Genomic DNA, 57,671 nt, shown 5'->3' with positions numbered 1-57,671 from the left:
AGAACAAGCGATTCATCAGGCGCGTTTACAGCCGTTAGATGTCATCTTGATGGATATTCAAATGCCGGATATTGATGGCATCCGCGCCAGTGAAATTATTCGTACCCTGCCTCAGCATGCGCATACACCGATTGTTGCCGTAACTGCGCATGCGATTGATGGCGAGCGTGAACAGCTTATCAAAGCGGGAATGAATGATTACCTTGCCAAGCCGATTGATGAGAGCAAGCTCAGTCAGCTGCTGGCGCGTTACACGCCAACGCCAACCGTGCAGACGCCAGAGCTGCCGCAAATTCTGCCCACGCTGGATTGGGCATTAGCGTTACGCCAGGCCGCCAATAAGCCCGATTTAGCCCGAGATATGCTGCGTATGCTGCTGGAGTTTTTACCGGAAGTGCACGAGAAGATTGCGCTGTTTATCGCTGCTAACGATGTGACTGGGTTGCGTGAAATTATTCATAAACTGCACGGTAGTGCCAGTTATAGCGGTGTGCCGCGCATGAAGCAGTTGTGTCATCAACTGGAAAAGGAGCTGCTGCAGGCCAGTGATATTGACGCGCTTGAGCCGGAGCTGCTGGAGTTGCAGGATGAGATGGAGAATGTTGCAAAAGAAGCGCGGCGAGTTCTGCGTTTGGCGTAAAAATAAGCGCGATTTCTTAAGCTTTATCAGGTGCTGTTGATTTCGCTTCTCGGTCCGTTAAGTCTGAGGGCATTTATCCCCCATCCCGGTCTTATCCGCTGAAGCGGAGGAAGGCGACACTGCCGCATGCAGGCATCGAATTGACAGGTTCAGCACAGGTGTGAGTCAGTGCAGAGGTGACTTAGGGCAGCGTCCTCCTCCCCACGGGTAGGGGAGGATTAAAATTGGGGAGAGCGCACACCAGCAAAATACTTATTTAAACCCGCCTATCTTCAACGTCGCCGCAACATTACGCGCTGTGAGGTGAACATTTTTCTCAGCATTCGCCAACGCATCGTCCAGTGAACAAATGCTGTAAAGCACGCTAAATACCGCGTCTAGTCCGTGTTCATGCACTACGCCCACGTCAGCCGTTAAACTGCCTGCAATGCCTATCACTGGCTTGCCAAAGCGTTTGGCTACACTCGCTACGCCAATGGGTACTTTACCGTTGATGCTTTGACTATCAATACGCCCTTCGCCGGTAATGACTAAATCAGCGTCTTTAACCTGCTCCGCCAGCCCCAACGCCTCAGTGACAATCTCAATGCCGCGTCGCAAATCAGCCTGACAAAATGCATGCAGTGCCGCACCCATACCGCCCGCCGCGCCGCCGCCGGGAATGTGCAGTACATCAATATCTAAATCCCGCAGAATGATCTGCGCGTAATGCGCCAGTGATTGATCGAGCTGTTTAACAAGTTCCGGCGTTGCCCCTTTCTGCGGACCAAAAATCGCGGATGCACCCGCATCACCGGTTAAGGGATTGGTGACATCGCAAGCCACTTCAAATCGGCACTGCTTGATTCGCGCATCTAATGCTTCAATATCAATGCTGGCTAATTCTGGCAGCGCTCCGCCGCCATAACCGATCTCTTTGCCTTGCTGATCCAGCAAGCGTGCACCCAGCGCCTGCATCATGCCGGAGCCACCGTCATTGGTAGCACTGCCGCCAATACCGATAATAATGTGCTCCACGCCCTTATCGAGCGCGTTTTTAATCAATTCGCCAGTACCAAATGAGGTCGTGGTCAGCGGATCGCGCTGCGCCGCAGGCACCAGCTCCAATCCGCTTGCCGCCGCCATCTCGATATACGCGGTACGCTCGTCACCAGAAAGGCCATAGAAAGCCTCAACCTGTTTGCCAAGCGGACCTGTAACCTTCAACCTGACGATTTTCCCTTCCGTCGCCGCCACCATCGCTTCAACCGTGCCTTCACCACCGTCGGCGACCGGTATTTTGACGTAATGCGCATCAGGAAAGATCTCACGGAAACCCGCTTCAATCGCTGATGCCACATCCAGGGCGGATAAACTCTCTTTATATGAATCCGGTGCGATAACGATTTTCATAGGCAATCCGAGCGCTGTTGATGGTCTGAAATGATTTCATAGCCAGCCCGGTATCCGCAGATACCGGAACCCCCTTTAGCGGGAAATCTCAACCTTCGCTAACTTCTCATAATAGCAGGCGAGCGCGCTGTGGTCGGAGGAGCCCTGTCCATCGTTGCGCAGCGCCTGCATCATTTCCATCACGGCGGCCGTCAGCGGCAAGTGCGCGCCAATGCCGTGCGACGTATCGAGTGCATTGGCGAGATCTTTGATATGCAGATCGATACGGAAGCCCGGTTTGAAATTACGATCCATCACCATCGGTGCTTTAGCATCCAGCACCGTGCTGCCCGCCAACCCACCGCGAATGGCCTGATAAACCAGATCCGGGTTTACCCCCGCTTTGGTTGCCAAAGACAACGCTTCAGACATCGCCGCAATATTCAGGGCAACAATCACCTGATTCGCCAGCTTGGTTACATTACCCGCGCCAATATCGCCGGTATGCACCACCGAGCCCGCCATCGCTTTCATGATGTCGTAGCACTGATCAAACACCGCCTTGTCGCCCCCAACCATCACAGACAACGTGCCTTCAATGGCTTTGGGTTCCCCGCCGCTGACTGGCGCATCCAGCATTTTGATCTGCTTTTCTGCCAGCGCATCGTGAATCTCTCGGCTCGCCAGCGGTGCAATTGAACTCATGTCGATCACAATCAAGCCAGGTTTGGCGCCGTGAATAATGCCGTTTTCGCCAAGGCAGGCTTCTTTTACCTGCGGCGAGTTCGGCACCATGGTAATCACCACATCCACTTGTTCGGCGACCTCTTTTGGTGATTTCGCCACTGTCGCGCCTAACTCAACCAGTTCAGCTTCATTTTCTGGATGGTGATCGCGCACCACCAGCGAATAGCCCGCTTTCGCCAGGTTTTTACTCATTGGCTTGCCCATGATACCCAGGCCGATAAATCCAATTTTCATTATGTTGCCTCTTGGTTGGTTACTTCTTAAATTTGTCGCACAGCGCCTGTGTTGCGTTGCGGAAAACACCTAAATCACTGCCGACCGCCACAAAGCTGGCGCCCCACTCCAGATAGCGCCGGGCATCGGCTTCAACCGGTGCCAGAATACCGCTGGGTTTGCCCGCTGCTTTAGCGCGCTCGAAAACGTGCTTAATCACTTTCAGCACATCTGGATGCGCTGGCTGGCCGAGATAGCCCAGCGCCGCAGAAAGATCGCCAGGCCCAACAAAAATACCGTCCACGCCGTCAACCGCCGCGATAGCATCAATATTGTCTACTGCTTGCTGCGTTTCGATTTGTACCAGCACCGTGATGTTGTCATTGATGGTGCTGTTGTACTCCGGCAAGGTTCCGTACATGTTGCTGCGGTGCGATACCGATACGCCGCGAATACCCGCGGGTGGATAACGCGTAGAGGCAACAGCGCGGATCGCTTCTTCTTCGGTCTCAACAAACGGCACAAGGAAGTTATAAAAACCGATATCCAGCAGACGTTTGATGATCACCGGTTCATTACAGGGCGGACGCACGACGGGCGCGCTGTGGCTGCCTTTCAGCGCCATCAGTTGCGGCACAAAAGTGGTGATGTCGTTGGGCGCATGTTCCCCATCCAGCACCAGCCAGTCGAATCCGGCCAGTCCTAACACTTCGGTGCTTAATGGATTTGCCAGTGCACACCAACTGCCAATCAGGGTTTCACCTGCCAGCAAACGACGACGAAAGCTGTTCGGCCAGGCTGCATTACTCATGGTTTTACTCCTGTTGCATCGGCTCCCCTGCGGAAGCCAAAAAGGTTAGCGCACAAGGCACGGACGTTTATTGTCAAAGGTCCAGCCTGGCACCAGGAACTGCATTGCTTGCGCATCGTCGCGCGCGCCGAGACCGTGTTTTTGATACAACGCATTAGCCTGCATCACCTGATCCATATCCAGCTCAACGCCCAATCCCGGTTTTTGCGGCACCTGTACCATGCCGCCTTTGATCTGGAACGGTTCTTTTGTCAGGCGCTGATTGCCTTCCTGCCAGATCCAGTGCGTATCAATGGCGGTAATTGCGCCGGGCGCTGCCGCAGCAACGTGGGTGAACATCGCCAATGAGATATCGAAGTGGTTGTTGGAGTGCGAACCCCACGTCAGGCCAAAATCGTGGCACATTTGCGCCACGCGCACGGAACCTTGCATGGTCCAGAAATGCGGATCGGCCAGCGGAATATCCACTGATTGCAGCGAAATGGTGTGCCCCATCTGTCGCCAATCGGTGGCAATCATGTTGGTTGCGGTTTGCATGCCGGTTGCGCGGCGGAACTCCGCCATGACTTCGCGTCCTGAATAGCCTTGCTCTGCGCCGCACGGATCTTCTGCATAGGCCAGCACATCTTTCAGCTGCTTACCCAGCAAAATAGCTTCATTGAGTGACCACGCGCCGTTGGGATCGAGCGTTATGCGCGCTTCGGGGAAACGCTTCGCCAGCGCGGTCACGGCTTCAGCTTCTTCGCCACCGCGCAGTACGCCGCCTTTCAGTTTGAAATCATTGAAGCCATATTTTTCATATGCGGCTTCAGCTAAACGCACCACGGTATCGGGCGTCAGCGCTTCTTCATGACGCAGGCGATACCAGTCGCACTTGTCGTTTTCCTGGCTTTGATAGGACAACGACGTTTTATTGCGATCGCCAATGTAGAACAGATAACCCAGCATTTCGACGCGATCGCGCTGCTGACCATCCCCTAACAAAGAGGCGACATTGACACCCAAATGCTGGCCCAGCAGATCCAGCAGTGAAGCTTCGATGCCGGTTACCACATGAATGGTGGTGCGCAAATCAAAGGTTTGGTTTCCGCGACCGCCTGAATCACGGTCAGCAAAGGTGCTGCGCACCAAATTAAGAATATTTTTGTATTCACCCACCGTTTTGCCGATCACCAAAGAAGCGGCATCTTCCAGCGTTTGACGGATCTTTTCACCACCGGGGATTTCTCCCACCCCGGTATGGCCGGCGTTGTCTTTAATGATAACGATATTGCGGGTGAAAAAAGGGGAATGCGCCCCGCTCAGGTTAAGCAACATGCTGTCGTGACCGGCAACCGGGATGACCTGCATGGATGTGACTTTAGGGGTAGAACTCATCTGCTGCTCCTTAAGCTGTCGCACGGCCAAATGCCGGGCGTTTGCGGTCGAATGTCCAACCAGGAATCAGATACTGCATCGCCGTGGCATCGTTGCGCGCCCCGGCGGGCAGTGATTTATACAGTTCGTTGGCTTTGCGCAGTTGATCCCAGTCCAGCTCAATGCCCAGCCCAGGCGCATCCGGCACGGCGATTTTACCGTTGCGGATTTGCAGAGGATTTTTGGTCAGGCGCTGATCGCCCTCCTGCCAAATCCAGTGGGTATCAATTGCGGTAGGTTTACCCGGCACCGCCGCGCCAACGTGGGTAAACATGGCCAGTGAAATATCGAAATGGTTATTAGAGTGACAGCCCCACGTCAGGCCCCACTCGTCACAGAGTTGCGCCACGCGAACGGCCCCACTCAGCGTCCAGAAATGCGGATCGGCCAGTGGAATGTCTACCGCATTGAGCATCACGGCGTGGTTCATCTCACGCCAGTTGGTGGCAATCATGTTAGTGGCGACCGGTAAACCGGTGGCGCGACGGAACTCCGCCATCACTTCACGACCTGAGTAACCTTGCTCTGCACCGCACGGATCTTCAGCGTAAGTCAGCACATCCTGCATGCCTTTACACAACCCGATGGCTTCGTCCAACAGCCAGGCACCGTTGGGATCGACGGTAATACGCGCATCCGGGAAGCGCTTTTTCAGTGCGGTTGCGGTTTCAATCTCCTGCTCGCCTGGCAGCACGCCGCCTTTGAGTTTGAAATCTTTGAAACCATATTTATCCTGCGCGGCTTCGGCTAAACGCACCACCGCGGCGCTGTCGAGCGCCGCCTGATGACGCAGGTGATACCAATCATGACTGGCATTTTCGCCCGTCAGATAAGGCAAATCGGTTTTGCGTCGGTCACCGAGGTAAAACAGATAACCGAGCACGGTAACTTCATCGCGCTGCTTGCCCGGTCCAAGTAATTCCGCGACCGGCACGCCAAGGCATTGCCCCAGCAGATCGAGTAGTGCGGCTTCCAGTGCAGCCACTGCATTGACGCGCAACTCGAAAGTCCATGCGCCTTTGCCGAAGGTATCGAAATCTGCCGACTGATTACCTTTGTGCACCTGCTGTACCAGCCGATTCATACGGGCAACCTGCTGGCCTTTGACCTGCGGAATGGCTTCTACCAGCGTCTGATAAATGGTTTCACCGCCCGGCGCTTCCCCTACGCCGGTATGTCCGGCGTTGTCGGTCAGCACCACGATGTTGCGGGTAAAGCAGGCGTTATGCGCACCACCAATGTTCAACAGCATGCTGTCGTAACCCGCGACCGGAATCACCTGCATATCAGTGATAATCGGCGAACTTTGCGTAGTCATGTTCCGTCCTTATGGCCTGGTTTTCAGTTCAACGCGTTTGATATCGCCCGCAATCACCAGGAAGCTAAATGCGGCGACAAAGGCATGGATACCGACATAAATCAGCGCGCCTTCGAAGGAACCGCTGGTGGCAATGATGTAACCGATGGCGATAGGCGTCACGATGCCGGAGAAGTTACCGAACATATTGAATAAACCACCGCTCAGGCCGCTGATCTCTTTTGGTGCGGTATCTGCCATCACCGCCCAGCCCAGCGCACCGATGCCTTTACCGAAGAATGCCAGCGCCATGAAGAACACCACGACCCATTCTGTGTCGGTGTAGTTACACATCACCATCGAAATAGACAGCAGCATGCCGAGCACAATGGGCGTTTTACGCGCAATATTCAGTGAACCGGTTTTACGCATCAGCCAGTCCGAAATCACGCCACCTAACACCCCACCAAGGAAGCCGCAAATTGCCGGGATTGAGGCGATAAAACCGGCTTTCAAAATCGACATACCACGCGCCTGAACCAGATACACCGGGAACCAGGTAATAAAGAAGTAAGTTAAGGCGTTAACGCAATATTGGCCGAGATAAATCCCCAACATCATGCGCGAAGTCAGCAGTTGTTTGATTTGAAACCACTTCTCGTCCCAGCTCACTTTGTGCTCGGACTTTTTGGCATCCATGTTGATCAATGCACCACCCTGCTCCATATACTCCAGCTCGGCTTTATTCACGCCCGGATGATCGGTGGGATCGTGGATCACTTTCAGCCAGATAAAGCTGAGGATGATGCCCAATCCACCCATGAACCAGAACACGTGTGCCCAACCAACCTCAGAGACCAGCCAACCCATGATAGGTGCGAAGATCACTGTGGCGAAATATTGCGCTGAGTTGAAGATAGCCACTGCCGTACCGCGCTCTTGTGCAGGGAACCAGGCGGCGACAATGCGGCTGTTGCCAGGGAAGGATGGCGCTTCAGCCAAGCCGACCAGGAATCGCAACATAAACAGCGAAACGATGATGCCAAAGCCGCTGAACACATCGACGAAACCCTGTAGCAAGGTAAACAACGACCAGGTAAAGATGCTCCAGAAGTAGACGCGTTTTGAGCCGAAGCGGTCGAGCAGCCAACCGCCAGGAATCTGGCCAATGACATAAGCCCATGAGAACGCAGAGAAGATGTAGCCCAGTCCGACCGAATCCAGACCGATATCTTTGGACATCGCCGAACCGGCAATCGAAATGGTGGCGCGGTCCCCGTAGTTGAATGAGGTGACAATAAATAACATCACCACAATCCAGTAACGCGCATGGGTACGTTTTTGTACCGACTCCGCGGTCTGGCTATAACTATTCATGATGCACTCCTGAATTGCATACCCTTAATAATTCGAGTCGCAGGAAGACGGCAAGCTCGTGAAACCCTGGAAACTTACTTGGTAAGTGCCCGGGGTGAGCAAGCGCAGGCAACACACCAGCGGCTCGAAGTGTGACGGGTATAGCGTTCACGACTTTCGCTCTGACTGCATACACATCGCGTTGGGTATCAGAGAGAAGTTGGGTTAAACACGGCGATTTTTTTATTGGCAAATCGAAAGTACGTCGTGACAAATAACCTAACGTTGGATAACGGAAATCAGTATATGAACAGGATTTAGCGCTGACACTGGATAAACGCCTGAGAATAACGCGGCGTTAATATCAATTATCTGGCGTTTGCACATATGGCTGCGGCACGGCTCACGGAACCCGGAAATAACCTCCCGATTTGGTGCAAAACAGCGTTCAAAGAATGGGCTTTGTGAGATTCTTCACTTGCTTTTGGTTGTTCACACTAAATCAGCGTTTGAAAACGCCTCAAAGCCAGACAGTTGCACAATGCGTGGCCAGCAGCGTCTCCTTATACTGAAGTCGGCAAATACTGAGCGTGTGACAAGTAACATCATTACACCGCGCCGCAAAAGTACGGCGCGAATGACTGGAAGGTGAGCGATGACCCTGAACCCGACTGAACAACCGCTCTACATCAAAGTACATGAAGCGGACAACGTCGCCATTGTGGTGAACAATCAAGGTTTACCGGCAGGCACGACTTTTGCCGATGGCCTGACACTGACCGAGCATGTCCCGCAAGGTCACAAGGTGGCGCTGAGCGCGATTGCTAAAGATGGCGAGATACTGCGCTACGGCGAGGTGATTGGCTATGCGCTGCGAGACATTGCACAAGGGAGCTGGATTGATGAATCGCTGGTGGCGTTACCCGAAGCGCCACCGCTGGCCAGCTTGCCGCTAGCCAATAATATTCCCCCCGATCTTCCTGCACTCGAAGGTTATACCTTTGAAGGCTACCGCAACGCAGATGGCAGCGTCGGTACGCGCAATCTTTTGGGCATTACCACTAGCGTGCATTGTGTCGCGGGCGTGGTGGACTTTGTCGTGCAGCTGATAGAGCGCGATCTGTTGCCTAAATATCCCAATGTTGATGGCGTGGTGGCGTTGAATCACCTTTATGGTTGTGGCGTGGCGATCAACGCACCCGCTGCGGTGGTGCCGATCCGCACCATCCATAATCTGGCGTTAAACGCTAACTTCGGTGGCGAAGTAATGATTGTGAGTTTGGGCTGTGAGAAGTTGCAGCCGGAGCGCCTGCTGACCGGCACGCCTGATGTGCAGGCTATTTCATTAGATGACAATGACATTGTGCGCCTGCAAGATGAAAAGCTGGTGGGATTTGGTGCGATGGTCGATGAGATTTTGCAGGTCGCGGAACGCCATTTAAAACGTCTGAATCAGCGTCAGCGCGAAACGTGTCCCGCTTCTGAACTTGTTGTGGGTATGCAATGTGGCGGTAGCGATGCCTTTTCCGGCGTGACGGCTAATCCCGCCGTTGGATTTGCTTCTGATTTGCTGGTGCGCTGCGGTGCAACGGTGATGTTTTCTGAAGTGACTGAAGTGCGTGATGCCATTCATCTACTGACGCCACGCGTAATAAATGAAGAAGTTGGTAAGCGTCTGTTAGAAGAGATGGCCTGGTATGACAATTACCTCGATCAGGGACAAACCGATCGCAGCGCCAATCCTTCGCCAGGTAATAAAAAAGGCGGTCTGGCGAACGTGGTGGAGAAAGCGCTGGGGTCAATTGCTAAATCGGGTCGCAGCCCTATTGTTGAAGTGTTGTCAGCGGGTCAACGCCCGACGCGTCGGGGATTAATCTATGCGGCAACACCCGCCAGCGATTTCGTTTGCGGCACGCAACAATTGGCATCTGGCATTACGCTGCAAGTTTTTACCACCGGACGTGGAACGCCTTACGGTTTGGCGGCGATTCCGGTGATCAAAATGGCGACGCGTAATGCGCTGGCTGAGCGCTGGCACGATCTGATGGATATTAATGCTGGCACTATTGCGACCGGCGAAGAGTCCATTGAACAGGTTGGCTGGCGGTTATTCACGTTGATTCTGGAGATTGCCAGCGGCAGGAAACAGACATGGTCAGATCGTTGGGGAATTCGTAATCAGCTGGCGGTATTCAATCCTGCTCCGATAACCTGATGATAAAAGCGCGCTTTCCAGGGTGAAAGCGCGCATCTCATTACAGCAGTTTGCCCCAGCTTTCGACCCACGGTGATGTCACCGTTTCAGGCTCAGGATTCTCTGTGGCATCTACCAATAAAATCTCACCCACGCGTTGTGCACTTTGCTCTTGCAACAGTGCATCGAAGGTTTTACCTGCTCCACAGAAATGATCGTAGCTGCTGTCACCCAACGCAATCACGCCATAACGCAGCGTTGGCTGATAACCTAACTTCTCTTTCACCCCGTTGACCAGCTCGGCAATGCTGTCTGGAAAATCGCCCTGGCCTGTGGTGGAAGTAATCACCAACACCACATCATTGCTGTAATCATTCCACTCCGCCAGCGTTGGGTCCTCAAACACGTTTACGTTGTGGCCTTGCTCTTGCAAAATCGGTTCTGCTTCTTCTGCGACCAGCAGCGAATTACCGTAAACCGTGCCTACAAAAATGCCTATCTTTGCCATGAGCGCTCTCCTTATTCTGAACTGATATCCTGGCGTGGCTGCGGCTCAAACTCAACCCTCGGAACCTCAGGGATGAGATTCTGCCAGCCAAAGTGATTCATCAGGTTTTGCCACACTGAATCCAGTCCGGCGCGGATCATCAGCGGTTCACCCGTGATGGGATGTGTCAGCAATAAACTGCTGGCGTGCAGCATTAATCGGTTTGCACCAAAATGCGCAGCCGCACCGCGATTCTGCTTTAAATCTCCGTGCGCGCTGTCGCCGATGATCGGATGGCGCAGGTGCGACATATGGCGTCTTAGCTGATGTTTGCGCCCGGTTTTCGGCGATAACTCGACCAGGCTGTAACGTGCGGTGGGGTAACGCCCTACCGGCAGCGGCATTTCTGCTGTTGCTAACGCCCTGTAATCGGTGACGGCTGGCTGCGCGATACGCTCTTCACTGGCAAACTTATCGGCGATTTTGTCCCGCTCTTCCATCAGCGGATAATCCAGCGTGTCGCTGCTTTCCAGCCAACCTCGCAGTACCGCGTGATAGGTTTTTTGTATCTGATGATGTTCAAATTGCAGCGAAAGCAACCGCCCTACCTCGCTGGACAACCCCATCAGAAGCACACCGGAAGTAGGTCGATCAAGACGGTGAACAGTAAAGACGTGCTGGCCGATTTGATCGCGTACCGTCTGCATCACAAAGACTTTTTCATTGCGATCGAGCCAACTGCGGTGTACCAGCCAGCCAGCGGGTTTGTTAACCGCCACCAGCCACTCATCTTGATAAAGAATTTCTAACATCAGACGGCATCGTCCATAAACAACGCGTCGAGCTGACGCAGCGTAAGTAATAACAGCGGGCGGCCCGCCTGCGCAGGCGCTAACGCCATCTCAAAATAAGGGGCGATAGCGAAGTTCTTCGGCAGTGGTTGCTGTGCGGCGATTAAAGCGTGCATGTGGGGAATAAGCACCCATTGCAGCCATTCCAGTGGTTCCAGGGTGTCGAGACAAAAAGGTTCACGACTCTCGAAAGCGCTGGCCTGGGGCGACGTCGTTTGCCAGAGATCGTGCTCAAGCATTATCGCCTCAACCTGCTCCAGCCGTTGCGTAATCAATTGTTCCGGCGTCATGCGCCACCTCCAGCGAGCAGTAAAAAAAGGGGCGGCAAGCATATCACTTGTTAACGTAGGCACAAAAAAAGGGAGCACTGTATAAACAGTGCTCCCGGTTCGTTTGCAGCTTTCCTGCTACGTTTATGCTCCCTGCTCTTCCATGACAACTGGTCCACGTGCATTCCTGCCGCCCATCTTCTTGATGAATCCTTAGCATCCTGGCCCGCCACCTATTCTAAGAGGCTCTCATTCTCCATCCTGGAGGTGTCCCTGTCTCAATCCTGAGTGTCCTGCTTCATCCGGTGAAGCCTTCCTTGTGCCGTAAACTCCGTTACGTTCCCGCCTCATGGCTTAACATCATCCTGACGATATCTTTTGTCCTTAGCGTCCTGCTAGTGCGAAACATTCTGACAGAATGCTTCGCGTAAACAAGCTACTAAAAAACGTAACGCCATTAACTTATTGCTACTATTTCGGACTAATGCCATTAAGTCGATGATTCACAATCTTTTTACATTGGAGACATCTAGAAGTCTTATGCATTTTAAGATGATCTCTCACAGCGCCTGTAAGAGATATCTCACAAACAAAGCGGGCAATCTCTGCATCTCATAGACTAAACGGTTGTAAATGCTTAAGAAATATCTCAATATTTTCTGAAAGAATGCGATGATTTTTACGGCCAGGCTGTTCAAGAATAATTTCGCCGCTCAGATTACTCAGCGAGATGATTTCCTCTTCCGATTCTGTCGTGGCAATAAACAGCGTGGGCGGTAATTTCAGTCGGCGTTTCATAACCAAATGCCCGATCAAATTTTCCTGCAAACGCAGGAAGTCTTCTTCACTCCAGACCTGTAACAGGGTCAACTGTTGCTGTTCAAAACGCGCTTGCATATCTCCGGCAAACTGACTGGTGTAAAAGGCCGTGATGGCGGGCTGCAACTCAATATCCAACGCCCTTTCCACTGCATCAAGCGAAGGTGGCAGGCTGAATGGCTGAGGTTGCCACAGTACGCGATCGTTGCGTTCTTCAATAACGCACGGCGACGGAACACCAGTAAGCTCAGCACTGGCAGGAGCATGACCATAAAGTTGTTGCCAAACCTGGCAATATCGGGTGGTAAAGTCGTGTAGCGCTTCAGCAGTTTGCTGCATCGTTCATATTCTCACTTCTGATGGGTTACACTTACCCACTTTGTTTAATTTTGATGGAAACCGTTATGTCTTCTCACGAACAGGATCAGGCGTTAAGCAACCTGACGCTGGGCAAACCCACAGCCTATCACGATCGCTATGACAACAGCTTGTTGCAGGCGGTTCCGCGTAGCCTGAACCGTGAACCGCTAGGCCTTTTTCCCGATAGCCTGCCGTTTTCTGGCTCAGACATCTGGACGCTGTATGAGCTGTCGTGGCTCAACAACAAAGGCCTACCGCAGGTTGCTGTCGGTGAAGTGGTGCTCAGTGCAAGCAGTCGCAATCTTATCGAGTCGAAAAGCTTCAAGCTTTATCTTAACAGCTTTAATCAGACCAAATTCGCCGACTGGGGCGAAGTCCGTCAAACGCTAGAGCGCGATCTGCGTGCCTGCGCAGAAGGTGACGTAACGGTCGCGCTGTTTCGACTCAGCGAAGTTGAGGGTCAGCCCATCGGCCATTTCGAGGGTTACTGCATTGATGAACAAGATATCGAAATCGACGATTATCGTTTCAATGCTGATTATTTGGCCGATGCAACCGGCAGCGAAGTGGTTGAAGAGACGCTGGTAAGCCATTTACTGAAATCCAACTGTTTGATCACCAACCAGCCTGATTGGGGTTCGGTGATGATTCACTATAAAGGCCCGCGCCTCGAACGTGAAAAGCTGTTGCGCTATCTGATCTCTTTCCGCCAGCACAACGAATTTCATGAACAATGCGTTGAACGCATTTTTAATGACATTCTGCGCTTCTGTCATCCAGAACAACTGACGGTCTATGCACGCTATACGCGACGCGGTGGATTAGATATCAATCCGTGGCGCAGCAATGTGCCTTTCTCTCCAGGTTATTCACGCCTGGTTCGTCAATAGTTTGCGAGATCACTCGCAGGCTGTGCTTAGCGCATACGGATCCGCTTGAGCTGTTCCTGCTGACAAGGCTACTCTGAACACGGCGGCGAACGTTGGGTTCGTCGTCCAGAGAGTTTTAATCAAAATAATTCGGGTTGCAGGGCGACAGCAAACGGGCACATCGCAGACGCTGAATCAAATCGGCAAATGGGAAAACAAGTGATGCTAACGCCGCTGTGGCTTGAAGCGTGAAGGGTATTTCGTCACTGCATTTGCAGTGCCACCAATCACCCAGGCGGGTGTAAAGGAGTTTACATGATCACTCATATCAGCCCACTTGGCTCCATGGACCTGCTCTCTCAGTTAGAAGTCGACATGCTGAAACGCACGGCCAGCAGCGATCTTTACCAGCTGTTCCGTAACTGTTCTCTCGCCGTGCTCAACTCCGGTAGCCAGACTGACAGTAGCCATGAACTGCTTTCCCGCTTTGAAAACTTTGACATCAATGTGTTGCGCCGTGAGCGCGGCGTAAAACTTGAGCTGATCAACCCGCCGGAAGAGGCGTTTGTGGATGGGCGTATCATTCGGTCATTACAGGCCAACCTGTTTGCCGTATTGCGCGATATTTTGTTTGTGAGTGGCCAGCTTTCGGGTTCGGGACGCTTTCAAAATCTCGATGCGGATGACTCAGCCAATATCACCAACACGGTCTTTTCAATTCTGCGTAATGCGCGTGCGCTGCATATCGGTGAATATCCCAACACTGTGGTGTGCTGGGGCGGCCACTCGATTAACGCGGTCGAATATCAGTATTGCCGTAATGTCGGTACGCAACTCGGCTTGCGCGAACTGAATATTTGCACCGGCTGCGGTCCTGGCGTCATGGAAGCGCCGATGAAAGGCGCGGCGGTGGGCCACGCGCAGCAACGCTATCGCGACAGCCGTTTTATTGGGTTAACTGAACCCTCTATTATTGCCGCCGAACCGCCGAATCCGCTGGTGAACGAATTAATCATCATGCCGGACATTGAAAAACGCCTTGAAGCGTTTGTGCGAATGGCACATGGCATCATTATCTTTCCAGGTGGTGTGGGCACAGCGGAAGAACTGCTTTATCTGTTGGGTATCATGATGAATCCACAGAACAGCGATCAGGTGTTACCGCTGATTCTGACGGGACCGAAAGAGAGTGCTGACTACTTCCGTGTACTGGATGATTTCATTGTCAGCACCTTGGGCGAGCAGGCACGTAAGTATTATCAAATCATCATTGAAGACGCCCACGAAGTTGCGCGCCTGATGAAAAAAGCGATGCCAGAAGTGAAAGAATATCGCCGCGAAACCGGCGATGCCTATAGCTTCAACTGGTCCATTCGCATTGCGCAAGATTTACAGGTTCCGTTTATGCCGACGCATGAAAACATGGCCAATCTGAATCTTTACACTCATCAGCCGCCGGAAAAACTGGCTGCAGATTTGCGTCGCGCCTTCTCAGGCATTGTGGCCGGTAACGTTAAAGAGATGGGCATTCGTGAAATCCGTGAAAAAGGTCCCTACAAGCTTCATGGTGATGCGGATATCATGCACCGCATGGACGAGCTGCTACAGGGATTTGTCGCTCAGCAACGCATGAAACTGCCGGGCACCGCTTACATTCCTTGCTACGAAATCATCAAATAAATCAGGAGGCAGCTTTCGGGCTGCCCATATTCTCATGCCTCTTCATCTTCTCATTATTGATGCACTAAACCTTATCCGCCGTTTACATGCAGTACAGGGTTCGCCTTGTGTTGATGGCTGCGTAGCTGCACTACGACAGCTGCTCGGTCATACGCAACCCACCCATGTTGTTGCGGTTTTTGACGGAGAAACCCGACATCAAGGCTGGCGTCACGATTTATTACCGGACTACAAAAGTGGACGTCCGCCGATGCCGGAAGACTTACAGGCAGAAATGCCTGCACTGCAGGAGGCCTTTCGCGCTGCGGGAGTGAGCTGCTGGATTGCTGATCAGGACGAAGCTGACGATCTCGCCGCCACGCTGGCAGTAAAAATGGCTGAAGCTGGCCATCAGGCCACCATCGTTTCTACAGACAAAGGATATTGTCAGCTGCTGGCCCCGGCAATCCGCATTCGTGACTACTTCCAAAAACGCTGGCTGGATGTGCCTTTTATTGCAGCAGAATTTGGCGTTGCGCCACAGCTTTTGCCTGATTATTGGGGGTTATGTGGAATCAGCAGCAGCAAAATTCCGGGCATTGCCGGTATTGGGCCCAAAAGTGCCAAAGAATTGTTACAGCAGTTTGGAACGCTGGAAGGAATTTATCAGCAACTGGATCAAGTCCCCACAAAGTGGCGCAAAAAATTGCAGGCAGAACAGCAAATGGCGCAAATCAGCCGGCAAGTTGCCACGCTCAAGCAGGATTTAGTACTACAAGGGAATTTAAAAACGCTGCGTTATGAAGGCTGAGTGCCGCAGCACTCAGCCTCATTAAATTACCGCTCGTCGCGACGCCCACCAACCGCAGCCCAGATGCGACGAATATGCACCGTCACTTCTTCGCGATCGTGATAGAGGTGACGTGCACGAATCTGCGCATTAATACCGTTCTCTTGAAAACGCTCTTCGATCATCGCCAGAATTTGCGTAACCTCTTCGTAACGCTTTTTCATTGGCAACTTCAGATTGAAGATCGCTTCGCGGCACCAGCCGTTTACCAGCCATTCTGTCATCAGGTTTGCCACGCGCACCGGTTTTTCAACCATATCGCAAACCAGCCAAGTGATATTGGTACGCGGCGGACGGAACTTAAAGCCGTCTGCTCGCTCATGCATTACCTGTCCGGTATCCATCAGGCTTGGTGCCATTGGACCGTTATCAACCGCATAAACCATCATGCTGCGTTGTACCAGTTGATAGGTCCAGCCCCCCGGACAAGCACCGAGATCAACGGCGTACATGCCGCCTGTTAAACGTTCATCCCATTCATCAGCAGGGATAAAGACATGAAAAGCCTCTTCCAGCTTTAGCGTTGAACGGCTCGGCGCATCAGAAGGGAACTTAAGCCGCGGAATGCCCATATAAAGCGGAGAATTGTTGTTCGGATAGGAATAGCCTACATAACAGGTGCCCGGAGCGATGAAAAAAACATGCACCACAGGACGCTTAGGACTTTCATAACCTAACAAAATTCCGTTTTCGCGCAGACTGGCCCGCAGCGGCACGGTAAATTTGCGACAGAACTTAGTCAGCTCTTTAGCTTCGTTGGTGTCTGGCACTTCTACACGCAGTTCACCCCCTTTCTCAACCACACCCGTCAGCATGCCGACTACCGGAGAAATACGATCTTCTTGCGGCAGATTACGCAATAGCTCACCGACAACTAACATCTGACGCGCGAAGATAAGCTCCTCAAAAGGGAGTTCCTTTATCAGGCGATCGGCATCTTCATACTGGTAGCACTCGAACAGCACATAACCTGAATCTTCTTTAACGCGAGGAAATCCATAGATTTCGCGTTCCGCTGCTTTAGCGGCAATTTCAGCCGCACACTCTTTTTCAAAACCGGAACGGCAATACAGCAATACTTTATTCATGGCGATCTGCCTTTCGTTTAAGACGCAGCGCGCCAATCAACATCAAAAACCAACCGGCCAGGAAACAAAGCCCGCCAACTGGGGTGACAAAAACCCAAAACTTCAAATGCGACAGCGCCAGACAATAAAGGCTTCCGCTAAACAACACGATGCCAAGTGCCATCAATGCGCTGCTCCAGTAAAACCAGATATTGGCGCGACGCAACATCGCAGCGCCAAGGCCAATCACCGCTAAGGTGTGATAAGCCTGATATTCAAGACCGGTATGAATCCACGCCATCTCGGCTGGCCCGAGTGAACCGCTTAAAACATGGGCGCCGAAAGCACCAAAAGCCACCAGCAAAAACCCACTGATAGCAGCAAAAATCAACATGGCACGACTGGACATTAAACAATCCTCAAGGTGCATCTGCATTCATTCTGAATCAATCGCTTGTGCAGAAATCAATTAGGTAGAAATCAAACTTTGCAGAATCAAAACGTTACTGGTCATAGCGGAAGCGGAATTTTTCTTGTTCGGTTGCTGCTTTGGCCAGAATCCACTGTCGAAAGGCGGCTATTTTACCCAGTTCTGCCTGACTGTCATGACAAACCAGATAAAAAGCGTTTTTACTGACTAATACATCGTTAAAAGGACAAACCAATCGGCCTGCTTCAATTTCACTTTGCGCCATCACATTGTTGGCTAATGCCACACCCTGACCATGAATCGCGGCCTGTAAAACCATTGCGCTATGACTAAAAATCGGCCCTTGCTGGACGTTAATGTGCTGCACACCTAACTGACGAATGTAGGATTGCCAGTCACGACGCGAAGCATCATGTAGCAAGGTAAAGCGCGACAAATCCATTGGCGTTTTAAGTGGATTATCGCCCGTCATTAATGCAGGTGAGCAAACAGGCAGCAGATATTCAGCGTACAATTTTTCGACTCGTAGGCCCGGCCAGTTGCCGCGCCCATAGAAAATAGCCACATCAACATCATCAGCTAACTTCTCTTCATCACGGTCTACGGCCTGAATACGCACATCGATTCCCGGATAAGCCATATTAAAGCTGGAAAGACGCGGAACCAGCCATTGAATGGCAAAACTGGGTAGCAAACTGACCGTTAAAGCGCCCTTGGCGCTGCGTGCCTGTAATTTGCGTGTCGCTTCGTTAATCGCAGAGAAAATCTCTTTGATGTCTAAATAGTAGCTTTGCCCTTCTTCTGTCAGTAAAAGCGAACGATTTCTCCGGCGAAATAGCTTTAAGCCAAGGAAATCTTCCAGAGATTTTATCTGATGGCTTACAGCTGCCTGGGTGACGAAAAGCTCTTCAGCGGCTTTGGTAAAGCTTAAATGGCGTGCAGCGGCGTCAAAAACCCGCAGCGCATTAAGAGGAGGAAGACGTTTTGACATGGTTTTCCGTATCCGGATCGGCAACAAATACCAAAGCTTATACAAAGCCTTTACGTATTAGAAATTTTAATCCGAGACATTATAATTTGTCCGTTGAGGAAGCTCCAGCAAATACCTATAGTTGCCGCACTTCCTGAGCCGGAACGAAAAGTTTTAGGATTTGTGAGTGAGTTCGCAGATTTTCCGAAAGCTTTTGGCTTGTGGTCGTGATGTTGTGTTTGCATTTTTGATCTGACCTTTGCAGATCAAGCTTTTAATTCCTGTAGATTTACCCTGTCTGTCCATAGAAATTTTTTAAACAGCACCGCAAATTGCGGTGCTTTTTTTTGCCTGCTTACTGGCCCATCTCAACCATTTCTTTCACATCAGTACGGTTGATCTGCTGTTCGTTGCCATTGGCATCTTTATAGCTGATCATACCGGTTTCATCATCTACCTTGGGTTTACCATCAGCGACGATGGTGCGACCATCATTCGTGTGCATAACGTAGTTGCTTGAACAAGCAGTCAGGGTAAAAGCCATGGTACAAACGGCCAGCACTGCGGTGAGTTTATTCATCTTCTATCTCCTTGCAGATTGATTGCATTAAACCACCCGCGTTACGCTGACCAGAAGCAGCAGATAAGTGAGATCAACTAAATTAGGTCGCATCGTTATGCGGGTTTGGTTCAAACCTTGCAATATTCAGCATAACGCGCTTTTTCAGCTTTGCCAGGCGGAACCCTTTCTTTCGGTCTGGTCCTATTTATTATCATCATGAGTCATTATCAAGAGACGCGCATGACCGCATTTAATCCCAGTGCTTTTCGCCAACAGTTTCCTGCGCTAGACGACGCTGGCGTCTATCTCGATAGCGCAGCAACTACGCTGAAGCCGCAAGTCGTCATTGATACTACACAGCAGTTTTACAGCCTGAGCGCAGGCACCGTTCATCGCAGTCAGTTTGCAGCCGCACGCCAGCTTACCGAACGTTACGAGCAGGCCCGCAATCAGGTCGCTCATTGGTTGCACGCGGCCGATCCTCGGCAGATTATCTGGACACGCGGCACCACCGAAGCCATCAATTTAGTGGCCAACAGTTGGTTGCTGCCACGTTTACAGGCTGGTGACGAAATCGTGGTCAGTGAAGCCGAACACCACGCGAATCTGGTCCCGTGGTTAATGGTGGCGCAAGCGCGTGGCGCAAAAGTGGTGAAATGGCCGATTGGGGCTGATCGCCTGCCCGATATTTCGCTACTGCCTGCTTTGCTTAACAACCGCACGCGCTTGCTGGCAATTGGGCAAATGTCGAACGTTACGGGCGGCTGTCCCGATTTGGCGCAGGCGATTCAGCTAGCACATGCGTTCGGCGCGAAAGTGATGGTTGATGGCGCGCAAGGCGTGGTGCATTGCCCGCCGGACATGCAGGCACTGGATATCGACTTCTATGCATTTTCAGGACACAAGCTTTACGGCCCGATGGGCATTGGTGTGCTGTACGGTAAAGCTGAACTGCTGGAAGCGATGAGTCCCTGGCAAGGTGGCGGCAAAATGCTGACACAGGTTGACTTCAGTGGCTTTACGCCTCAACCGGTGCCGTGGCGTTTTGAAGCAGGAACGCCGAACGTGGCAGGCGTGGTGGGGTTAAGTGCAGCATTAACCTGGCTCAGTCAGCACGACCAAAGCAAAGCGGAGATGTGGAGCCAGCAGCTTGCCAGTCTCGCAGAAGAACAACTCGCCGAATTGCCCGGCTTTCGCAGTTTCCGCTGTGGTAACGCCAGTCTGCTGGCTTTTGACTTCGAAGGCATTCATCACAGCGACATCGTTACGCTGCTAGCGGAGCACAACATTGCGCTGCGAGCCGGCCAACATTGTGCTCAACCGTTGCTGGCAGCGTTAGGTGTCAGCGGCACGCTGCGTGTTTCGTTTGCGCCCTATAATAATCTGCAAGATGTTGATGCGCTGTTACGCGCCATGCGTAGCGCCATCGCGTTGTTATCGGAGCCTTGATATGAGTTCATCAATGTTAGCGCCACACCCGTTTGGCGATCTGATCACTATTGAAAGTTTGAAAGATAAATTTGCGCATTTTCATCAGTGGGAAGATCGCTATCGTCAGCTGATTCAGCTCAGCCGCCAACTTCCCGCGTTAGAGGAAGCGTTGAAAACACCGGAGATTGAATTAAGCGGCTGTGAAAATCGCGTCTGGCTAAGCAGTCAGATGCGCCATGACGGCACTTTGCACTTTTACGGTGATAGCGAAGGCCGCATTGTGCGCGGCCTGCTGGCGGTTTTGCTGACCGCCGTTGAAGGTAAAACGCCACAAATGCTGGTAGATGAAGATCCTTTGCAGCTGTTTGATGATTTAGGCTTACGCGCTCAGCTTAGCGCTTCACGCAGTAGCGGGTTACAGGCGCTAGCCGATGCAGTTAAGCATCAGGCACACGAAGCGTTGCGTTAAGCCTGACGTGCCGCACGCGCCATGAATTTCTTCAGCGCATGTGAAACAGCCACAAAACCAAAGCTCGCGGTCACCATCGTGGCCGCACCAAATCCTGAGGCGCAATCCATGCGTTTAGGGCCTTCCGCCGTACTGCGAGAGGCGCATACGCTGCCGTCCGGCTGCGGATAAACCAGCGCTTCGGTAGAAAAAACGCAATCAATGCCTAACTTGCCTTTGCTGCTCTTAACGACGCCAAGCTGTTTTAAACGCTCACGTAATTTTGCAGCCAGCGGATCCTGAATCGTTTTCGCCAGATCGGCGACTTGGATCTGGGTAGGATCGATCTGCCCACCCGCACCACCGGTAGTGATCAGCGGGATCTTGTTACGGCGGCACCATGCGATCAGCGCCGCTTTTGGACGCACGCTATCGATCGCATCAATCACATAGTCGTAACCTGCAGCCATCAGCTCAGCGGTATTTTCAGGCGTGATGAAGTCATCAATACAAATCACTTCGCAATCTGGATTGATAGCGCGCATGCGATCGGCCATGACTTCAGTTTTTGCTTTTCCCACATTGCCATTCAGCGCATGAATCTGCCGGTTGGTATTGGTGATGCAGACATCATCCATATCAATCAGCGTAATTTTGCCGATGCCGGTTCGCACCAGCGCTTCCGCTGCCCATGAGCCAACGCCACCGATACCAATTACGCAGAAATGCGCATCAGCAAATTGTTGCAGCGCATCCTGACCATAAAGACGCGCAGTCCCGCCAAAGCGTTGGCGCCAGGCGTCGTTAACCCTACTCATAATTTAACCTGTAAAGTCGTGCGGGCCGATTGGCCCGCAGATAAGACATTAATTAGAACCCAATAACAGAGAACCATTATTACCATTTTGCGGGTTACTGAACACAGGCTGCCCAGTGCCTGGCGCGGCTTTCAATACCCATACGCGACCATAGTGATTATAGAAGCCAGCAAGGTGAGCAGCATCTGGGCCAATGCCTTGGTAAATATCAAAATGCTGGCCTTTGATTGCGCCACCCACATCCAGCGCCACCATCAAACGCATCTCATATTTGCCATTGAACTTACCCTTCTCGTTCAACTGCGGCACTTCTGCCAGCAATACTGTTCCGGCAGGAATAATTGAACGATCGGAGGCCACCGAGGCTTTCGCTATCAGCGGTACTGCGCTCGCACCGCGCACTGGCGTATATTCTTCTGCCTTGAAGAAGACAAACGAAGGGTTGGTTTCCAGCAGCGTGCGGACTTCCTGTGGAGAATGTTCCTGCGCCCATTGGCGGATCGCCTGCATCGACATATCTTCACGCTTCACTTCGCCGCGATCGATCAGTTCTTTACCAATGCTGTGATAGCCCCAGCCATTTTTGCCGGCATAGCCGAAGAAACGCATTGGTCGTCCATCACCAAAATCAACGTAGCCGCTGCCCTGCACATCCATCATGAAATTGTCGATTAGCGAATTGCTGTAAGCGATGATGTAACGATCGTCGATGCCACCACTATATATAGAGGCGCGGCTAGGTAATTTCTCGCCACGCTTGCGAGGAGGTAAGCGATAAATCGGGTACTGGAACTCACCCTGGCGGGTATAACGTGCTTCAACAACTGGCGTGTAGTAACCGGTGAATTGTACATTGCCGTAGTTATCGGTGCCTTCCATCTGGAATGCATTCAAACCGAACTGACGCAGCTGACGCGTATCGGCACCCGCCATTAGCCAGCTTTCAATGGCGCTGTAAGTGCCATTCTGGCGGCCAAACAGTCCAGAAGATGCATATTGAACCTGACGCACCTGCTCACCGAAATCTTTGCCGTTAACCGGGCGCCCTTTAGCGTTAGGCTGATTCACCAGCGCTAAAGGCTGTTCAAGCTTACCATCTTTATATTGCTGTCCACGATCGGTGGGTTTGGAACTACAGCCAGCCAGTAGCGCTAAAAATGCGCCAGTAAGTGCATACTTCGCCCAACATCCTTTCATCATCATCTCTTTTTATAAACTGTTCGCACGGCGACGATAGCAAAGCGCCCGTAAGAATGAAATCCATCCTCTCTGTCACTGCCTGCATCAGTTCACTATTTCAACAAATGGTCTATTCTTTCAGCAATCGACTGTAAATTTAAACTTTCCTTCCGAAAAGGGGTTGCAACAATCAGCACTCAGCGTATAGTGCGCTTCCACGGACGCGGGGTGGAGCAGCCTGGTAGCTCGTCGGGCTCATAACCCGAAGGTCGTCGGTTCAAATCCGGCCCCCGCAACCAACTCTTCTTTGGAAGAGAAAAAGTAAAAAGTCGCAAAGCGCAGTACGGACGCGGGGTGGAGCAGCCTGGTAGCTCGTCGGGCTCATAACCCGAAGGTCGTCGGTTCAAATCCGGCCCCCGCAACCAACTCTTCTTTGGAAGAGACAATGTGAAAAGTCGCAAAGCGCAATACGGACGCGGGGTGGAGCAGCCTGGTAGCTCGTCGGGCTCATAACCCGAAGGTCGTCGGTTCAAATCCGGCCCCCGCAACCAACATTTAAACACCTGAAAGGGTGTTTTTTTGTATCTGGCCTTTGTTAACGCCTCGATGATCCCCGCTTAGCCTTATCTTTTGCATAACCTCCTTTCTTATTAAGCGGTTAACAAAAAAGCTAAAAATTTAAGACGCAATTTCTATCATAGAAATAAAAGCTTTCTTGAATAACAAAACGGATAGCTTCAGCTACCCGTTTTTATTTCTAGCGATGTGCAAGCGCCGCACCCTTCTCAAAGTACGCCTTGATACCGTGAAAAATGGCATCGGCCACTTGTTGTTGGTAGCGCGTCGTTCGCAGTTTTCGCTCCTCTTCAACGTTACTGATGAAAGCGGTTTCGACCAAAATCGACGGAATATCCGGCGCTTTTAATACGGCAAAGCCAGCCTGATCAACAGTCCGTTTATGCAGATGATTGATGTGCCCCATCCGACTCAGCACTTCTTTGCCGAACTTCAAACTGTCATGGATAGTTTGCCGCTGCACCATGTCGAACATCGTATGGTCAAGATAACGGTCGCCGCTCATGCTAACGCCACCAATCAAATCCGCTTCATTCTGCGTTTGTGCTAAAAACCGTGCGGCTGCAGAGGTTGCTCCGCTGGTTGAAAGCGCAAACACAGATGAACCGCGCGCGGCACGGCTGGTAAACGCATCGGCATGGATTGAGACAAACAGATCGGCCCGCTGCTTACGCGCCTTAGCGACCCGCACGCGCAGTGGAATAAAGACATCTTCATTGCGCGTCATGTAGGCTTTCATGTTCGGCTGTTTGTCGATCAGCGCTTTCAGGCGGCGCCCAATTTTCAGCACGATATCTTTTTCGCGCGTTTTATATTTACCGTGCGCACCCGGATCTTCACCGCCATGTCCGGGATCGATCATGATGATAATCGGTCGATCGCGCCCAGCCTTGCCCGGCAGCGGTGCTTGCACCTGCTCATTTTTCTCAAGATCGCCTTGGTTATAATCTTTTAATAACGCCAGCAGCGGATCATCTTCGATGCGATCCTGGCTTGGATAGAGATCCACAACCAGCCGGTTTTTGATCGTGGCGACAGGCGGAAGGCTAAAGATTTTTGGCGACACATTGCGCTTTAACTCCAGCACGATACGTACCGTATGGGTATCAAACTGCCCTACTCGCGCATTTTTGATAAAGGGATCGTCCACGCGAACCAGTTTATTGACGCCCTTAAGAACCGTGTTGAGATGCAGGCCCTCAATATCGATAACGAGGCGCTCAGGATGACTCAGCGCAAACTGTTTGTATTTGAGCGGGACATTCGATTCCAGCGTCATACGGGAATAGGTTGAGGAAGGCCAGATGCGTACCGCGACGATATGGCTGCTAGCAGCCATGCCAACACGGCTGACACTCAACAGCAGTAATGCGCCGGTACTCTGCAAGAATCGTCTACGTGAGAAAAGGGAATTAACTTCGGACATGCCGCTCCAACTACAGTGTAATGTCTAAAAAAACGCCAGTTAATAATTAGGTGGCGAAAACTTTATCCAATCCAGAATGCGATGTCACCCCGGAAACCCCAAATAATGCAGGCTGTTAGCGGCTTTGGCATGCGGAAAATCGTAAATTAACGTCAGGATTAGCGCTTGCAAAAACAGCCATAAAAGAATAAAAATACAAAAAATTCGAATAATCATTCACTGAGGGTTGGCCGTGAAGGAACGTAGTACTGAACTGGTTCAGGGTTTTCGCCATACCGTTCCCTATATCAATGCGCATCGGGATAAAACGTTTGTCATCATGCTGGGCGGTGAAGCCATTGAGCATGAGAACTTCTCCACCATCATTAATGACATTGGCCTGTTGCACAGCCTTGGCATACGTTTGGTGGTGGTTTACGGCGCACGTCCTCAGATCGATGCCAACCTGGCCGCGCACCAGCTAGAACCGGTTTATCATAAGTTTACCCGGGTTACCGACGCGCAATCGCTGGAATTAGTGAAACAAGCTGCCGGTCGTCTTCAGCTAGATATCACTGCTCGCCTCTCAATGAGCCTTAACAACACGCCGCTGCAAGGCGCACATATCAATGTTGTTAGCGGCAACTTCATCATCGCTCAGCCACTAGGCGTGGATGATGGCGTAGATTATTGTCACTCCGGCCGTATTCGTCGTATTGATGAAGAAGCGATTCATCGCCAGCTCGACAACGATGCGATTGTGCTGCTGGGTCCGGTTGCGGTTTCAGTCACTGGCGAAAGCTTTAACCTGACTTCAGAAGAAGTTGCGACGCAGTTGGCCATTAAACTCAAAGCGGAAAAGATGATTGGTTTTTGCTCTGAGCAAGGCGTGATCAACAGCGAAGGCAATATTGTCTCCGAACTGTTCCCTAACGATGCGCAGGCGCGTATTGAAGAGTTCGAGCGCGAAGGTGATTACCTTTCTGGTACGGTTCGCTTCCTGCGTGGCGCAGTGAAAGCATGCCGCAGCGGCGTGCGCCGTAGCCATTTGATCAGCTATCAGGAAAATGGTGCGCTGCTACAGGAACTGTTCTCGCGCGACGGTATTGGTACGCAGATTGTGATGGAGTCGGCTGAACAGATCCGGCGCGCCAATATCAACGATATCGGTGGCATTCTGGAATTGATTCGTCCACTGGAACAGCAAGGCATTTTGGTACGCCGCTCGCGTGAACAGCTGGAGATGGAAATCGACAAATTCACCATCATTCAACGCGACAGCCTGACCATTGCCTGCGCCGCACTCTATCCTTTCATGGATGAGAAAATCGGCGAAATGGCCTGCGTTGCAGTACATCCTGATTATCGCAGCTCATCACGCGGCGAAATGCTGCTGGAACGCGTCGCCTTGCAGGCTCGCCAGATGGGATTGCAGAAACTGTTCGTGCTCACCACGCGCAGCATTCACTGGTTCCAGGAACGTGGCTTTACGCCAGTAGACATCGAATCGCTGCCGGAAAGTAAAAAAGAGATGTACAACTATCAGCGCCGTTCCAAAGTGTTGATGGCCGATTTGACGTAACACTTTTCGGGCGGCAATCATGCCGCCTCTTTCTCTCCTGACCGGCTGTAACTAACCTAATTCAGCCAGACGTTCAACCAATCCACTGCGTCGCTGAGTTTGCAGCGCAACCGCCCGCTGAAAAACGCCAAGATCGCTATAAAGCGTTAGCTTATTACGCGCGCGTGTGATCGCGGTGTAAACCAGCTCGCGGGTTAATACCGGCAAGAATTGAGCTGGCATGACAAATGCCGTGTGATCAAATTCCGATCCTTGGGATTTATGCACTGTCATCACCCAAGCTGTTTCATGCGAAGGCAAACGACTCGGCTGAACGGCTTTGATCGAGCCATCCGGCAGCGGGAAAAAGACCTTTAGCTGGCCCTCTGCATCTCGCAGCGTAATCCCAATATCGCCATTAAACAGCCCAAGCGCGCTGTCATTACGGGTAATCATCACCGGACGGCCCAAATACCAGCGGCTGCCCATGCCGGGACGACGAATGCGTTGCAGCTGCATTAATCGCTGCTCAACACGCTGATTCAACCCCTGCACGCCAAAAGGCCCTTCGCGTAATGCACACAGCAGTTGATAACGACCAAATGCAGTGATGATCTCCGCAGGCGGCGCGTTTTGCTTAATCAGTTTCAGGAAGGGGCGATAACCTTGCGCCACGTCGTCCAACATCAGCTGATAGGCTTCGCCGCTGTCGAGCGATTGATAGTGAATATCGTTAAATGCAGCAGCAAACACCTTTTCAACCTGGCGCGTGTCGCCCAGATTTATGGCACTTGCCAGCTGACCAATGCCTGACGTCGCATCAAAGCGATAGCTCTTTTTCAGCAGGCAAATGCTGTCGCGTACTACAGGCGCTTGATGATGATCTAACCCTTCCAGCGAGCAGCCGGTTAGTAACGCCAACTGTTCCGCACGCGCTAAGCTGTAACCGCTTTCGCTACAGCGACAAATATCGCCCAGCACAGCGCCCGCTTCGACTGAAGCCAACTGATCGCGATCGCCCAGGAAAATAACGCGAGCATGCGCAGGCAGCGCTGAAATCAATTTCGCCATCATCGAAAGGTCAACCATCGACGCTTCATCCACCACCAGCACGTCGAGATGCAGGCGATTACTGGCGTGATAACGCAAACGCTGCGTGTCGGGCTGCGCGCCTAACAGGCGATGTAACGTGGTGGCTTCGGCGGGGAAACGTGCCCGCTCCTCTTCGCTAACGGACAAACCCTGCAGCGCTTTACCCAGCGACTCCGTCAAGCGCGCCGCGGCTTTCCCGGTAGGTGCCGCGAGCTGGATGCGTAACGCGCCATCATTCAGGCGAATCATCGCCGCCAATAATTTTGCTACCGTGGTGGTTTTACCGGTGCCGGGCCCACCTGAAATCACTGCGGTTTTTCGCGTAAGCGCGACGGCCGCAGCAATTTTTTGCCAGTTATCCGGTTCGTTACCGAATAAGTGATTAAGCACTTCGCTGGCTTTATGCGCATCAAACTTAGCGCTGTGATCCTGAAGTGAGAAGAACGTCGCGATCTCTCCTTCGCTCTGCCACAAACGATGCAGATAAAGTCGCTGATTATTCAGCACCAAGGGTGTGACGAGGCTCCCGTCGCTCAACGCTGACCAACCGGCTAAACGTTCTGTCCAGTTTTCAGGTGCGCCCGCTGCTTGCCATAATGCCTGCGCCAAGGCGGGCTGGCGTCCGGCAAACAGTCGCGCCTCACTCAGGTTTTCCAGCGGCAGGCAGACATGCCCTTCTCCTGCCTCTGCACTCACGCAAGCTGCCGCCAGTAATAAAGCGGGTTGCGATTCATCGGCCAGCAGCCGGGCAAACTGGATATCTAAAGGACGCAACAGACGCTTTTCCATCGCCTGCATTAAAAGTGACATCATTTCACTCATGACATCTCCTCGGTCTTGCCAAATAACATGTCGATCTCTTCAACAAATGCTTCGCTGGGACGGGTGAAAAAAATACCATTGTCTGGTGAAGTGCCATCCATGCCGCGCAGAAACAGATAAAATACCCCACCAAAATCGCGCTGATAATCGTAATCGCGCAGACGATGCTGAAGGTAGCGATGCAGCGCCAGCGTATAAAGCTGATACTGCAAATCGTAGCGGTGATCGATCATGGCCTGTTCCATTGCCTGCGGCGTATAATCGACATGACTGTTACCCAGCCAGTTAGATTTGTAATCCAACAGGTAATATTTACCCTGCCAGCGGAAAACCAGATCGATAAACCCCTTCAACATACCTTGTACCTGTCGAAAATCGAGCGCCGGCGCACGTTGCGATAAATCATCGTGACGACGCAGTAGCGCATCCAGATCCGTGGCGGTGAGCAGGTTACTGATAGGCAGGTAAAACTCCATCTCAATCAGCCGTTGATTCATGCTGATTTTACTCAGCATCACGCCATCAGCATTAAGTGGCGTATGCAGAACGCGCGTTATCCACGCTTTAACCACTGGTAGCCAGTCCAGCGAATAGCCGCTTTGCAGCAACTGATCTTCCAGCCAGATATCATCGGGTGTTTCGGCAAAGTCGATAGATTCGAATAAGCCATGCAAAAAGGTACCCGGTGCTGCGCCGCGTGGGAAGTGATGTGGCGTCAGCGTCATCTCTTCATCACTGCCTTCTTCACCCGCCGCATCAATATCAAAACTTGGCATGACATCCAGTAACGGTGAACTGCTGTGCTGCTGTAATCCTGAATAGCTGGTCACGCGCCAGCCATCGGCGAGTCCTCGCGTCACATTGCGGCTGCTTAGCGCTTCATCGGCAGCCAGACCCTCTTGCCAGGCTTCGCCAGCTTGTAACTCGCCTGCGACCACCTCAATACCTGCGCCATTTAATGCCTGCAGCTGCTGACTTAACTGCGTAGAATCCGCTGCTTCGCCGCGCTGCACCAGATAGCCCAATGCGCTTTTATGCAGATCGCTGTCACCTTCTTTTTTACGCGTACCTTTAATCAGTGGCGCAATGCCAATGCTGCAATGGTGAACCGATCGCGTTAGCGCCACATAAAGCAGGCGTAGATCTTCTGCCAACCGCTCTTCCTCTGCCAGCGCCATACTCTGCTCATCGCCCTGCACGTCCAGTAACGCGGCAAAGCTTTCGCGATCGTGATAAAGCGCGCTGGCTGCTTCACGGAATCCGGCGGCAAAGGGCAGCCAGACCAACGGATATTGCAACCCTTTGGACTTATGGATGGTGACAATCTGTACCAGATGTCGATCACTTTCCAGACGCAGCTGCTGATTCGCCGCCTGGCTGTTAGGCCGCGCAATCTGCTGTGCAAGAAAACGCACCAGCGCATGCGGGCTGTCGAGTTGAATCGCCGCTTCCTGCAACAGTTCGCCAAGGTGCATTAAATCCGTTAGCCTGCGCTCACCATTGTCAGAAGCCAGCATGTTTTCTGCCAGCTGACGCTTGATCATCACATCACGAAGCATCGGCAAAATGCCGCGCTGATGCCACAGCTGTTGCCATGCGGCAAACTGCTCAACCAGTGCATCCCAGTCACGCTCGTTCTGACTGAACGCGTCGAGCGTAGCGGCATCAATCGCAAAGATAGAGGTCGCCAGTGCGCTGCGTAACAGTCGTTCCTGTTCAGGCGTTTGTACAGCTTGCAGTAACCACAGCAGTTCACGCGCTTCAGGCGTGGTGTACACGCTGTCGCGACTGGAAAGGTAGACCGAAGGAATCGATAACGCATTCAGCGCATCGCGAATCAGATTTGCTTCGTTACGGCTGCGCACCAGCACGGTGATGTCAGAGGCTTGCACCTTGCGCAGCGTCTCTCCTTTACCCAGCAGCGCGCGACCTTGCTGCCCAGCAAGCAGCCAACGGCTAATATCAGAGGCGCACTGCTGCGCCATAAACTGTTGGTAATCGCTGACGCCAACACCTTCACCCGGCTGAAGCCAAAAGCGCAGCGCCGGTTGTAACTGCTCGTCGAATAGCAGTTTCAACGCCTGATTCGACGGGGCGGGATTAACCGGTAAAAAAGGAATTGCTGAAAACAGAAACGGGGCTTCCAGTTGCGAAAACAACCGGTTAACGGCATCGACCATTTCCGGCGATGAGCGCCAGTTGGTATCAAGCGTATAGTGAGCACTAACCTCGTTTCGTGCGCGCAGATAAGTAAAAATATCTGCGCCACGGAAAGCGTAAATGGCCTGCTTGGGATCGCCTATCAGCAGTAACGCCTGCTCAGGTTGATTAATATAAAGTGCGCGGAAAATGCGATATTGCTGCGGATCGGTGTCCTGAAATTCATCGATCAGCGCCACGGGAAAACGGGCGCGAATAGTTTCAGCCAATAAAACACCGCCGGGTTGCTGCAGTGCCTCATCCAGCTTGCTCAACAGGTCGTCGAAACCCAGCAATGCACGCAAACGCTTTTCGCGCTGCACAGCATCACGCACTTCAATCAATGCCCGAGAAATGATGACATCACGCAGCGACAGAGGCTCCGCGAGAAACGCATCTATCGCCTCGAAAAGCGGATGCTGCGGCGCTTCACCTTTCTTGGTTTTTTCAAAAAGCACCTGTTGCCCGAAACGCTCAAGCTCTTTGGGCAATTGGTAATCCAGTGTTTCACTGCCCGCCCACTGCGTTACTTTACTGATCCAATTAGGCAGATGTTTGCTGCTGTAGCTGCGTTTATCAACACCTGATTGCGTGATGATGCTTTCGACTTCACTACTCAGCGCCTGCCATCGCTGCTTGATTTCCGCTATGCGCGCCTGATTTCTGGCATGACGGGTTGCAAGCGTCTCTTCGGCTGTTGGCGGCCGCTTAAGCCTGGGCGATTCACCCTGCAACCACGGACGCAGCGTGAGCAACAAGTTGTCTGGACCGCTCCATTCAGCCGCGATAACGCGCGCAACATCAAGCGACAAAGGATAACAGTGGCGACGCCAGAAATCGGCAGTCGACTGTTTCAGTAGTGCCTGTTCATCTTCAATCAACTCCTGCTCAAACAGCATGCCTGACTCAAAGGCATTTAAATTAAGCATGCGCTGGCAAAAGCCGTGAATAGTAAAAATGGCCGCTTCGTCCATTTGCCGTTCGGCCGCCAATAGCTGTGAGGCGGCCTGAGGCAAATCGGGGATCTGCCCCAGCAGCGTTTGCAGCATGGGATTACTGCTTTTGCCGCGCACACATGCCAGTCGCAGCTGATGGATGTTATCGCGGATACGCCCACGCAGCTCAGCCGTGGCGGCCTCGGTAAACGTCACCACCAATATTTCTTCTACTGAGAGCGGGCGGCTATATGCATTTTCTTCACCCAAGCCCAGCAACAAGCGCAGATAGAGTAATCCAATGGTAAACGTTTTTCCGGTTCCCGCTGACGCCTCAATCAGCCGCTCGCCTCGTAGCGGCAGCGTCAGTGGATTCAATGATTCGGGGCGTGACTGCGTCATTGGGTCTCACTCTTCACCGGCAGCGATTGCTGCAATTTCGCAACTTCATTCCAGGTTTTCCACGCTGGCAGCTGAGCAAACTCCATTTTACCGACGCCGCTACCTGCAATTTGCGATGTCATCGCCATGCCATTTTTACGGACTACCGCTTGATGGAAAAAGTCCGCAAGGCTGGAAGCCGTGATCAGCTGAATCTGCTCTATGACTTTTTGACGTGTATCAAATGCGTAGTTCTGGCGATCGAAGTCACGGCTATAACGTGTGGCTTCCTCGTCCAGCGTTTGTGGTCGCTGCTTCAGTTCGTTAATCATTGCCTGTTGATACTGAGAAAAATCGGCCTTATTCATCTCGCGCAGCCGCCGCTCTGCCTGCGGGTAGAAAGCCTGATAACGCTGCAGCAAATAGGCGGGCTGTTTGCTGTTACTTTGCAGTAAGAATCCGATTCCCCACTGGCGTCCTACCGGCATTTGAAAGGCAAAAACGGCGTAACCGAGTTGTTCTTCGGTACGCAGTTGGTTATAGAACCACGGCTGAACAATTTGGCTCAACATTGAGCTATTAGCCATACTCTGATATTCGCCGTAACCCAGCGGTATATAGAGCGCGGCCAAGGCTGAATCGGTGCTGCTGCCTGTTTGTTGCAGGTTAGCTTTGATCGGTTTTTCAAATGCCACATATTTGCTGTGCCAGTAATGCGTACCATCATTTTGCATCTGCTGTTTTAGATCGCGGCCTAGCTGCGTCACGCTGTCTGCACTCAAATTACCCACTACCAACATTTCGGGTCTGGCATTTCGGATCAACTTGTCGCGATAGGTCACTACATCTTTTAACGTAATCGCGCTGACCAATTTACGACGCGTTTCGCGTTGAGTATAAGGCAACTGCGACAGCATCTGCATCGGCTGAATCGCCTGCTCAAACGCTTTGCCTTTCTCTGCCGCTTCCAGGCGCTCCAGATACCAGGATTTTGCCTGCTCAAGTTCCTGCGCCGTTGGCTGGAAGGTTGAATAGCCTTCCACTAGCTTCTTCAGCAATGTGGGTAAGCGCTGAGTAAAGCCGCTGGCGCTAAACACCAAACCATCATCTTCGCCAGTAGAGAAGCTAATGCCGCCGACGGAAGCCTGCGAGCTCAACTCATCCAACGCCAGGCTGGAAAGATAGTCGTTCAAACCGAATAGCACTTGTTGCCGGGCATCGCTGATAGATTGCTTATTGCGCAGCGCCAGGGTGATGGTGGCTTTGGGTTCACTGGCGTAAAACTGGCTCGGCATCCAGTAAATCCGCATGCCGTAATCATTTTCCAGCTTCACCGGATGGCTGTAAGCCTTGTCAGTAGGCGTAATTAAGGCGAAATCATCGGGAATATAAGGATTGAGAGTCGGCAGTGAGAGCTGAATTTTGCTGGCGCGCTGCTGCCAGTTGTCAAATGTTTGCTTATCAATGTGATCCACCTGATAAGGCGCATTCACAAAATAGGCTTGCTTGTTATGCGGCTCCTGCGGGCTGATGTACCAGATGCGTGCTTTCTCTGGCGTCATCTCATCAAGGCGTGCTTTGATCGCAGCTTGATCAAATTGATCGGCTAAATAAGGTGCATCTAATGTGTGCTCTATCGGCACACGCAACATGGTATCGGCCAGCCACTCAATGTAATCCATGTCACGTGTAATTGAGGGGTAACGGAAATCCAGCGCCAGCACATGTGACACTTCGTCGAAGTAGCGTTTATCAACGCCCTGCTCACGCAGCATATTAAGGTAGCTAAAAATAGCCGCCACCACTTCGTCACGCTGTGCCAAACCTTTGTCGGTTAACGACACAGTAATCGCAAACACGCCGCTATTACGGTCAGTCATTGGATCTGCACCTGCGTTAACGCCGTCAGCTAACCCTTGTTTTTGCAGCCAGTCTGTTAAGGTATTTTTGCTGCGATTGCTCAGTAAATAACTGATCAGCGTGTCCGTTTTGCTTCGGAAGCGTTCGCTGTTATTCGGGATGCGAAATTCAATTTTAAGCTGTTTACGCGGCTGCGCAGGCACGTAGTGAATGATGATGCCTTGCTGCGCATCAGTGACCACCGGCATATTAATCGCTGGAACGGTGGCATTGTGATTGGTTACACGCCCAAACGTTTTGGCTGCAATCGCTGCCATTTCCGTCAGCGGTTTATTGCTGTAAATCACTGCCTTCATCAGGTTGGCAGAATAGTGGGTATGATAGAAATCCGTCAGCGTTTGATGCAGTTTGCTGTCCGGCTTATCTTTCAGTGTCTCAAGGTTACCGCCGGAAAAGCGCGAACTCGGGTGCGCCGGATTCAGGGTTTCTGCCCCGACCTGTGCCATGCGCAATCCATCACGCGAACGCGCCATGGTCAGTTCCGCATTGACCGCGTGCCGCTCGCGATCGGCATTCACGGGATCGAGCAACGGCTCAGCCACCGCATCCGCCAGGCGATCCACCGCTGGCTCAAGCGAATCGTTTTCAACTTCCAGGTAAAAAGCGGTGCGATAGGACGCAGTACTGGCGTTGTGGCTGCCACCGTGTTTCTTAAGAAACTCAGCAAGGTTATCAGGCTGGGGATAGCGTTTTGACCCCATCAAGACCATATGCTCAAGGTAGTGGGCTAAACCCAATTGCTGATTGGGATCATCCAAAGAACCAATGGGTAAGGTCAATGCCGCCAGCGATTTTGGGGCTTCGTTATCTGAAACCAGTAAAACGGTCATGCCATTGTCGAGCGTTATCGCTTGATACTGACGCGGATCGTGCTCACTTTTATGAATGGTGTCATTGATTGGCTGCCAGCCCGATTCTGTCTGTGCTAATGCTTGCAAAGCCGCAAAGCTCAACAGAAGCGCTGCTATCCAGCGTGCGTGTGTACGCATGTAAACCCCTTACTTTACCCAAGAAGCTAGCGCGCCAAACACGCATAGCTGAAGTACAGCAAACTTACTGTTTTGCCATTAAGCGCATGCGCTCTCTGACCTGCTAATCATCATCCTGATGCGCCTGCAACACGGGCAGATACCACTGTGTTGCGGCCTCAGTTATTTGTTGTAACTGTGTCTCATCTAATACCCGACACAGGCGTTGCAAATAAGGATCACCACCTTCCCCCTCGACTTGATAACCGCCCACCCACGCTTGCAGTAACCGGTTACGGGCTTTGAGTTGCGTGGCTTCGTCCGTCATCAACTGCTGGCTTTTTTTGTCGTAGCTTGCCTCTAACCAGGCGCCTCCGCTTTTGTTAAGCAACATCAACGGCTGACTCATGCCGTGGCGGAAACCTTCAACGTAATGCGCAAGCGCTTCTAACGCGGCGTCTGCGGCAATGGCGGGGAAACGCCAGCGACTGTGATTACGTCCATACATCCGGCTAGTGCCTGTTCCGCCCAATGCGCAGTAGACCAAGTGCTCCAACCACAATAACAAACCATCGTTCATATTGAGCACGCCAGGGCGCCAGCGCAACAGACCATCGCTTTGCACCTGCGTCAGCCAACCGGTTAAGGGAACATTTCCAGGTTGCAGCGTTATCTCCCAGTTTTCTCCGTCGCTACGCTGGGAGGAAACTTCTGCCGCCACTTCCTGCATCTCCTCACGCTGCGCTTGCCAGAACAGTTCGCCAAACGCGCCGTAAGGCAGATTACCCGCAGCGCGATGATGCGCATAAAGTCGCTCGGTATCGTCACCTTCAACCAGCGCATTCAGTAATTCAGCGTTGATTTGATAGCGCTCCAGGTTGTCGAGCGCAAACGGCTCGGTATCCGGCAACTCGCTATCTTCCAACCAGAAATTTACGCCCAATCGCTGATGAAACCATGCCCGAACCGGATGACGCCAGAAACGTAAAAAGGCATCCAGCGTCAGTGACTCCAGCGTTGGTACATCCAAAGGTTGAACAAAGTCTGGCTGGGGCTGACCCTCGCCCAAAGCGGCGGGCAGCCACTCACGGGCAAAGCTCTGGCTGCGAGAATCGGGCTGAAAGTTTTCTGCCGCGAAAGGCATCCGGGTATGAAGATGTTCCAGATGTGCACGCACGCGTTCGGCGCTCTCATCTAACTCACACTCTTCATCGCCGTCGAGATAAAAACTTTGCCCGATATATTCCAACAGTTCTGTGACCAGCACGGAGGGATAGCGTTCCGTATTATCCTGGATTGCCCGACCAATGTAGCTGATGTAAAGCTGGTGCTGAGCCGAAATCATCGCCTCAAGAAACAGGTAACGGTCGTCGTCACGTCGGCTGCGGTCGCCTTTACGCGACTGCTGCTGCATCAGGTCAAAACCCAGCGGTGCCAATGTTCGTGGATAAACGCCATCATTCATTCCCAACAAACAAACCACTTTGAAGGGGATTGATCGCATTGGCATCAGCGTACAAAAATTAATTGGACCCGCCAAAAAGCGCTGGCTAATCCGTTGTTGATCAAGGCGTCCACGCAGATCATCGCGCAGCAGCGTCACGGGAATCGCCTCATCAAAACGTGCACTCATCCCATACTCGATCAATTGCTTCCACTGCTCTTCAACCAACAGCAATGCCGCTTCGGCTTCTGCATCCGCACTGAAAAAGGCATTAATCATTTCACGGCACAGCGGCAACCATTCATCTAACGGACGGGATTGTGCCAGTATTTCGCGCCAGTGATTCAGTCGTGCCAGCAATTCGGCCAGATGCCCTGCCAGTTCACCCACCAGCCCGCTGGATTCGTCATAGGGCAGTATGCCTTCCCAGTCGCCATTATGGCTCTCCATGGCATAGCCCAATAACATGCGTTGCAAACCAAAGCGCCAGGTATGTTGACCGGTGATGGGCAGCGAAAGCGCTTCGACACTGGCATCATCCAGTCCCCAGCGTACGCCCGACTCGCTAACCCAACGGCGCAACAGCCGTAATCCGCTTTCATCAATGGAAAAATGGTTAGCCAGCGCGGGGACATCCAGCAGCGCCAGAATATCTTCTGAAACAAAGCGGCTGTCGGGAAGTGCCAGTAAATGAAGGAAAGCGACAATCGACGGGTGCGCCTGGCTGGCGCGGCGGTCAGAAATAGCAAACGGCAGATAACGTTCCGCCGGTGCATTAGCAAACACCGCCTGGATGAAGGGCGCATAGCTGTCGATGTCCGCCACCATCACAATGATTTCACGCGCTTTGAGGTGCGGATCGGCCTCCATCAGCGACAGCAAATGATCCTGTAACACTTCCACTTCTCGCTGAGCGCTGTGACACACCTGTATCGAAATAGAACGGTCATCAGCCTCAAGGCAGCGTTTATTACCGCTGTAGGCCAGTTCCTCAGCGTTCAAACCAATAATGGCATTGTCTTGCAGGTTAAGAAGATCGTGCTGTATGCAGTGCAGTACATTGTCTTGTTCAACATCGACAAAGGCATCAATGTCGTCGTTTGATTCCATCTGGCTAAGCAGAAAAAGATTATCGCGGCCAAGCTTGCCCCACGATGCCAAAAGCGGATTGGTGAGCTGCTGTTCGCCCGATGCGTTGAACAGCGCCGGTGCTTGTGCCGCATCGCGGAATAAACCACGCGCCTCATCGGCATCATATCGACGACGCTGACGGCTTTGCAGCTTTGCCAGAAAGGCATAATCCTGAATGTCGCCCCAATAATCGCGACATGGATTGGTGAACAGCAAATGAATATCGACGTGGCGGCTTAGCGCCTGTAACGCTTGAAGATAAACCGGCGGCAACGCCGAGATGCCGCAAATAAATACGCGCTTTGGCAAATTTTCCGGCGTACTTTGGGCCGTTTCCAGCGTCTGAATAAAACGTGCATAGAGATTAGCACGATGCCATTTCGGCTGGCCCAATGCGTCCGTATAGACGACCAAATCGCGCCACAATGCTGCCTGCCACTGCTGCGCCTCGCCTAATCCCTCAATCACTTCGCCACGTTCCCAGCGGTTAAGCCAGTCGGCGCGATACACCAGATACTGGTCAAACAGGTCCGCTACGCGTGAACTGAGCTGGAATAATTTACGCTTATCGGCGTCATCGGTGAGGTAGTGCCGCAGCGAGAGAAACTCATCCTGCTGCAATAACACCGGCAAACGGTGCATAAGCTTCCAGCTCATGCTGGCTTTGCTGAAAGCGCTTTCAACCGGAATGTCCGGCAGCACGCAAACAAACATTTCCCAGATGAAGCTGGCTGGCAGTGGGAATTCGATGTTAGCCGCAATACCAAAGGTTTGCGCCAGTTCCATTTGCAGCCACTGCGCCATACCCGGGCTTTGCACCAGCACCATCTCTGAAGCAAAAGGATCATCAAGAGGATCATGTTTAATCACCGCAGCCGCCAAAATCTTAAGAACATCAAGCTGATTAGAGTGATAAACGTGAAACATGAAAACTCCTGGTGATGGAACGAGGCATTACTGCTGTTGTGCTGTACGAATAGCGCATCAAATGCGGCGGGATAACTCTACCGCGTATCGGGATTGATGCCCATAAAAAGGGGCAATTTGCTTGCTGATACCCTAAATAATGCGAGCTGCAGAAAGAGGGTAAACTCGCTTATCGTCGGAAGCTGGCTCAGATAGGTGGGCGGCGTCACGGCAAGCGCAGCCAACGCGCGGGTAGCTTGAAGTATCAGCGCTATATTAACTGGATTAACAACGTAGCCGTGACAAGGTTGCAGAACGCTGATGCGGTCCGCTGACTTCAGCGCGCTCCAGCGTACAACCGTTTGGTCCACCGCTGCGCTGTAAGCTGCTTTGCCATCCTGTTGTTTCTCGCCCAATCAAACGTTGTCCGGCAACGCGCCAGGCTTCACGCTGCTGCCACTGCTGGCTAAAACCGAGGCTTAATGCCCGATGATACTGCAACAGCGCGCTGCTGCTTAATGCCATTAACAGCAGAGCAAATAATGCTTCTGGCAGGCTGAAGCCACCCGCATTACGGACAGAGTTCAGGTTTCGATAGCGGGCAATAATCAATCCAGCCATGCGGTAGCGCCTTGATGTGATTTTCCTGCGCCGATACCCAATGCCAGAGCGCCAGCTCGCTGCCGCTGCCTTCACCTTTGAGCAGGACATCTCCATTTTCACCTCGCATAATACAGCTACGCCAACCGTTGTTGGTTTCCTGTTGGCAATGCAACGCTTTCGTGGCGGGCCAGTTCAGCGTCATACCCCATTGCAGTGCAGACTGAGCACGCCAGAAATCCTGAATGAAATGCTGCTCATCTGCCACCAGCCCCATCCCCTGCCCTAACATTTCGCGGCTGGCATGCAGCGTGATACTTCCCATGAGTAGAATCATCAGCACCATGCCCAGAGCACTATTGCCGCGTTGATTCACAAGTTTTCGCCCTCAATCCAGCTTTCGCGTGTTTCAAGCCAGGGACCGGCGCGGCCCTGCAGCAATACTTTGATCAGCCTACCTTCCTGCGCCACGCTGAATGTTTCCACAGTAAGAAAAGCGGGATCGGAAAGTCGTTCCCAGCCGTTGCCATTGCAGGCATCAACACCACGTTGCATTTCAAGCTGATTATGCCGCAGACGATAGCCGTAATAATCGCTTTCACTGTGGTTAATCGCCTCCCATTTACCGTTGCTGTTCTCATCCCAACGTACTAACAAGCAATTGCTGGAGATCTTGATTCCATTGCCGCTGCACTCGCCGTTGCAATAACCGGCACGCCGCACTGCTTTTTCCAGCGTTGAGATCATTTGCATTAGCTCCTGCCGAAGCTGGACTCGCTGCTGCAACTTTAGATTTTCTCCCAGCAGCAGCGGCAGAAACCGCCCGGCACTGATCATCATTACCGCGCTAATTGCCATGGCGATGAGCATCTCAAGCAGGCTGAATCCGGCCATCTTCATTCACACCCCTCTTCACCAGCCTGACACACGCGAATACGGGCTCTGGCTGAAATGATGAGCCGCAACCGACCCGCTTCATTGCCGATTTCGATGCTGCCGGCCTTCGCCACATTACGTCGGCCATAAAAACCAGGCTCACCGCGAACCCCCATCAGTTTTACGCCGTTGTCAGGCACGATGAAGTGCAGTCGCTTGCCCATAACGCAGCCTTCGGGTTGCCTGGCTCCGCTGCCAATGCACCAAGGGATCGCCGTTTGCGACCACAAAATCAGGTTGCGGTTCTGCCAGTTGGCCTGCGCTCTCAAGCGCAGCAAAAAGCCCTGCAACTGCTGTGCAGTGTCACGTAATTGCTGGCGCTGCTGCCAGCGTTGCCAGCCCTGCAATGCGCCAATGCTGAGAATGCCCGCGATCACCATAACAAACAGCAGTTCAGGCAGTGTAAAACCGTAGGGGATTTTTGTTTTCATGGCGGCAGCTTGCTCGCTGTTAACCCGTCAAACAAGGGTGTCTGTCGAGTTCTGGATGAGGTTTCTCAACCTCAGCGAGGGGATTACAACGCGGGACATCGCGCTGCGAGCGAGCTCGAAAAAATGCGCAGTAAAACCATAAAAAAAGCCCCGGCGTGGTCAACAACGCCGAGGCTTGAATCTTGAAGATTAACGTTTAGATAGCGACCGGCGCTTTAATTGCAGGATGCGGATCGTAGCCTTCAATCTCGAAATCATCGAACTGATAATCAAACAGCGAAGCAGGTTTACGCTTAATTACCAGCTTTGGCAGCGGACGCGGTTCGCGGGTTAACTGCAGACGCGCCTGCTCCAGATGATTGCTATACAGGTGCGTATCGCCACCGGTCCAAACGAAATCACCCACTTCCAGATCGCACTGCTGCGCCACCATGTGCACCAACAACGCATAGCTGGCGATGTTAAACGGCAGGCCGAGGAAGATATCGCAAGAGCGTTGATACAGCTGGCAGGAGAGCTTGCCGTCTGCCACATAAAACTGGAAAAACGCATGGCAGGGTGCCAGCGCCATTTGATCCAGCTCACCAACATTCCACGCTGAAACGATAATACGACGCGAATCGGGATCGCTTTTCAGTTGTTCAACAACCTTGGTGATTTGATCAATCTCTTCACCTTTAGCCGTTCCCCAACTGCGCCATTGTTTACCGTAAACAGGGCCTAAATCGCCATTCTCGTCAGCCCACTCATCCCAAATGGAGACCTTGTTTTCTTTAAGGTAGCCAATGTTGGTATCACCCTGCAGAAACCACAACAGTTCATGAATGATAGAGCGCAGATGACACTTTTTGGTGGTCACCAGCGGAAAACCTTCTTGCAGATTGAAACGCATCTGGTGACCAAAAATTGATAACGTGCCGGTGCCGGTACGATCAGCTTTCGGCGTGCCTTCATTCAGCACATGTTGCATTAGGTCCAGATACTGTTTCATTTTTCCTCACGAAATTGTTGCTGTGGACGACGGCGATACGCCCAAATCATCATAATAATCCCGGCGACAATCATCGGTATGGAGAGAATTTGCCCCATGCTGATGCCGCCGTCGAACAGGCCAAGCTGTGAATCGGGCTGGCGGAAAAACTCCACAATAATGCGGAATGCACCATAGCCGATCAGGAATAAGCCAGACACGCTGCCCATCGGGCGCGGCTTGCGAATAAACAGGTTGAGGATGATGAACAGCACCACGCCTTCAAGAATCAGTTCGTAAAGCTGCGAGGGATGACGCGGCAGCACACCGTAAGTATTCAGCAGCGCCTGATATTGCGGGTTGGTTGCGGCCAGCGCGACATCTTCGCTGCGTGAACCCGGGAACAGCATCGCGAGTGGGAAACTGGGATCGACACGTCCCCACAACTCACCGTTGATAAAGTTACCCAGACGGCCTGCGCCCAATCCAAAAGGAATCAGCGGAGCAATAAAATCTGAAACCTGGAAGAAAGTGCGCTTAGTACGACGCGCAAACCACAGCATCACGACAATAACGCCAATCAAACCGCCATGGAACGACATGCCGCCGTCCCAGACCTTAAACAGATAAAGGGGATTTTCCAGAAACAGTGGCAGGTTATAAAACAAGACGTAACCGATACGGCCACCGAGGAACACACCCAGGAAACCCGCATAGAGCAGATTTTCCACTTCCTCTTTTTTCCAACCGCTGCCTGGCTTATTGGCGCGACGCACCGCCAGCCACATGGCGAAAATAAAACCGACCAGATACATTAAACCGTACCAGTGAAGCGAAACTGGTCCGATCGAGAAGATCACCGGATCAAATTGAGGAAATGCGATATAGCCGTTATTCATCATTCACCGTTCATTTTTCAGCCCTTAAAAAGCGGGCGACAGGCACATAAAGTAAAGGCTGCGCATAATAGCACAGCCGGTTTTGCGAATTGGCGCACAAATGTAAACGGGATTATCGGTCAGCGACCGCCACGGATCAGACCACCTAATCCACGCCGCTCCATAAATGCTGAGACCAAATGACGTACCTCAGTTGCGGTATGCGCTTTCAATCCTTGCTCACTCAGCTTCTGCACTTCTTCATAATCAAGATGGCGCAGCAGATACTTCACTCGCGGTACATTTTTACCGTTCATGCTGAGATGGTGATAACCCAACCCGACCAGCAGCGCAACGCACATCGGATCGCCAGCCATTTCACCACACAGGCAGAGCTCCAGCTTCGCTAAATGGGCTTCCTGCGCAATAGTCTGCAGCGCTCGCAGCATCGCTGGATGCAAGGAATCATAAAGGTTCGCGACGCGGGTATTATTGCGATCAACCGCTAGCAGGTATTGCGTGAGATCATTGGTACCAACAGAGACGAAATCGACACGCGATGCCAGATGCGGAATCATAAACAGCATCGACGGCACTTCAATCATGATACCAATGCGCGGTTTCGGAATGGTGTAACCCAACATCTCTTCGACTTCACGGCCGGCGCGCTCAATCAGGCGCTTTGCGTCGTCGATTTCGTCGATATGGCTAATCATCGGCAGCAAGATACTTAAATTACCGGACGCCGCGTTGGCACGCAGCATCGCCCGCACCTGCACCAGGAAGATTTCGGGCTGATCGAGCGTCAGGCGAATTCCGCGCCAGCCGAGGCAAGGGTTCTCTTCGCTGATGGGCATGTATGGCAGCTGTTTATCGGCGCCAACGTCCAACGTGCGCAGCGTCACGGGTTTGTTGTGGAACAGCTGCAACATGCCTTGATATTGCGCGACCTGCTCTTCTTCAGAAGGGAAGCCGTTTTGCAACATAAACGGAATTTCGGTGCGATACAGACCAATGCCATCAACCCAGCTGCCTAGTGCTTGTTCATGCTCGGCGCTTAAACCGGCGTTGAGCATGACCTGCACGCGTTCGCCGCTTTTCATTTCACCGGGCTGATCAACGCCACCTTCAGCCATCTTGCTCAGCGCGTTTTCTTCGCTGATTAGGCGTTGGTATTCCTGCACCAGCACCGGTTCAGGATCAATCAATATTTCGCCGCGATAGCCATCAACGATCAGCAAACGCTTATTGAGCTGATGCGGTTGGATATCCGCGCCCATGACCGTTGGAATGCCCATCGCGCGCGTCAATATGGCGGCGTGAGAATTGGCCGCGCCATCACGTACGACTACGCCAGCGATACGCTCCTGCGGCAGTTCAGCTAACGTCGTTGCAGTGAGTTCATCCGCGACCAATACAAAACGTTCCGGCCAGGCATTGGCGCCAATCAATGAATCATCAAGGTGAAACAGCAATCGTTGGCCTAACACGCGCAGATCGCCTGCCCGCTCGCGCAAATAGCTGTCGGTTAAACTGGCGAACTGCTCAGCGAACTTCTCGATTACCGTTTTAACGGCCCACTCAGCGACCGAACCGCGTTCAATCTCGTCAAAGAGATCCTTTTTCAGCCGCGCATCGGTCAACAGATGCGAATAGAGATCGAAAATCGCGGCGCTCTCTTTTTGCACGCTGGCGCTAAAGCGCTTACTGAAACGGCGGAATTCGTTGGCGGCTTCACTCATCGCCAGCGATAAGCGCTCGCGTTCCCGCTGCGTATCTAATGTTGAGGCAGCAGAAACTTGATCAAGCAGCGGCTGGGTTTCATCCACCCAACCAGGCGCTACGGCGACGCCGGGCGCAGCGGCAATTGCTTTGATCCGAGTTTGGCGAAATTGACCAAACAGCTGGCCCAGCTGTGACTGCGACAGCAGCGCTGCCATTTGCGTGGCTAGCGTGACAAGGAAAGATTCTTCGCTTTCGTCGAACTGACGATGTTCGCGCTGCTGTACGACCAACACGCCAAGCAGCTGACGACGACTGATAATCGGTACGCCGAGGAAAGAGCGATAGCGCTCTTCTTTTACCGAGGGGATAAATTTGAAGCTGGGATGGCTTTGCGCATCCGCGAGGTTGATCGGTTCGGCTAAGCGGCCAACCAGCCCAACGATGCCTTCGTCAAAAGCCAGTTTCACCGTGAGGCCACGCGGTTTTTTGAGTCCGCGCGTAGCCATCATGTAATAGCAGCGACGATCGTGATCGGCGAGGTAAACGGAACAGACTTCCGTTTGCATCGCCAAACAGATCTCATTGACCAGAATGTCGAGTGCTTCATTCAGACGCGGTGCACTCGCCACTTTTTCTACTATTTCGCGCAACTGAGTGAGCATAAAGGGCGTGGCCTATCCTCTCTTACGTCGATGGGCAGGATTATTTCGCTGCCCTGCACTCTCCTGCATAGACATCACCACGCCAGCGAATTCCTTCATTACGCGGCGATAAACATCGCGCTTAAAGGAGACAACCTGACGCACCGGATACCAAAAGCTCACCCAGCGCCAACCATCGAATTCCGGCGTGCTGCTGTGTTGCACATTAATATCCGCGTCATTACACATCAACTGCAGAAGAAACCACTTTTGTTTCTGGCCGATACATACCGGCTTTGTGTCCCAACGCACCAAACGTTTTGGCAACTTGTAGCGCAACCAGTTACGGGTAGATGCAAGTATTCGAACATCTTTACGGTGTAACCCCACTTCTTCGAACAGTTCGCGATACATCGCCTGTTCAGCGGTTTCACCAGGATTGATGCCTCCCTGAGGAAATTGCCAGGAGTGCTGTCCAAAGCGCCTGGCCCATAATACTTGTCCCTGCCTGTTACAAATTACGATACCAACATTCGGGCGGTAGCCATCATCATCGATCACCGGACTACCTCAAAGCTAAATTTGAATAGCCTGATTGTTTCACACTCCTTACAGACGGTAAACCACTGGATTAGCGGGGTGAAACGGAATAACACAGGGATAACTCACAGCGTGACCCCAAGTTATAAACAATTAAGGGTCGAAAAAAGGATCTTATTCACCTTTTCTGTGGATAGCTTTGTGCAGAACGCGGGAGTTAACTGAATAACATGTTGAGACGATTCTTATCTCACTCACTTAAAAAAACACTCACTTCTTTGATATATAAATAAAAAGAAAGTCAAAACCCCCTTTATCCACCTTAAATTTACAGGGTAAAAACCGCCAATTCTTACAATTGGTGAAAGATCCACCGCATACCTTTTTATCCACAGATAAGTGCTTAACCTTAGGCCAAACCGGTCAAAATCTGTTAACAAAACCAGAAGTCAAGGCTGTAAATGGAACCAGTGCTTGCTTTAAAGGGGTGTTATCCCATTTTTCTGTGGATAAGTAGGGTTGTGATCCTGTTCATTGTTGGTAGCAAGTTGGGATAACCTTTCGTGCAGCCTGAGACGGAGAAATAGAGGGCAGCAAAAAAGCACGATCTATCATGCTATTATGCGCACCCAATGCAGCTAATTTTTGTGGAAAAGAAACCGCCACGGAAAATTGCTCATTTTTTAACCAATTCGAGTTATTAACATGAATCATCTTCCCGGACCACCTGAAGACGAAGCGACCTTGTTGAAACGCGCCCAGGGATTGGCCGGTTTAACGCTGGAAACGCTTGCTGCAAAAGCAGACTTGCCAATGCCCGCTAACCTCAAGCGCGACAAAGGATGGGTTGGCATGCTATTGGAGAGGCATCTGGGGGCAAGCGCGGGAAGTAAAGCGGAGCAGGATTTTGCTCACCTTGGTATCGAATTAAAAACCATCCCCATTGATGCATCTGGCAAACCGCTGGAAACCACTTTTGTCTGTGTGGCACCGCTTACCGGTAACAGCGGCGTCACCTGGCTAACCAGCCATGTGCGTCATAAGCTGGCGCGGGTATTGTGGATTCCGGTTGAAGGCGAACGGACTATTCCCTTAAGTGAACGACGTGTCGGTGCTCCGCTACTGTGGAGCCCAAGTCCTGACGAAGATGAAATGCTGCGTCAGGATTGGGAAGAATTGATGGATATGATTGTGCTGGGTCAGGTCGAACGCATCACAGCACGTCACGGTGCCTGGCTACAAATACGTCCTAAGGCAGCTAACAGCAAAGCGTTGACCGAAGGCATTGGCGATCACGGCCAACCCATCCTGACATTACCGCGTGGATTTTATCTCAAGAAAAGTTTTACCGGCCCGCTGCTGGCCCGCCACTTTTTGCTTTAATGTGCTGTTCCTACCAGTGAAATGTTACATTTTGGCGAAGAGCCACCTGAAGTGATTGCGTATAATTACCGTTTACTTTTCGTTTAGGATTGAATGTACGCATGTTTGAGTGGATTGCCGATCCCAATGCCTGGCTGGCTCTGGGAACTTTGACCATTTTGGAAGTGGTGTTGGGAATTGATAACATCATTTTTCTCTCTTTAGTTGTTGCAAAACTGCCCCAACACCAGCAAGCCAGCGCACGTCGCCTCGGTTTAGTGGGTGCCATGGTGATGCGCCTGCTGTTGCTTGCGTGTATCGCCTGGGTCATAAAACTCACCCATCCCCTCTTCAGCATAATGAATCACGCCTTCTCGGCGCGTGATCTGATCTTATTGTTTGGTGGCCTGTTTCTGCTGTGGAAATCCAGCAAGGAGATTCACGAAACCATTGAAGGTGGTGAAGAAGAACAGCAAACAAATGTGCACTCCTTTTTTGGCGCGATTGTACAAATCATGATGCTTGACATCATTTTGAGCCTTGATTCTGTTATTACCGCGGTGGGCCTTTCCGATCATCTGTTCATTATGATGGCCGCCGTCGTGATTTCTGTGCTGCTGATGATGTTTGCTGCGCGCACTATTGGCGAGTTTGTGGCGCGACATCCTTCGGTAAAAATATTGGCACTCTCCTTCCTACTCTTGGTGGGCTTTACTCTGATTCTGGAAGGATTTGCCATCGATGTACCAAAAGGTTACATCTATTTCGCCATGTTCTTTGCCATCGCGGTAGAGTGCCTGAACTTATTGCGCAGCAAGAAAAAAACGGCGTAACGTTGTCAAGGGCGAGCATGCTCGCCCAATGCTTTTCGGATTCATGCGATTAACCCAGCCAGCAAAACAATTTATTACTACACTGTTTGCTGTTGATTTAGCGTGAGGACGAAGAGTGATGAAAGGGTTGGTTGGCGTACTATTTTTGGTGGTAACCGCAGCGACATTAAGCGGATGCAGTTCAGATTATGTGATGGCGACGAAAGATGGTCGAATGATCATGACCGAAGGCAAACCGGCCATTGATAAAGAAACCGGGCTGGTGCAATACACCGATCAGTCAGGACATGATATGCAGATTAACGGTGATGAGGTCTCGACCATCATTGAGCGTTAAGTGCGAAATTACGTAGCCTGCCGCAAATTCCCCGCTGGCAGGCAATTTCCCCGAATTTCCCCCCTTCCTTCCCCGCTGTTGCTCGCGCTATAGTCCTTGAGGACACAACATTCCATTCCATAAAGAAAAAGGAAGCCGGCAATGCATTATCACCGTATCCCCCACAGCACGCTGGAAGTGAGTCAGTTGGGATTGGGAACTATGACGTTTGGTGAGCAAAACAGCGAAGCCGACGCCCATGCTCAGCTGGATTTGGCGGTTAGTTCCGGCATCAACTTAATTGATACCGCCGAGATGTACCCGGTGCCGCCGCGCCCGGAAACCCAGGGTTTAACCGAAAGCTACATTGGCAGCTGGCTGAAAAAGCGTGGCAGCCGTGACAAAATCATTCTGGCCAGTAAAGTTTCGGGTCCTTCGCGTGGCAATGATGCGTCGATTCGTCCGAACATGGCGCTGGATCGTAAAAACATCCGTGAAGCGCTGGAAGCCAGCCTGAAACGCCTGAACACCGATTACCTCGATCTTTATCAACTGCACTGGCCGCAGCGCCAAACCAACTATTTTGGCAAACTCGGCTATCACTACAGCGACAACACCGCATCGGTAACGCTGCTTGAGACGCTTGAAGCTTTAACGGAGCAGGTGCGCGCCGGTAAAATTCGTTATATCGGGGTATCAAACGAAACGGCATGGGGCGTGATGCGCTATCTGCAACTGGCTGAAAAGCATGAGCTGCCACGTATCGTTTCCATACAAAACCCGTACAGTTTGCTGAACCGCAGTTTTGAAGTGGGTTTGGCGGAAATCAGCCAGCATGAAGGCGTGGAGCTTTTGGCTTACTCCAGCCTGGCGTTCGGGACATTGAGCGGTAAATACCTCAACGGTGCTAAACCGGCAGGCGCACGTAATACGCTGTTTAGCCGCTTTACGCGCTACAGCAGCGAGCAGTCAGAAAAAGCGATTGCGGAATATGTGGAACTGGCGAAAAAGCACCAGCTGGATCCCTCCCAAATGGCGCTGGCTTACGTGCGTCAGCAGCCATTTGTGGCCAGCACCTTGTTGGGGGCCACCACGCTAGATCAGTTGAAAACCAACATCGACAGCTTCAACCTGACGCTGAGTACCGACGTGTTAGAAGAGTTAGAAATAATTCATCGCCGCTATACTTATCCGGCACCGTAATGCTTATTTGCCAGCTGCGGCTTCGTGGCTGGCAATTCATTCTCCAGTCAAAGCGCGGGTATATAGCCGCACCGATTTATTCGGATATTCCAGCGCGTCGCCCGCGGGTATCCAGCCAAAGCGTTCGTAATAGTCACCAAAAGTGGACCACAACCATAAATGCGGATAGCCACGTGCCTGCGCGAACTCAATGACATGTTGTTGTAACGCTGCACTTAACCCTTTGCCGCGTGCGTGTTCATCCACATACAACGCTGCCAGCCAGGGAAACAGATCTTGCCGACTGATCAAATCGCAACGCCAGAACCCCGCCGTACCCAGCGCTTTTCCCGCCTCAACCGCCACGAAAGTGATGGGAAACTCTGCGCCCGTCATGCTGCTGGCGACAATGCTGGCAAAAAAATCCCGACTGTTCTCTTCACCGAATGCGCGCCATTGCCACTCAATAATCTGTTCAGCAAAATGCGGTACTGCGCTGAGTGGCAGGATTTCCATCACATTAGCTTCCCTTGAAAAATCGGCACTGATTCAAACAGAAAACCGTCGAAGTCTGGCGCATCGGCATCAGAGAGCTCCAGCAAAGTGTTTTTCACATTTTCCAGATGCTGCCAGGTTGCCTGCCAGGAACCCATCACGTCACGACGGCGCAGCGCAGCAAGAATGGTTTGGTGATCGCCAAGCCATTTTAGACGGTAAGCGCGGGTTTCGAATTGCGGGCGCAGTTGTTGCCACAGCGGGCTGCTATCGTGATGGCGCCAGATGCTGGTTACGGTATCGAGCAGCATCTGATTTTGACTGGCCCCCGCCAGCAGCAGATGAAACAGCTTGTCATTATCCTGGCTGCTGTCGTTGGCGGCGATAGCGCGTTGCTCTTGTTCCAATGTGCGACGCAGGTTTTCAATATCCGCTTTGGTGGCCATTTTGGCGGCAAAGGCAGCAATGTTACTTTCCAGCAGTTGCCGTGCCTGCAACATTTCAAAGGGGCCGACATCACTGCGGAAAAAAGCCTCTTCTTCGTCATCGCTGGCGGAGGGAATGCGCATCACATACACGCCGGAACTTTGGCGGATATCAACGGTGCCCTCCAGCTCCAACATCAGCAAGGCTTCACGGACGATGGTGCGGCTAACGCCCCAGGTTTCGGCCAGCTGACGCTCGGGCGGCAAGCGCGATCCCACGGGATAATGACCTTCACTGATTTGCTGACGCAAATGCTGACCAATTTCCTGATACTGTTTTTTTTCTTGTGGCGCTACGGCTTTATCCACGCTGTCACCCTTAACAATCAATGCGCTGAGGATATCGCCGCCTCCCTTGTGCGGCAATATCAGCGAACCCTGCGAGAAGGCTCACAAACTGAGGCTCAGTGTATCAAAGCCAGCGCCTGATCGAGTACCTTTGCACCGTTTAGGGTGCCATAAGCGACGGTATCAATCACCGCAATCGGTAACTGGTAGCTGTCAGTAAGCTTTTTGTTCTCTTCCAGCTTGAAGCGCACTTGCGGTCCCAGCAGCACCGCCACCACTTCATTACCGTAATTTTGTAGTTCTTCTCGCAGGTTCTGTTCAGGAATCGCATAGATTTCAAATTCCAGACCGCGTGCGGTGGCTTCTTTTTCCATGCGCGTCACCACCATTGAGGTCGACATGCCTGCTGCGCAGGCCAATACGATACGTTTCATCGTCTGTTCCTTCTGTTATTTGGGCTGATCATCAAGGGTCAAGGTAAGTTGCTGGCTGTCGCGTAACTGGCGAAACCAGTGCGCGGACTTTTTCATGCGGCGCTGGCGCTGATTATCCAAATCGATCTCAATCAAGCCGTAGCGGTTTTTAAAGGCATTCATCGGCGATACGTTGTCAGTAAATGCCCACAGCATGTAGCCCTGACAGTTGATCCCTGCTTCATGAGCGCGGATCGCCTGATAAAGATGCTCGCTGATAAAGTCGATGCGGTAATCATCCTGCACTTCGCCTTCGGCATTTTTAAACTGCGCTTCGTTCTCAATTCCCATTCCGTTCTCGGCAACAAACCACGGCACGTTGCCATACTCATCACGCATCCGCAGCGCCATATCCCAGATGATGCGCGGCTGGATCTCCCACCCGCGTGAACTGTTCATGCGTCGGCCCGGCAGCGCGAAATGTTCGTAGTAACAGGCAGGATGGAACGGCGTGTCAGGATGCCAGGCGTGCGACGGCGCTTTAACGCGATGCGGATAATAGAGATTCAGCCCAACCTCATCGACGGTGTTGGCAGCGATAATCGCCAGCTCTTCCTGCGTCACATCCCACTTCACTTGATGCTTGTCCAGCAGCGCTAACAGCTCCGCCGGGTATTCCCCTTTAAGCGCCGGATCAAGAAACACCCGGTTGTAGAAGAGATCGTAGATATTCGCTGCTTTTACGTCATGCGGTGCAGAAGAGCGTGGATAGGTGACTTCTGGATTCAAAATAGTGCCAATGCTGCCGCTGTAACCCTGTTCGCGAAACAGCTTTACCACCTTCGCCGTGGCGAGATTTTTGTGATGATTCCACTGCATCCATTTGTGGGTGTTCTGTTCATAAGGCCAACGCAGCGCATCAAGGTAGACGCGGGTTTGCACTACAATCGGCTCATTGAATACAAACCAGCGCGTCACCTTACCGGCATAGCGTTTAAACACCTGCTCGGCATAGCGAGTAAACAGCTCAACCACATGTTTTGACTGCCATCCACCATATTGCTCCAGCAAGATCGCTGGCAGTTCATAGTGTTCAAGGCACAACATGAGTTCAACGCCCTGCCGCTGCATCTCATCAATCAATTGATCGTAATAGGCAGCGTATTCTTCATCCACCGTGGCGTTTTCATAATCCGTCAGAAAGCGCGACCAGTTGATTGAGGTGCGATAATGCGTCAGTCCGGTAGCCTTCATCAACGCGACATCTTCACGAAAGCGATGGATAAAATCCGTGGCGACGGCTGGCCCATAACCGTTGTGCCAGACATCACGATCGTTCTGATACCAGGCATCCAGCCACGAATCCTGCCCAGGCTTTTTGCCGCTCCAGCCTTCGGTTTGCCAGGCCGAAGCCGCCGCGCCCAGAATAAAATCTTGCGGCACCTTAAGGGTCAACTTACTCATGACATCTCCTGTGAGTTTTGCGCCAGTTCAGGCTGCCTGTTTTTGGCTTCTGCAGCTTCTGCACGTCGCGACGCCACTTTGACAAACGGCAGATAAATCAGCACCGAAACCAAAATGCAGACGATTTGCGTCACTACCGCACCCATTGAACCGGCAGTCGACAGCCACGCATTAATGATCGGCGGCGTAGTCCACGGCACCATCACCACGGCTTTTCCGGCAAAACCCATCACCGTAGCGAAATAGCCAATTGAGCCGGTGACCAGCGGTGTAATAATGAAAGGAATGGCCAGGATCGGATTGAGCATTATCGGCATACCAAAGATCACCGGCTCATTGATGTTGAAGATACCTGGCCCAAACGACAGCTTGGCGATTTCACGCATCTCTTTGCGCTTGGTGGCAATCATGACTGCGGTTAACAAGCCGATCGTTAGGCCCGATCCGCCAATACTCATATAGACATCCCAGAACGGCATAGTGATGATATTCGGGGCTTCAATGCCTTGCTCAAAGGCGTTCATATTGACCAGAATCGCTCCTAACAGCAGCGGCTCGCGGATCGGTTTCACCATCTGATTTCCGTGAATACCGATGACCCAAAACAGCTGTGCGACAAACATTAGAATCAAGATGCCCCACAGGCTCTGTACCACCGATTCCAGCGGTTGCTGTACCACTTTGTAGACCGCGTCATACAGATAGAGCCCGGTAATGCGGTGGAAAATAAAGCCGAAAGTTGCCACCAGCGTGACGGTGAATATTGACGGAATCAGCGCTGAAAATGAGGCAGCGACATTGGGCGGCACGGTGTCCGGCATCTTGATTTTCAGACGTTCAACCCTTTCCAGTCGGCAATAAATCTCCACCGACAGGATGGCGATAAACATGCCGAGAAACAGACTTTTCGTGTCCGAAAACTGTTTCGCCAGCACATCTGTGACCAGCTGCATTTCGCCATTGACCATCATCTGCAAGGTGGTTGGCGTAACCGAGATAAAACAGATAATCGCCAGCAGACCGGGAAACAGTGTTTTCACACCATTGATGCGGCCCAGTTCTATCCCGATCAAGAACACCGCGCCAATATTCAGGAAACTGAGCGTGGCGTAATTGATACTGCTGGTAATCGGTTTGAGATCCGCCAGAAACGACAGCGCGGCGAAGCTGGCTAAACCATTTTTGCTGTCGAGCACCATGTTGGAGATCAGCACTGAGAAAGCGCCGACGATGATCACTGGCATTAACGTTATGAAGGAAGCTTTGATCGCCATGATGTAGCGATAACTGTTGAAGCGTGTGGCAAAGCTTCCCAGAGAATCGATAAGACGGTCCTGTAAAGACATGGGTCATCCTCAGAGATAAAAGATCAGCATTCCTGTATTGGTCGATATCTTCCCTGTCATTGGCATACCAAAATGACGATTTATCTCATCCGTTTCTGTGACCGAACTCGCGGAAACTCTTTTTGGCATTCCAGTAAGATAAAAAACACCAATTTGGCATACCAAAAGCGAGAATCGTATGGATTTTGAACAAACCATGATGGAATTACTGATCAATGCTGGGGAAGCGCGATCTCAAGCCATGATGGCGATCCAGTTTGCGCGCAAGCGTGAATGGGCAGCCGCAGACGAAGCGCTGTTAGCCTCGTCAGAAGCCGCCAAGGGCGCTCATCATATTCAGACGCAGTTGATTGGTGTCGATGAAGGTTGTGGCAAAGTGCCGGTGACGTTGATCCTGGTGCATGCCCAGGATCATTTAATGAATGCGATGTTGTGTCGGGATCTGGCGGAAGAGTTAGTGATGCTGCGCAAAGAGATGTTTAGCTGAGCCTCGAGGCTACCATGCAGCGTTAACCCAGCTCCAGCGCCAACAGTTCCTGGATAGTTTGCGCCCGGCGAATTTCGCGTGGTTTTCCCTGCTCAAACAGCACTTCCGGGATCAGCGGGCGGCTGTTGTAATTAGAGGACATCGACGCGCCGTAAGCGCCGGTATCGTGGAAGACCAGATAATCGCCGACCTGCGCCGCAGGCAGCGCACGGGTTTCCACTTTGCCGCCCTCTAGCTGAGTAAATACATCGCCGGATTCACACAGCGGGCCAGCCACCACGCACTCAACACAATTCTGCTCATTGATCTGGCGATCGTCGCCCGCCATCAGTGAAATGTGGTGATAACTGCCGTACATCGAAGGACGCATTAAATCGCTGAAACCGGCATCCACCAGCACGAAATGACGGCTGCCCATCTCTTTCACTGCGCGTACCTGAGAAACCAATACACCGGATTCTGCCACCAAAAAACGGCCAGGCTCGATCTCCAGTTTCACCGGATGCCCTAAATGCGCAGCAATACGCTGGCGTGCGGCATCCCACAAGCCAAAGTAGTGCGCGGTATCAATCGCCTCTTCATCGTAGCGATAAGGAATAGATAAGCCACCGCCCGCTGAGATCGCTTCCAGATCCTGACCAAACTCAACGACCTGATTGACCATCGCGTCGCACACTTGTTGCAGGTGTGCGTAATCTACGCCAGAGCCGATGTGCATGTGAATACCAACTAAACGCAAGCCATATTGCTGGATGGCCGCCAGCGCCAGCGACAAATCGGCATGCCAGATGCCGTGTTTGCTGTTTTCACCGCCGGTATTGGTTTTTTGGCTGTGACCGTGACCAAAGCCAGGGTTAACCCGTAACCAAACCGCATGACCTGGCGACACGTTACCCAGCTGATGCAACATATCCACTGAACCCGCGTTAACGGGTACTTTCAGCTCCGCAATACGTGCCAGCGTTGGCGTATCAAAGACATCAGCAGTAAAAACAATTTCATCGCCGCCCGCTTGATAACCGGCTGCCAGTGCGCGCTCAATTTCGCCCAGCGACACCGAATCGACCTTCACACCCGCTGAATGCATCAAACGCAGAATATGAATATTTGAACTCGCTTTCTGAGCAAAACGTACCACGTCAAACGCGTGCAGCTGTCCAATTCGCGCCAGGATAACCTGCGCATCGTAAGCCCAGAAAGGGCCGCTGTACTGACGCGCCAGAGGCAGCAGATTTGCGCGGGTTAAGGCTGTTTCGGTGTTATCTAACGGACGTGGCATGATAATTCTCCTGTGGCAATTCGCTGGCTATGCGCGGCTTATTCTTTTATTAAGCCAGAATCGCACCATGCCGAAAAATATCTGTTTAAATAGCATCTATGCAGAATGGATATAGGTAAGCGTGTGGCAAAGATTAACTGGCGACATATAGAAATTTTTCATGCGGTGATGACCAGCGGCAACTTAACGCAAGCTGCCACGCTGCTGAATACGTCTCAACCCACCGTGAGCCGAGAACTGGCACGGCTTGAGCAGCAGTTAGGATTGCAACTTTTTGAACGCGTGCGCGGGCGTTTACAGCCCACGGTACAAGGGCTGCGGCTGTTCGAAGAAGTGCAGCGCTCATGGTATGGGCTGGATCGCATTATGGATGCCGCCGAAGGTTTGCGGCAGTTTCGTCAAGGCGAGTTATCGATTGCCTGCTTGCCGGTGTTTTCACAATCGCTGCTGCCGCCGTTGTGCCAACCCTTTCTACAGCGTTATCCCGACGTCAGTATGAATATCATCCCGCAGGAATCGCCGCTGCTGGAAGAGTGGCTTTCAGCTCAGCGCTACGATCTTGGCTTGACCGAAACCCAACACGCGCCAGCGGGTACCGAGCGTCTGGCGCTGCTAACGTGCGATGAAGTCTGTGTATTGCCGAAAACCCATCCGCTGTGTCAGCGTGATTGCCTTACGCCGCAAGATTTTGCCGGAGAGAATTATGTCAGCCTGTCACGTACCGACAGCTATCGGCAATTGCTCGACACGCTGTTTCATGAGCAAGGCGTAGAACGTCGGTTGGTGCTGGAAACGCACAGTGCGGCATCGGTATGTGCAATGGTAAAAGCGGGCGTGGGAATTTCAGTGGTGAATCCGCTGACGGCGCTGGATTACGCCGACAGCGGAGTGGTAATGCGCAAGTTCAGTATCGAGGTGCCGTTTACCGTTAGCCTGGTAAAACCGCGTCATCGACCGGCATCGGCGCTGCTGGATGCTTTTATCAGCCACCTGCAATTGCAAGTGGCCGACTTTCCAGCACGCATCGCTGCGCGGCTGACTTAAGCCTGTACGGTGGCAGCGGCGCCACCCGATTTGCGGAAGGTAATCAAACAGATCACCAGGCCAACCGCCGCCAGCGCTGCCGCTGCGACCGGCACTGCCGTTAAGCCGTAACCACGACCAATAACCGCGCCACCCACCCAAGCACCCAATGCGTTACCCACGTTAAAGGCTGAGATGTTCAGGGTTGAGACCAGGTTTGGCGCTTCTTTACCGTGGCGCACGACATTGATTTGCAATCCCGGCACCGTGGCAAATGTTGCCATCGCCCACAGGAACAAGGTAATTTCCGCCAGCCACAGCGCATGACTGGTCCAGCTAAACAACAACGAGAACAGCGCAATCAGTGAAAAACTGAGGATCAGGCTAAAAGAAACTTTCCAGTCCGCCAGTTTGCCGCCAAGAATATTCCCCACGGTTAAGCCTGCGCCAATCAAGAAGAGTGTCCAGCTGACGCCGCGATTAGTTATGCCCGTCACCTGCAGCAACAGCGGAGCGATATAGCTAAACAGCGCAAACATTGCTGCCGCGAAAAATACCGTCATCAGCAGTGATAGCCAGAGTTTGCCGTTCGCCAGCGCACCGATTTCACTCGCCAGATGAACCGGTTTTTCCTCTTTATTGGTGGGTAAGCTGATAATCAGTCCGATGAATGCCAGAATCCCGATGATGGCCACGCCCCAAAAGGTTGCACGCCAGCCGAACAGTTGACCGAACCAGGTTCCCAACGGCACACCTAATACGTTAGCCAGGGTTAAACCGGTAAACATCAGCGCCACCGCCGAAGCCTGCTTACTCGGTGCCACCAAACTGGCCGCCACCACCGAACCGATGCCAAAGAAAGCACCGTGACACAATGCGGTAAACACCCGCGCCATCATCAGCAGGTTGTAGCTGTAAGCCAGCGCACACAGCACGTTGCCAATGATAAAAATCACCATTAACAAAACCAAGGTGCGTTTACGCGGCAGTTTTGCGGTTAACAGCGCCATGATCGGCGCGCCGATCGCCACGCCCAAGGCATAGCCGCTGATCAGCCAACCCGCCGACGGAATTGACACCTGTAAATCGCCCGCCACTTCCGGTAGCAGGCCCATGATCACGAACTCAGTGGTGCCGATGGCGAACGCACTCAGCGCCAGCGCCAATAAAGCAACAGGCATAACACTCTCCCAATAAAATTGAAAACGCAGGCGATCCACGCAAGATTTTACGTGGTGCGATGGACGCTTATTAAAATTTGATCTTCGTCACGGTGTGTATTAAATCATAGCCTTCTCTTCTCATACACCCTGATGCCTGCAAAGCTCATTTGCCTGGTACGCAACAAACGCGATAAAAGCTGATTTATTAAGCCTTCATGTCTGTCGACTAAGACAGATTAGCGTTTCCACGCTACGCTAGATAACGAGTTGGCTACGACCAATCGCCACTTTTTCATGCGTTATCAATCAATAAAGTTATAGCGTTGCCGATACCCCTAATGGATTGCCAGGTGATGTAAT

Annotated in this window: 50 protein-coding genes and 3 tRNA genes (1 of these 53 cut by a window edge); 17 read left to right on the top strand and 36 right to left on the bottom strand. The window is 52.1% G+C overall.

All coding sequences use genetic code 11. The features are described 5' to 3' along the window. Positions 1–640, top strand: partial view of a two-component sensor histidine kinase BarA gene (gene barA / locus MUG06_RS14945; protein WP_243079062.1) — the 3' portion only. 2,090 nt of this gene lie to the left of the window's left edge; the window shows 640 of its 2,730 coding nt (coding positions 2,091–2,730); its start codon lies beyond the left edge, outside the window; the stop codon is at positions 638–640. A gap of 252 nt (positions 641–892) precedes the next feature. Here barA and MUG06_RS14940 read toward each other — a convergent pair whose 3' ends face one another. The 6 genes from MUG06_RS14940 to MUG06_RS14915 all read right to left on the bottom strand — a co-directional run bounded on the left by MUG06_RS14940 (position 893) and on the right by MUG06_RS14915 (position 7,872). Beyond that, a complete protein-coding gene (locus tag MUG06_RS14940) occupies positions 893–2,032 on the bottom strand; it encodes a glycerate kinase (protein ID WP_243079061.1) in 1,140 nt (379 codons plus the stop codon). Between the two features lie 75 nt (positions 2,033–2,107). Next, positions 2,108–2,992, bottom strand: a complete 885-nt coding sequence (gene garR, locus MUG06_RS14935) for a 2-hydroxy-3-oxopropionate reductase (protein WP_215845744.1) — start codon at positions 2,990–2,992, stop codon at positions 2,108–2,110. A gap of 19 nt (positions 2,993–3,011) precedes the next feature. Continuing rightward, complete coding sequence (gene garL, locus MUG06_RS14930; protein WP_215845743.1) at positions 3,012–3,782, bottom strand: 2-dehydro-3-deoxyglucarate aldolase; 771 nt, start codon at positions 3,780–3,782, stop codon at positions 3,012–3,014. A 45-nt stretch (positions 3,783–3,827) separates the two neighbouring features. Continuing rightward, a complete protein-coding gene (gene gudD, locus MUG06_RS14925; protein ID WP_243079060.1) occupies positions 3,828–5,159 on the bottom strand; it encodes a glucarate dehydratase in 1,332 nt (443 codons plus the stop codon). Positions 5,160–5,169: 10 nt separating this feature from the next. Continuing rightward, positions 5,170–6,516 (bottom strand): glucarate dehydratase family protein, encoded by a 1,347-nt coding sequence (locus MUG06_RS14920; protein ID WP_243079059.1) that lies wholly within the window; start codon positions 6,514–6,516, stop codon positions 5,170–5,172. A gap of 9 nt (positions 6,517–6,525) precedes the next feature. After that, positions 6,526–7,872 (bottom strand): MFS transporter, encoded by a 1,347-nt coding sequence (locus tag MUG06_RS14915; protein WP_215845741.1) that lies wholly within the window; start codon positions 7,870–7,872, stop codon positions 6,526–6,528. Between the two features lie 634 nt (positions 7,873–8,506). Between MUG06_RS14915 and garD the strand changes: the two genes are divergently transcribed. Further along, positions 8,507–10,066: a galactarate dehydratase gene (gene garD / locus MUG06_RS14910; protein ID WP_243079058.1), complete on the top strand. Its 1,560-nt coding sequence runs from the start codon at positions 8,507–8,509 to the stop codon at positions 10,064–10,066. Between the two features lie 40 nt (positions 10,067–10,106). On the opposite strand, the gene MUG06_RS14905 is transcribed toward garD, so the two are convergent. The 4 genes from MUG06_RS14905 to syd all read right to left on the bottom strand — a co-directional run bounded on the left by MUG06_RS14905 (position 10,107) and on the right by syd (position 12,810). Then, positions 10,107–10,553: a flavodoxin gene (locus MUG06_RS14905; RefSeq protein WP_215845739.1), complete on the bottom strand. Its 447-nt coding sequence runs from the start codon at positions 10,551–10,553 to the stop codon at positions 10,107–10,109. 11 nt (positions 10,554–10,564) lie between these two features. Then, positions 10,565–11,344 carry a tRNA pseudouridine(65) synthase TruC gene (gene truC, locus MUG06_RS14900; RefSeq protein ID WP_243079057.1) on the bottom strand — a complete coding sequence of 260 codons (780 nt, stop codon included), beginning with the start codon at positions 11,342–11,344 and terminating at the stop codon, positions 10,565–10,567. Further along, a complete protein-coding gene (locus MUG06_RS14895) occupies positions 11,344–11,673 on the bottom strand; it encodes a YqcC family protein (protein WP_243079056.1) in 330 nt (109 codons plus the stop codon). The genes truC and MUG06_RS14895 overlap by 1 nt, the downstream gene beginning before the upstream one ends. 591 nt (positions 11,674–12,264) lie before the next feature. Continuing rightward, positions 12,265–12,810 carry a SecY-interacting protein gene (gene syd / locus MUG06_RS14890; protein WP_243079055.1) on the bottom strand — a complete coding sequence of 182 codons (546 nt, stop codon included), beginning with the start codon at positions 12,808–12,810 and terminating at the stop codon, positions 12,265–12,267. A 65-nt stretch (positions 12,811–12,875) separates the two neighbouring features. Between syd and queF the strand changes: the two genes are divergently transcribed. The 3 genes from queF (at position 12,876) to xni (ending at position 16,170) form a co-directional block, all read left to right on the top strand. Continuing rightward, positions 12,876–13,721, top strand: a complete 846-nt coding sequence (queF, locus tag MUG06_RS14885) for an NADPH-dependent 7-cyano-7-deazaguanine reductase QueF (RefSeq protein WP_243079054.1) — start codon at positions 12,876–12,878, stop codon at positions 13,719–13,721. Between the two features lie 294 nt (positions 13,722–14,015). Further along, the gene (gene ppnN, locus MUG06_RS14880) at positions 14,016–15,380 is read left to right on the top strand and encodes a nucleotide 5'-monophosphate nucleosidase PpnN (RefSeq protein ID WP_215845734.1); all 1,365 of its coding nucleotides are present in this window, start codon (positions 14,016–14,018) and stop codon (positions 15,378–15,380) included. Between the two features lie 34 nt (positions 15,381–15,414). Further along, the gene (xni, locus tag MUG06_RS14875) at positions 15,415–16,170 is read left to right on the top strand and encodes a flap endonuclease Xni (protein ID WP_215845733.1); all 756 of its coding nucleotides are present in this window, start codon (positions 15,415–15,417) and stop codon (positions 16,168–16,170) included. Between the two features lie 26 nt (positions 16,171–16,196). Here the strand turns inward: xni and rlmM are convergent, their stop codons facing one another. From rlmM to MUG06_RS14855, 4 genes are all read right to left on the bottom strand, one after another. Further along, positions 16,197–17,297 (bottom strand): 23S rRNA (cytidine(2498)-2'-O)-methyltransferase RlmM, encoded by a 1,101-nt coding sequence (gene rlmM / locus MUG06_RS14870; protein ID WP_243079053.1) that lies wholly within the window; start codon positions 17,295–17,297, stop codon positions 16,197–16,199. Then, positions 17,290–17,685, bottom strand: coding sequence for a DUF423 domain-containing protein (locus tag MUG06_RS14865; protein WP_215845732.1), 396 nt, complete (start codon positions 17,683–17,685; stop codon positions 17,290–17,292). Before MUG06_RS14865 ends, rlmM begins: the two co-directional genes overlap by 8 nt. A gap of 94 nt (positions 17,686–17,779) precedes the next feature. Next, positions 17,780–18,697, bottom strand: a complete 918-nt coding sequence (locus tag MUG06_RS14860; RefSeq protein ID WP_215845731.1) for a transcriptional regulator GcvA — start codon at positions 18,695–18,697, stop codon at positions 17,780–17,782. Between the two features lie 334 nt (positions 18,698–19,031). Next, on the bottom strand, positions 19,032–19,256 hold the full coding sequence (locus MUG06_RS14855) for a YgdI/YgdR family lipoprotein (RefSeq protein WP_215845730.1): 225 nt from the start codon (positions 19,254–19,256) through the stop codon (positions 19,032–19,034). 222 nt (positions 19,257–19,478) lie between these two features. Between MUG06_RS14855 and csdA the strand changes: the two genes are divergently transcribed. After that, the gene (csdA, locus tag MUG06_RS14850) at positions 19,479–20,687 is read left to right on the top strand and encodes a cysteine desulfurase CsdA (RefSeq protein WP_243079052.1); all 1,209 of its coding nucleotides are present in this window, start codon (positions 19,479–19,481) and stop codon (positions 20,685–20,687) included. A gap of 1 nt (position 20,688) precedes the next feature. Beyond that, positions 20,689–21,138, top strand: coding sequence for a cysteine desulfurase sulfur acceptor subunit CsdE (csdE, locus tag MUG06_RS14845; RefSeq protein WP_215845728.1), 450 nt, complete (start codon positions 20,689–20,691; stop codon positions 21,136–21,138). Here csdE and tcdA read toward each other — a convergent pair. Together tcdA and mltA are read right to left on the bottom strand one after the other, a co-directional pair. Then, positions 21,135–21,935 carry a tRNA cyclic N6-threonylcarbamoyladenosine(37) synthase TcdA gene (gene tcdA / locus MUG06_RS14840; RefSeq protein WP_215845727.1) on the bottom strand — a complete coding sequence of 267 codons (801 nt, stop codon included), beginning with the start codon at positions 21,933–21,935 and terminating at the stop codon, positions 21,135–21,137. The two genes, csdE and tcdA, sit on opposite strands and share 4 nt — an antisense overlap. A 48-nt stretch (positions 21,936–21,983) precedes the next feature. After that, positions 21,984–23,132: a murein transglycosylase A gene (gene mltA, locus MUG06_RS14835; RefSeq protein ID WP_215848226.1), complete on the bottom strand. Its 1,149-nt coding sequence runs from the start codon at positions 23,130–23,132 to the stop codon at positions 21,984–21,986. Positions 23,133–23,336: 204 nt separating this feature from the next. On the opposite strand from mltA, the gene MUG06_RS14830 reads away from it, so the two are divergent. From MUG06_RS14830 to MUG06_RS14820, 3 genes are all read left to right on the top strand, one after another. Beyond that, a tRNA-Met gene (locus MUG06_RS14830) sits at positions 23,337–23,413 on the top strand. A 49-nt stretch (positions 23,414–23,462) separates the two neighbouring features. Beyond that, a tRNA-Met gene (locus MUG06_RS14825) sits at positions 23,463–23,539 on the top strand. Between the two features lie 49 nt (positions 23,540–23,588). Beyond that, positions 23,589–23,665: transfer RNA gene (locus MUG06_RS14820), tRNA-Met, on the top strand. A 206-nt stretch (positions 23,666–23,871) separates the two neighbouring features. Here the strand turns inward: MUG06_RS14820 and amiC are convergent. Continuing rightward, positions 23,872–25,116 carry an N-acetylmuramoyl-L-alanine amidase AmiC gene (amiC, locus tag MUG06_RS14815; protein WP_215845726.1) on the bottom strand — a complete coding sequence of 415 codons (1,245 nt, stop codon included), beginning with the start codon at positions 25,114–25,116 and terminating at the stop codon, positions 23,872–23,874. A gap of 232 nt (positions 25,117–25,348) precedes the next feature. Between amiC and argA the strand changes: the two genes are divergently transcribed. Continuing rightward, positions 25,349–26,677, top strand: a complete 1,329-nt coding sequence (gene argA / locus MUG06_RS14810) for an amino-acid N-acetyltransferase (protein ID WP_215845725.1) — start codon at positions 25,349–25,351, stop codon at positions 26,675–26,677. A 51-nt stretch (positions 26,678–26,728) separates the two neighbouring features. Here argA and recD read toward each other — a convergent pair whose 3' ends face one another. From recD to rppH, 12 genes are all read right to left on the bottom strand, one after another. Beyond that, positions 26,729–28,570 (bottom strand): exodeoxyribonuclease V subunit alpha, encoded by a 1,842-nt coding sequence (gene recD, locus MUG06_RS14805; protein ID WP_215845724.1) that lies wholly within the window; start codon positions 28,568–28,570, stop codon positions 26,729–26,731. After that, entirely contained in the window at positions 28,567–32,106 is a 3,540-nt protein-coding gene (gene recB, locus MUG06_RS14800; protein ID WP_243079051.1) for an exodeoxyribonuclease V subunit beta, read from the bottom strand. The genes recD and recB overlap by 4 nt, the downstream gene beginning before the upstream one ends. Continuing rightward, positions 32,103–34,994: a pitrilysin gene (ptrA, locus tag MUG06_RS14795; RefSeq protein WP_243079050.1), complete on the bottom strand. Its 2,892-nt coding sequence runs from the start codon at positions 34,992–34,994 to the stop codon at positions 32,103–32,105. The genes recB and ptrA overlap by 4 nt, the downstream gene beginning before the upstream one ends. A gap of 103 nt (positions 34,995–35,097) precedes the next feature. After that, positions 35,098–38,475 carry an exodeoxyribonuclease V subunit gamma gene (gene recC / locus MUG06_RS14790; protein ID WP_243079049.1) on the bottom strand — a complete coding sequence of 1,126 codons (3,378 nt, stop codon included), beginning with the start codon at positions 38,473–38,475 and terminating at the stop codon, positions 35,098–35,100. Positions 38,476–38,739: 264 nt separating this feature from the next. Beyond that, positions 38,740–39,075: a prepilin-type N-terminal cleavage/methylation domain-containing protein gene (locus MUG06_RS14785; RefSeq protein ID WP_243079048.1), complete on the bottom strand. Its 336-nt coding sequence runs from the start codon at positions 39,073–39,075 to the stop codon at positions 38,740–38,742. Continuing rightward, positions 39,026–39,430, bottom strand: coding sequence for a DUF2509 family protein (locus MUG06_RS14780; protein ID WP_215845721.1), 405 nt, complete (start codon positions 39,428–39,430; stop codon positions 39,026–39,028). Before MUG06_RS14780 ends, MUG06_RS14785 begins: the two co-directional genes overlap by 50 nt. After that, positions 39,427–39,954 carry a prepilin peptidase-dependent protein gene (locus MUG06_RS14775; protein WP_243079047.1) on the bottom strand — a complete coding sequence of 176 codons (528 nt, stop codon included), beginning with the start codon at positions 39,952–39,954 and terminating at the stop codon, positions 39,427–39,429. Before MUG06_RS14775 ends, MUG06_RS14780 begins: the two co-directional genes overlap by 4 nt. Then, a complete protein-coding gene (locus tag MUG06_RS14770; RefSeq protein WP_215845719.1) occupies positions 39,951–40,421 on the bottom strand; it encodes a prepilin-type N-terminal cleavage/methylation domain-containing protein in 471 nt (156 codons plus the stop codon). Before MUG06_RS14770 ends, MUG06_RS14775 begins: the two co-directional genes overlap by 4 nt. Before the next feature lie 196 nt (positions 40,422–40,617). Further along, positions 40,618–41,412: a thymidylate synthase gene (gene thyA, locus MUG06_RS14765; protein WP_215845718.1), complete on the bottom strand. Its 795-nt coding sequence runs from the start codon at positions 41,410–41,412 to the stop codon at positions 40,618–40,620. Beyond that, the gene (gene lgt, locus MUG06_RS14760; RefSeq protein WP_243079103.1) at positions 41,409–42,290 is read right to left on the bottom strand and encodes a prolipoprotein diacylglyceryl transferase; all 882 of its coding nucleotides are present in this window, start codon (positions 42,288–42,290) and stop codon (positions 41,409–41,411) included. The genes thyA and lgt overlap by 4 nt, the downstream gene beginning before the upstream one ends. A gap of 119 nt (positions 42,291–42,409) precedes the next feature. Beyond that, a complete protein-coding gene (gene ptsP, locus MUG06_RS14755; protein ID WP_215845717.1) occupies positions 42,410–44,656 on the bottom strand; it encodes a phosphoenolpyruvate--protein phosphotransferase in 2,247 nt (748 codons plus the stop codon). A gap of 12 nt (positions 44,657–44,668) precedes the next feature. Continuing rightward, a complete protein-coding gene (gene rppH / locus MUG06_RS14750; protein WP_009087042.1) occupies positions 44,669–45,196 on the bottom strand; it encodes an RNA pyrophosphohydrolase in 528 nt (175 codons plus the stop codon). Positions 45,197–45,880: 684 nt separating this feature from the next. Here rppH and mutH point away from each other — a divergent pair. From mutH to MUG06_RS14730, 4 genes are all read left to right on the top strand, one after another. Beyond that, a complete protein-coding gene (gene mutH / locus MUG06_RS14745) occupies positions 45,881–46,558 on the top strand; it encodes a DNA mismatch repair endonuclease MutH (protein WP_215845716.1) in 678 nt (225 codons plus the stop codon). 101 nt (positions 46,559–46,659) lie between these two features. Then, positions 46,660–47,370 carry a TerC family protein gene (locus MUG06_RS14740; RefSeq protein WP_243079046.1) on the top strand — a complete coding sequence of 237 codons (711 nt, stop codon included), beginning with the start codon at positions 46,660–46,662 and terminating at the stop codon, positions 47,368–47,370. A 118-nt stretch (positions 47,371–47,488) separates the two neighbouring features. Beyond that, on the top strand, positions 47,489–47,707 hold the full coding sequence (locus MUG06_RS14735) for a YgdI/YgdR family lipoprotein (RefSeq protein WP_215845714.1): 219 nt from the start codon (positions 47,489–47,491) through the stop codon (positions 47,705–47,707). Between the two features lie 141 nt (positions 47,708–47,848). After that, positions 47,849–48,889: an NADP(H)-dependent aldo-keto reductase gene (locus tag MUG06_RS14730; protein ID WP_215845713.1), complete on the top strand. Its 1,041-nt coding sequence runs from the start codon at positions 47,849–47,851 to the stop codon at positions 48,887–48,889. 36 nt (positions 48,890–48,925) lie between these two features. On the opposite strand, the gene MUG06_RS14725 is transcribed toward MUG06_RS14730, so the two are convergent. The 5 genes from MUG06_RS14725 to MUG06_RS14705 all read right to left on the bottom strand — a co-directional run bounded on the left by MUG06_RS14725 (position 48,926) and on the right by MUG06_RS14705 (position 53,359). After that, positions 48,926–49,384 carry a GNAT family N-acetyltransferase gene (locus MUG06_RS14725; protein WP_215848225.1) on the bottom strand — a complete coding sequence of 153 codons (459 nt, stop codon included), beginning with the start codon at positions 49,382–49,384 and terminating at the stop codon, positions 48,926–48,928. Then, positions 49,384–50,157: an FCD domain-containing protein gene (locus MUG06_RS14720; protein ID WP_243079102.1), complete on the bottom strand. Its 774-nt coding sequence runs from the start codon at positions 50,155–50,157 to the stop codon at positions 49,384–49,386. The genes MUG06_RS14725 and MUG06_RS14720 overlap by 1 nt, the downstream gene beginning before the upstream one ends. A 95-nt stretch (positions 50,158–50,252) precedes the next feature. Further along, a complete protein-coding gene (locus MUG06_RS14715) occupies positions 50,253–50,570 on the bottom strand; it encodes a PTS sugar transporter subunit IIB (RefSeq protein WP_215845712.1) in 318 nt (105 codons plus the stop codon). A gap of 15 nt (positions 50,571–50,585) precedes the next feature. Next, a complete protein-coding gene (locus tag MUG06_RS14710) occupies positions 50,586–52,013 on the bottom strand; it encodes a glycoside hydrolase family 1 protein (protein ID WP_243079045.1) in 1,428 nt (475 codons plus the stop codon). Further along, positions 52,010–53,359, bottom strand: a complete 1,350-nt coding sequence (locus MUG06_RS14705; protein ID WP_243079044.1) for a PTS transporter subunit EIIC — start codon at positions 53,357–53,359, stop codon at positions 52,010–52,012. The genes MUG06_RS14710 and MUG06_RS14705 overlap by 4 nt, the downstream gene beginning before the upstream one ends. A 178-nt stretch (positions 53,360–53,537) precedes the next feature. Between MUG06_RS14705 and MUG06_RS14700 the strand changes: the two genes are divergently transcribed. Further along, positions 53,538–53,846 carry a PTS lactose/cellobiose transporter subunit IIA gene (locus tag MUG06_RS14700; protein ID WP_215845709.1) on the top strand — a complete coding sequence of 103 codons (309 nt, stop codon included), beginning with the start codon at positions 53,538–53,540 and terminating at the stop codon, positions 53,844–53,846. A gap of 22 nt (positions 53,847–53,868) precedes the next feature. On the opposite strand, the gene lysA is transcribed toward MUG06_RS14700, so the two are convergent. Continuing rightward, positions 53,869–55,125 (bottom strand): diaminopimelate decarboxylase, encoded by a 1,257-nt coding sequence (gene lysA, locus MUG06_RS14695; RefSeq protein WP_243079043.1) that lies wholly within the window; start codon positions 55,123–55,125, stop codon positions 53,869–53,871. Positions 55,126–55,248: 123 nt separating this feature from the next. Here lysA and MUG06_RS14690 point away from each other — a divergent pair, with 123 nt between their 5' ends. Then, positions 55,249–56,169 carry a LysR family transcriptional regulator gene (locus MUG06_RS14690; protein WP_243079042.1) on the top strand — a complete coding sequence of 307 codons (921 nt, stop codon included), beginning with the start codon at positions 55,249–55,251 and terminating at the stop codon, positions 56,167–56,169. On the opposite strand, the gene MUG06_RS14685 is transcribed toward MUG06_RS14690, so the two are convergent. Next, positions 56,166–57,329 carry an MFS transporter gene (locus MUG06_RS14685; RefSeq protein ID WP_243079041.1) on the bottom strand — a complete coding sequence of 388 codons (1,164 nt, stop codon included), beginning with the start codon at positions 57,327–57,329 and terminating at the stop codon, positions 56,166–56,168. The two genes, MUG06_RS14690 and MUG06_RS14685, sit on opposite strands and share 4 nt — an antisense overlap. Between the last annotated feature and the right edge of the window lie 342 nt (positions 57,330–57,671).

The sequence above is a fragment of the Pantoea sp. MQR6 genome (assembly GCF_022761075.1).
GTDB lineage: Bacteria > Pseudomonadota > Gammaproteobacteria > Enterobacterales > Enterobacteriaceae > Pantoea > Pantoea phytostimulans.
This window is presented reverse-complemented; position numbering and strand designations above follow the sequence as displayed.

Coding starts and splice junctions, on each gene's coding strand:
- MUG06_RS14715 (WP_215845712.1), bottom strand. CDS start 50,570: ATGAAACGTATCGTATTGGCCTGCGCAGCAGGCATGTCGACCTCAATG.
- MUG06_RS14770 (WP_215845719.1), bottom strand. CDS start 40,421: ATGAAAACAAAAATCCCCTACGGTTTTACACTGCCTGAACTGCTGTTT.
- recD (WP_215845724.1), bottom strand. CDS start 28,570: ATGAGTGAAATGATGTCACTTTTAATGCAGGCGATGGAAAAGCGTCTG.
- tcdA (WP_215845727.1), bottom strand. CDS start 21,935: ATGAGTAGGGTTAACGACGCCTGGCGCCAACGCTTTGGCGGGACTGCG.
- queF (WP_243079054.1), top strand. CDS start 12,876: ATGTCTTCTCACGAACAGGATCAGGCGTTAAGCAACCTGACGCTGGGC.
- MUG06_RS14775 (WP_243079047.1), bottom strand. CDS start 39,954: ATGAAGATGGCCGGATTCAGCCTGCTTGAGATGCTCATCGCCATGGCA.
- rlmM (WP_243079053.1), bottom strand. CDS start 17,297: ATGAATAAAGTATTGCTGTATTGCCGTTCCGGTTTTGAAAAAGAGTGT.
- amiC (WP_215845726.1), bottom strand. CDS start 25,116: ATGTCCGAAGTTAATTCCCTTTTCTCACGTAGACGATTCTTGCAGAGT.
- MUG06_RS14855 (WP_215845730.1), bottom strand. CDS start 19,256: ATGAATAAACTCACCGCAGTGCTGGCCGTTTGTACCATGGCTTTTACC.
- garR (WP_215845744.1), bottom strand. CDS start 2,992: ATGAAAATTGGATTTATCGGCCTGGGTATCATGGGCAAGCCAATGAGT.
- truC (WP_243079057.1), bottom strand. CDS start 11,344: ATGTTAGAAATTCTTTATCAAGATGAGTGGCTGGTGGCGGTTAACAAA.
- gudD (WP_243079060.1), bottom strand. CDS start 5,159: ATGAGTTCTACCCCTAAAGTCACATCCATGCAGGTCATCCCGGTTGCC.
- garD (WP_243079058.1), top strand. CDS start 8,507: ATGACCCTGAACCCGACTGAACAACCGCTCTACATCAAAGTACATGAA.
- thyA (WP_215845718.1), bottom strand. CDS start 41,412: ATGAAACAGTATCTGGACCTAATGCAACATGTGCTGAATGAAGGCACG.
- MUG06_RS14730 (WP_215845713.1), top strand. CDS start 47,849: ATGCATTATCACCGTATCCCCCACAGCACGCTGGAAGTGAGTCAGTTG.
- ptrA (WP_243079050.1), bottom strand. CDS start 34,994: ATGCGTACACACGCACGCTGGATAGCAGCGCTTCTGTTGAGCTTTGCG.
- MUG06_RS14735 (WP_215845714.1), top strand. CDS start 47,489: ATGAAAGGGTTGGTTGGCGTACTATTTTTGGTGGTAACCGCAGCGACA.
- MUG06_RS14710 (WP_243079045.1), bottom strand. CDS start 52,013: ATGAGTAAGTTGACCCTTAAGGTGCCGCAAGATTTTATTCTGGGCGCG.
- ptsP (WP_215845717.1), bottom strand. CDS start 44,656: ATGCTCACTCAGTTGCGCGAAATAGTAGAAAAAGTGGCGAGTGCACCG.
- MUG06_RS14865 (WP_215845732.1), bottom strand. CDS start 17,685: ATGTCCAGTCGTGCCATGTTGATTTTTGCTGCTATCAGTGGGTTTTTG.
- MUG06_RS14895 (WP_243079056.1), bottom strand. CDS start 11,673: ATGACGCCGGAACAATTGATTACGCAACGGCTGGAGCAGGTTGAGGCG.
- MUG06_RS14740 (WP_243079046.1), top strand. CDS start 46,660: ATGTTTGAGTGGATTGCCGATCCCAATGCCTGGCTGGCTCTGGGAACT.
- mutH (WP_215845716.1), top strand. CDS start 45,881: ATGAATCATCTTCCCGGACCACCTGAAGACGAAGCGACCTTGTTGAAA.
- MUG06_RS14915 (WP_215845741.1), bottom strand. CDS start 7,872: ATGAATAGTTATAGCCAGACCGCGGAGTCGGTACAAAAACGTACCCAT.
- recC (WP_243079049.1), bottom strand. CDS start 38,475: ATGTTTCACGTTTATCACTCTAATCAGCTTGATGTTCTTAAGATTTTG.
- csdA (WP_243079052.1), top strand. CDS start 19,479: ATGACCGCATTTAATCCCAGTGCTTTTCGCCAACAGTTTCCTGCGCTA.
- garL (WP_215845743.1), bottom strand. CDS start 3,782: ATGAGTAATGCAGCCTGGCCGAACAGCTTTCGTCGTCGTTTGCTGGCA.
- MUG06_RS14705 (WP_243079044.1), bottom strand. CDS start 53,359: ATGTCTTTACAGGACCGTCTTATCGATTCTCTGGGAAGCTTTGCCACA.
- lgt (WP_243079103.1), bottom strand. CDS start 42,290: ATGAATAACGGCTATATCGCATTTCCTCAATTTGATCCGGTGATCTTC.
- csdE (WP_215845728.1), top strand. CDS start 20,689: ATGAGTTCATCAATGTTAGCGCCACACCCGTTTGGCGATCTGATCACT.
- MUG06_RS14725 (WP_215848225.1), bottom strand. CDS start 49,384: ATGGAAATCCTGCCACTCAGCGCAGTACCGCATTTTGCTGAACAGATT.
- lysA (WP_243079043.1), bottom strand. CDS start 55,125: ATGCCACGTCCGTTAGATAACACCGAAACAGCCTTAACCCGCGCAAAT.
- MUG06_RS14685 (WP_243079041.1), bottom strand. CDS start 57,329: ATGCCTGTTGCTTTATTGGCGCTGGCGCTGAGTGCGTTCGCCATCGGC.
- xni (WP_215845733.1), top strand. CDS start 15,415: ATGCCTCTTCATCTTCTCATTATTGATGCACTAAACCTTATCCGCCGT.
- MUG06_RS14940 (WP_243079061.1), bottom strand. CDS start 2,032: ATGAAAATCGTTATCGCACCGGATTCATATAAAGAGAGTTTATCCGCC.
- syd (WP_243079055.1), bottom strand. CDS start 12,810: ATGCAGCAAACTGCTGAAGCGCTACACGACTTTACCACCCGATATTGC.
- MUG06_RS14700 (WP_215845709.1), top strand. CDS start 53,538: ATGGATTTTGAACAAACCATGATGGAATTACTGATCAATGCTGGGGAA.
- MUG06_RS14920 (WP_243079059.1), bottom strand. CDS start 6,516: ATGACTACGCAAAGTTCGCCGATTATCACTGATATGCAGGTGATTCCG.
- ppnN (WP_215845734.1), top strand. CDS start 14,016: ATGATCACTCATATCAGCCCACTTGGCTCCATGGACCTGCTCTCTCAG.
- mltA (WP_215848226.1), bottom strand. CDS start 23,132: ATGAAAGGATGTTGGGCGAAGTATGCACTTACTGGCGCATTTTTAGCG.
- MUG06_RS14785 (WP_243079048.1), bottom strand. CDS start 39,075: ATGGCTGGATTGATTATTGCCCGCTATCGAAACCTGAACTCTGTCCGT.
- MUG06_RS14905 (WP_215845739.1), bottom strand. CDS start 10,553: ATGGCAAAGATAGGCATTTTTGTAGGCACGGTTTACGGTAATTCGCTG.
- recB (WP_243079051.1), bottom strand. CDS start 32,106: ATGACGCAGTCACGCCCCGAATCATTGAATCCACTGACGCTGCCGCTA.
- MUG06_RS14860 (WP_215845731.1), bottom strand. CDS start 18,697: ATGTCAAAACGTCTTCCTCCTCTTAATGCGCTGCGGGTTTTTGACGCC.